General features: G+C 67.0%; 55 protein-coding genes (2 of these 55 running past the window's edge). 27 read left to right on the forward strand and 28 right to left on the reverse strand.

Translation table 11 applies throughout. From position 1 onward, the window contains the following. Window positions 1–597, forward strand: the 3' portion of a protein-coding gene (locus U5760_RS04570; protein ID WP_322009876.1) for a DUF4088 family protein. 165 nt of this gene lie to the left of the window's left edge; only the last 597 of its 762 coding nucleotides appear in the window; its start codon lies beyond the left edge, outside the window; its stop codon occupies window positions 595–597. A 70-nt stretch (window positions 598–667) separates the two neighbouring features. Here the strand turns inward: U5760_RS04570 and U5760_RS04575 are convergent, their stop codons facing one another. Both U5760_RS04575 and U5760_RS04580 read right to left on the reverse strand, forming a co-directional pair. Further along, window positions 668–2893: an ATP-dependent helicase gene (locus tag U5760_RS04575; RefSeq protein ID WP_322009878.1), complete on the reverse strand. Its 2226-nt coding sequence runs from the start codon at window positions 2891–2893 to the stop codon at window positions 668–670. 30 nt (window positions 2894–2923) lie between these two features. Continuing rightward, window positions 2924–3325, reverse strand: a complete 402-nt coding sequence (locus U5760_RS04580; RefSeq protein WP_322009879.1) for a hypothetical protein — start codon at window positions 3323–3325, stop codon at window positions 2924–2926. A gap of 308 nt (window positions 3326–3633) precedes the next feature. On the opposite strand from U5760_RS04580, the gene U5760_RS04585 reads away from it, so the two are divergent. The 5 genes from U5760_RS04585 to fumC all read left to right on the forward strand — a co-directional run bounded on the left by U5760_RS04585 (window position 3634) and on the right by fumC (window position 10156). Further along, a complete protein-coding gene (locus tag U5760_RS04585; RefSeq protein ID WP_322009880.1) occupies window positions 3634–3855 on the forward strand; it encodes an RNA-binding S4 domain-containing protein in 222 nt (73 codons plus the stop codon). A gap of 160 nt (window positions 3856–4015) precedes the next feature. Then, on the forward strand, window positions 4016–5422 hold the full coding sequence (locus U5760_RS04590; RefSeq protein ID WP_322009881.1) for an MATE family efflux transporter: 1407 nt from the start codon (window positions 4016–4018) through the stop codon (window positions 5420–5422). A 323-nt stretch (window positions 5423–5745) separates the two neighbouring features. Next, window positions 5746–6714: a ketopantoate/pantoate/pantothenate transporter PanS gene (gene panS / locus U5760_RS04595; protein ID WP_322009883.1), complete on the forward strand. Its 969-nt coding sequence runs from the start codon at window positions 5746–5748 to the stop codon at window positions 6712–6714. Window positions 6715–6876: 162 nt separating this feature from the next. Beyond that, window positions 6877–8532, forward strand: coding sequence for a phospholipase D family protein (locus U5760_RS04600; protein WP_415914031.1), 1656 nt, complete (start codon window positions 6877–6879; stop codon window positions 8530–8532). 223 nt (window positions 8533–8755) lie between these two features. After that, window positions 8756–10156, forward strand: a complete 1401-nt coding sequence (gene fumC / locus U5760_RS04605) for a class II fumarate hydratase (protein WP_322009885.1) — start codon at window positions 8756–8758, stop codon at window positions 10154–10156. Between the two features lie 107 nt (window positions 10157–10263). On the opposite strand, the gene U5760_RS04610 is transcribed toward fumC, so the two are convergent. The 3 genes from U5760_RS04610 to U5760_RS04620 form a co-directional block, all read right to left on the reverse strand. Further along, the gene (locus U5760_RS04610; protein WP_415914032.1) at window positions 10264–10767 is read right to left on the reverse strand and encodes an acyl-CoA thioesterase; all 504 of its coding nucleotides are present in this window, start codon (window positions 10765–10767) and stop codon (window positions 10264–10266) included. 155 nt (window positions 10768–10922) lie between these two features. Beyond that, window positions 10923–11942: a GlxA family transcriptional regulator gene (locus U5760_RS04615; protein ID WP_322010043.1), complete on the reverse strand. Its 1020-nt coding sequence runs from the start codon at window positions 11940–11942 to the stop codon at window positions 10923–10925. A gap of 130 nt (window positions 11943–12072) precedes the next feature. Next, complete coding sequence (locus tag U5760_RS04620; RefSeq protein WP_322009886.1) at window positions 12073–12219, reverse strand: hypothetical protein; 147 nt, start codon at window positions 12217–12219, stop codon at window positions 12073–12075. A 209-nt stretch (window positions 12220–12428) separates the two neighbouring features. Here U5760_RS04620 and U5760_RS04625 point away from each other — a divergent pair, with 209 nt between their 5' ends. After that, the gene (locus U5760_RS04625) at window positions 12429–13142 is read left to right on the forward strand and encodes a helix-turn-helix transcriptional regulator (RefSeq protein ID WP_322009887.1); all 714 of its coding nucleotides are present in this window, start codon (window positions 12429–12431) and stop codon (window positions 13140–13142) included. A gap of 242 nt (window positions 13143–13384) precedes the next feature. Further along, the gene (locus U5760_RS04630; protein ID WP_322009888.1) at window positions 13385–15727 is read left to right on the forward strand and encodes a DUF6600 domain-containing protein; all 2343 of its coding nucleotides are present in this window, start codon (window positions 13385–13387) and stop codon (window positions 15725–15727) included. Between the two features lie 121 nt (window positions 15728–15848). Here the strand turns inward: U5760_RS04630 and U5760_RS04635 are convergent, their stop codons facing one another. Next, window positions 15849–16820 (reverse strand): thymidylate synthase, encoded by a 972-nt coding sequence (locus U5760_RS04635; protein WP_322009891.1) that lies wholly within the window; start codon window positions 16818–16820, stop codon window positions 15849–15851. A 207-nt stretch (window positions 16821–17027) separates the two neighbouring features. Further along, a complete protein-coding gene (locus U5760_RS04640; RefSeq protein ID WP_322009893.1) occupies window positions 17028–18419 on the reverse strand; it encodes a sigma-54 dependent transcriptional regulator in 1392 nt (463 codons plus the stop codon). Between the two features lie 565 nt (window positions 18420–18984). Here U5760_RS04640 and U5760_RS04645 point away from each other — a divergent pair. From U5760_RS04645 to U5760_RS04685, 9 genes are all read left to right on the forward strand, one after another. Then, the gene (locus tag U5760_RS04645; RefSeq protein WP_322009894.1) at window positions 18985–19503 is read left to right on the forward strand and encodes a hypothetical protein; all 519 of its coding nucleotides are present in this window, start codon (window positions 18985–18987) and stop codon (window positions 19501–19503) included. An 88-nt stretch (window positions 19504–19591) separates the two neighbouring features. Next, window positions 19592–20080, forward strand: coding sequence for a hypothetical protein (locus U5760_RS04650; RefSeq protein ID WP_322009896.1), 489 nt, complete (start codon window positions 19592–19594; stop codon window positions 20078–20080). Continuing rightward, complete coding sequence (locus U5760_RS04655; protein WP_322009897.1) at window positions 20077–20709, forward strand: hypothetical protein; 633 nt, start codon at window positions 20077–20079, stop codon at window positions 20707–20709. The genes U5760_RS04650 and U5760_RS04655 overlap by 4 nt, the downstream gene beginning before the upstream one ends. A gap of 27 nt (window positions 20710–20736) precedes the next feature. Further along, the gene (locus U5760_RS04660) at window positions 20737–22155 is read left to right on the forward strand and encodes a hypothetical protein (RefSeq protein ID WP_322009898.1); all 1419 of its coding nucleotides are present in this window, start codon (window positions 20737–20739) and stop codon (window positions 22153–22155) included. A gap of 74 nt (window positions 22156–22229) precedes the next feature. Next, complete coding sequence (locus U5760_RS04665; protein ID WP_322009900.1) at window positions 22230–22946, forward strand: C39 family peptidase; 717 nt, start codon at window positions 22230–22232, stop codon at window positions 22944–22946. 15 nt (window positions 22947–22961) lie between these two features. Beyond that, window positions 22962–23792, forward strand: coding sequence for a peptidase C39 (locus tag U5760_RS04670; RefSeq protein ID WP_322009902.1), 831 nt, complete (start codon window positions 22962–22964; stop codon window positions 23790–23792). Window positions 23793–23933: 141 nt separating this feature from the next. Beyond that, entirely contained in the window at window positions 23934–25409 is a 1476-nt protein-coding gene (locus U5760_RS04675) for a hypothetical protein (RefSeq protein ID WP_415914044.1), read from the forward strand. A gap of 15 nt (window positions 25410–25424) precedes the next feature. Next, window positions 25425–26975 (forward strand): sigma-54 dependent transcriptional regulator, encoded by a 1551-nt coding sequence (locus U5760_RS04680; protein WP_322009905.1) that lies wholly within the window; start codon window positions 25425–25427, stop codon window positions 26973–26975. A gap of 82 nt (window positions 26976–27057) precedes the next feature. Further along, the gene (locus tag U5760_RS04685) at window positions 27058–27555 is read left to right on the forward strand and encodes a dihydrofolate reductase (RefSeq protein WP_322010044.1); all 498 of its coding nucleotides are present in this window, start codon (window positions 27058–27060) and stop codon (window positions 27553–27555) included. A 94-nt stretch (window positions 27556–27649) separates the two neighbouring features. Here the strand turns inward: U5760_RS04685 and pmbA are convergent, their stop codons facing one another. Then, entirely contained in the window at window positions 27650–29020 is a 1371-nt protein-coding gene (gene pmbA / locus U5760_RS04690) for a metalloprotease PmbA (RefSeq protein ID WP_322009906.1), read from the reverse strand. A 264-nt stretch (window positions 29021–29284) separates the two neighbouring features. Here pmbA and yjgA point away from each other — a divergent pair, with 264 nt between their 5' ends. Both yjgA and mog read left to right on the forward strand, forming a co-directional pair. Continuing rightward, window positions 29285–29893 carry a ribosome biogenesis factor YjgA gene (yjgA, locus tag U5760_RS04695; protein ID WP_322009908.1) on the forward strand — a complete coding sequence of 203 codons (609 nt, stop codon included), beginning with the start codon at window positions 29285–29287 and terminating at the stop codon, window positions 29891–29893. Next, on the forward strand, window positions 29880–30503 hold the full coding sequence (gene mog / locus U5760_RS04700) for a molybdopterin adenylyltransferase (protein WP_322009909.1): 624 nt from the start codon (window positions 29880–29882) through the stop codon (window positions 30501–30503). The genes yjgA and mog overlap by 14 nt, the downstream gene beginning before the upstream one ends. A gap of 57 nt (window positions 30504–30560) precedes the next feature. Here mog and orn read toward each other — a convergent pair whose 3' ends face one another. Continuing rightward, the gene (gene orn / locus U5760_RS04705) at window positions 30561–31187 is read right to left on the reverse strand and encodes an oligoribonuclease (RefSeq protein WP_322009911.1); all 627 of its coding nucleotides are present in this window, start codon (window positions 31185–31187) and stop codon (window positions 30561–30563) included. 121 nt (window positions 31188–31308) lie between these two features. Here orn and U5760_RS04710 point away from each other — a divergent pair, with 121 nt between their 5' ends. Genes U5760_RS04710 through U5760_RS04720 form a run of 3 tightly spaced genes read left to right on the forward strand, consistent with a single transcriptional unit; the run spans window position 31309 to window position 33912 of the window. Continuing rightward, window positions 31309–32580: a M48 family metallopeptidase gene (locus tag U5760_RS04710; protein WP_322009912.1), complete on the forward strand. Its 1272-nt coding sequence runs from the start codon at window positions 31309–31311 to the stop codon at window positions 32578–32580. Beyond that, window positions 32577–33575 (forward strand): ribosome small subunit-dependent GTPase A, encoded by a 999-nt coding sequence (gene rsgA / locus U5760_RS04715; RefSeq protein ID WP_322009913.1) that lies wholly within the window; start codon window positions 32577–32579, stop codon window positions 33573–33575. The genes U5760_RS04710 and rsgA overlap by 4 nt, the downstream gene beginning before the upstream one ends. 13 nt (window positions 33576–33588) lie before the next feature. After that, on the forward strand, window positions 33589–33912 hold the full coding sequence (locus tag U5760_RS04720; protein WP_322009914.1) for a DUF2007 domain-containing protein: 324 nt from the start codon (window positions 33589–33591) through the stop codon (window positions 33910–33912). A 96-nt stretch (window positions 33913–34008) separates the two neighbouring features. Here the strand turns inward: U5760_RS04720 and U5760_RS04725 are convergent, their stop codons facing one another. The 6 genes from U5760_RS04725 to rpsP form a co-directional block, all read right to left on the reverse strand. Continuing rightward, complete coding sequence (locus tag U5760_RS04725) at window positions 34009–34947, reverse strand: CobD/CbiB family protein (protein ID WP_322009915.1); 939 nt, start codon at window positions 34945–34947, stop codon at window positions 34009–34011. Between the two features lie 137 nt (window positions 34948–35084). Further along, window positions 35085–35792, reverse strand: coding sequence for a CoA pyrophosphatase (locus tag U5760_RS04730; RefSeq protein ID WP_322009916.1), 708 nt, complete (start codon window positions 35790–35792; stop codon window positions 35085–35087). A 188-nt stretch (window positions 35793–35980) separates the two neighbouring features. Continuing rightward, window positions 35981–36376 carry a 50S ribosomal protein L19 gene (gene rplS, locus U5760_RS04735; protein ID WP_322009918.1) on the reverse strand — a complete coding sequence of 132 codons (396 nt, stop codon included), beginning with the start codon at window positions 36374–36376 and terminating at the stop codon, window positions 35981–35983. Between the two features lie 165 nt (window positions 36377–36541). Next, a complete protein-coding gene (gene trmD, locus U5760_RS04740; protein ID WP_322009919.1) occupies window positions 36542–37309 on the reverse strand; it encodes a tRNA (guanosine(37)-N1)-methyltransferase TrmD in 768 nt (255 codons plus the stop codon). A 52-nt stretch (window positions 37310–37361) separates the two neighbouring features. Beyond that, window positions 37362–38129 carry a ribosome maturation factor RimM gene (gene rimM, locus U5760_RS04745; RefSeq protein WP_322009921.1) on the reverse strand — a complete coding sequence of 256 codons (768 nt, stop codon included), beginning with the start codon at window positions 38127–38129 and terminating at the stop codon, window positions 37362–37364. A gap of 130 nt (window positions 38130–38259) precedes the next feature. After that, window positions 38260–38514, reverse strand: coding sequence for a 30S ribosomal protein S16 (gene rpsP / locus U5760_RS04750; protein ID WP_027795319.1), 255 nt, complete (start codon window positions 38512–38514; stop codon window positions 38260–38262). Between the two features lie 107 nt (window positions 38515–38621). On the opposite strand from rpsP, the gene U5760_RS04755 reads away from it, so the two are divergent. Together U5760_RS04755 and U5760_RS04760 are read left to right on the forward strand one after the other, a co-directional pair. Further along, complete coding sequence (locus U5760_RS04755) at window positions 38622–39878, forward strand: PQQ-dependent sugar dehydrogenase (RefSeq protein ID WP_322009923.1); 1257 nt, start codon at window positions 38622–38624, stop codon at window positions 39876–39878. Window positions 39879–40019: 141 nt separating this feature from the next. Next, window positions 40020–40484 (forward strand): TM2 domain-containing protein, encoded by a 465-nt coding sequence (locus tag U5760_RS04760; RefSeq protein WP_322009924.1) that lies wholly within the window; start codon window positions 40020–40022, stop codon window positions 40482–40484. Window positions 40485–40509: 25 nt separating this feature from the next. Here the strand turns inward: U5760_RS04760 and U5760_RS04765 are convergent, their stop codons facing one another. Together U5760_RS04765 and U5760_RS04770 are read right to left on the reverse strand one after the other, a co-directional pair. Beyond that, entirely contained in the window at window positions 40510–41652 is a 1143-nt protein-coding gene (locus U5760_RS04765; protein WP_415914033.1) for a PA0069 family radical SAM protein, read from the reverse strand. 134 nt (window positions 41653–41786) lie between these two features. Beyond that, window positions 41787–42275, reverse strand: a complete 489-nt coding sequence (locus U5760_RS04770) for an Lrp/AsnC ligand binding domain-containing protein (RefSeq protein ID WP_322009925.1) — start codon at window positions 42273–42275, stop codon at window positions 41787–41789. Window positions 42276–42477: 202 nt separating this feature from the next. Here U5760_RS04770 and U5760_RS04775 point away from each other — a divergent pair, with 202 nt between their 5' ends. Then, entirely contained in the window at window positions 42478–43764 is a 1287-nt protein-coding gene (locus tag U5760_RS04775; protein WP_322009926.1) for a D-amino acid dehydrogenase, read from the forward strand. 199 nt (window positions 43765–43963) lie between these two features. On the opposite strand, the gene U5760_RS04780 is transcribed toward U5760_RS04775, so the two are convergent. From U5760_RS04780 to U5760_RS04800, 5 genes are all read right to left on the reverse strand, one after another. Next, a complete protein-coding gene (locus U5760_RS04780) occupies window positions 43964–44911 on the reverse strand; it encodes an electron transfer flavoprotein subunit alpha/FixB family protein (RefSeq protein WP_322009929.1) in 948 nt (315 codons plus the stop codon). A gap of 18 nt (window positions 44912–44929) precedes the next feature. After that, the gene (locus tag U5760_RS04785; protein ID WP_322009930.1) at window positions 44930–45679 is read right to left on the reverse strand and encodes an electron transfer flavoprotein subunit beta/FixA family protein; all 750 of its coding nucleotides are present in this window, start codon (window positions 45677–45679) and stop codon (window positions 44930–44932) included. A gap of 214 nt (window positions 45680–45893) precedes the next feature. Continuing rightward, window positions 45894–46691, reverse strand: coding sequence for a MetQ/NlpA family ABC transporter substrate-binding protein (locus tag U5760_RS04790; protein ID WP_322009932.1), 798 nt, complete (start codon window positions 46689–46691; stop codon window positions 45894–45896). A gap of 53 nt (window positions 46692–46744) precedes the next feature. Continuing rightward, the gene (locus tag U5760_RS04795) at window positions 46745–47398 is read right to left on the reverse strand and encodes a methionine ABC transporter permease (RefSeq protein WP_322009934.1); all 654 of its coding nucleotides are present in this window, start codon (window positions 47396–47398) and stop codon (window positions 46745–46747) included. Further along, a complete protein-coding gene (locus U5760_RS04800; protein ID WP_322009936.1) occupies window positions 47388–48422 on the reverse strand; it encodes a methionine ABC transporter ATP-binding protein in 1035 nt (344 codons plus the stop codon). The genes U5760_RS04795 and U5760_RS04800 overlap by 11 nt, the downstream gene beginning before the upstream one ends. Window positions 48423–48708: 286 nt before the next feature. Between U5760_RS04800 and U5760_RS04805 the strand changes: the two genes are divergently transcribed. Beyond that, window positions 48709–49644: an alpha/beta hydrolase gene (locus tag U5760_RS04805; RefSeq protein ID WP_322009938.1), complete on the forward strand. Its 936-nt coding sequence runs from the start codon at window positions 48709–48711 to the stop codon at window positions 49642–49644. A 20-nt stretch (window positions 49645–49664) separates the two neighbouring features. On the opposite strand, the gene U5760_RS04810 is transcribed toward U5760_RS04805, so the two are convergent. Then, entirely contained in the window at window positions 49665–50474 is an 810-nt protein-coding gene (locus U5760_RS04810; protein WP_322009940.1) for an enoyl-CoA hydratase, read from the reverse strand. Window positions 50475–50547: 73 nt separating this feature from the next. After that, on the reverse strand, window positions 50548–51474 hold the full coding sequence (locus U5760_RS04815; RefSeq protein WP_322009942.1) for a histone deacetylase family protein: 927 nt from the start codon (window positions 51472–51474) through the stop codon (window positions 50548–50550). Window positions 51475–51699: 225 nt separating this feature from the next. Here U5760_RS04815 and mltB point away from each other — a divergent pair, with 225 nt between their 5' ends. Then, a complete protein-coding gene (gene mltB, locus U5760_RS04820) occupies window positions 51700–52965 on the forward strand; it encodes a lytic murein transglycosylase B (RefSeq protein ID WP_322009943.1) in 1266 nt (421 codons plus the stop codon). Window positions 52966–53026: 61 nt separating this feature from the next. Here mltB and cysM read toward each other — a convergent pair whose 3' ends face one another. The 4 genes from cysM to rfaE1 form a co-directional block, all read right to left on the reverse strand. Beyond that, complete coding sequence (gene cysM / locus U5760_RS04825; protein WP_322009944.1) at window positions 53027–53929, reverse strand: cysteine synthase CysM; 903 nt, start codon at window positions 53927–53929, stop codon at window positions 53027–53029. A gap of 242 nt (window positions 53930–54171) precedes the next feature. After that, window positions 54172–54552: a ComEA family DNA-binding protein gene (locus U5760_RS04830; protein ID WP_322009945.1), complete on the reverse strand. Its 381-nt coding sequence runs from the start codon at window positions 54550–54552 to the stop codon at window positions 54172–54174. A 78-nt stretch (window positions 54553–54630) separates the two neighbouring features. Further along, on the reverse strand, window positions 54631–55623 hold the full coding sequence (gene rfaD, locus U5760_RS04835; protein WP_322009947.1) for an ADP-glyceromanno-heptose 6-epimerase: 993 nt from the start codon (window positions 55621–55623) through the stop codon (window positions 54631–54633). Window positions 55624–55702: 79 nt separating this feature from the next. Then, a protein-coding gene (rfaE1, locus tag U5760_RS04840) for a D-glycero-beta-D-manno-heptose-7-phosphate kinase (RefSeq protein ID WP_322009950.1) crosses the window boundary here: on the reverse strand, window positions 55703–56085 show its final stretch. 646 nt of this gene lie beyond the right edge of the window; the window shows 383 of its 1029 coding nt (coding positions 647–1029); the start codon falls outside the window, past its right edge; the stop codon is at window positions 55703–55705.

A 56085-nucleotide genomic window follows, 5' to 3' on the forward strand; every position in this document is an offset into this window, starting at 1 on the left:
GAACACGCGGTGCAGCGCATGTTGACGGGCGGCCAGTATGCCTGGGCCAAGCGCACGCTCGACAAGGAATTCCCGGAGGTCGTCTCGATCCTGCTGCGTCAGGCCGGCGAGTTCGGCTTCGGCTTTGCCTCGCGCCCCGAGTGGACGCCCGAGGAGCTCGCCAAGCAGTGCCGCGAATGGGCGGCGGCGATCGTGAACGAAGCGCAGGGCGATCAGGTACTGATCGATCCGCTCGCGGCGCAGATCAAGTCGTCGGTCGAGGACATGCAGACGCTCGAGGAGAAGATGCAGACGCCCGCGTGGCGCCTCTCCGAATCGCTGCGCCAGCGCATCTACGAAGCGAAGATCGGCTGCGAGACGAGCACCGGCAGCACGGCGCGCGAGCGTCTGGGCGAACTGCGCGGCCTGCTGCGGCTCGCGATCACGCACGGCGTGTTCCAGAAGCAGGAGGCGCAGCAGATCATGGAATACCTGCGCCTGCTCAAGCCCGAAATCTTCGTCGAGGAACCCGACGACGTTTTCACGCGCCTCGCCGCGTGGCTGCGCAACTTCTTCGTGCCGCCGCAGCGCAGCCAGCCGCGCCGCCAGTCGAACTGAGACGGGCGGGTTCAGGCTCTTCAGCCCCGTCCGGCCCTTCCGGCGCTGCAAGCCCGCGCAGCCCGGGCTGCTAGTCCCACATCTTCCTGAGCTTCGCGCCAATCTCGATCTTCGCCTGCGCGGCGGCCGCAAGGCCCGCCGCGCTCGGTGCGCTGACGACGGGCGCCGGCGGCCAGGCGCGCGACTCGTAGAGCGGCAGCGCGGCCGCCGCGATGAAACGCGTGCGCGACGCCCACACGTGGCGATCTCCCTGCGCCGTCTGGTTGTGCACGTAGAAGCGCTGCGGCACGACGATATGCAGGTCCTCCTTCGCACGCGTCATCGCCACGTAAAGCAGGCGCCGCTCCTCTTCGAGCTCTTCGTCGCTGCCCGCGCCCAGATCGGAGGGAATGCAGCCGTCCACGCCGTTGAGCACGAACACGTTGCGCCACTCCTGCCCCTTCGCCGAATGGATCGTCGAGAGAATCAGGTAGTCCTCGTCAAGCAGCGGATCGGCCGATTCGGAGCTCGTCGCGTCGGGCGGATCGAGCGTGAGTTCGGTGAGAAAGCGTTCGCGCGAGGCATAGGTGCTCGCGATGCTCTCCATCTGCAACAGGTCCGCAAGACGCACGGACGCATCCTCGTGGTTGCGCTCCAGATGCGGCTCGTACCAGCGGCGCACGCACTCGAACTCGGCGGGCCACGGTGTCGAGCGCGCACCGATGTTCTCGATGAGCGCGGCGAACGCGGCCCAGTCGACGGCGGCACGCGGCGGCGGCGCGAAGGCGGCGAGCGCCTCGGCCGCGCGCCAGGCACCCGTGCACGCGGCGACCTGATCGAGCAGCCGCGCGGCCGTTGCAGGTCCCACGCCCGGCAGCAACTGCGCGACGCGAAAGCCCGCCACCCGGTCGAGCGGGTTCTCCGCCCAGCGCAGCACGGCGAGCACGTCCTTGACGTGCGCGGCGTCCAGAAACCGCAGGCCGCCGAACTTCACGAACGGGATGTTGCGCCGCGCGAGCTCGATTTCGAGCGCCGCGCTGTGGTGCGCCGCGCGAAACAGCACGGCCTGCTGCCTGAGCTTCATGCCCTCCTCGCGCGCGGCGAGGATCTGCTCGACGACGTAACGCGCCTGGGTGGCTTCGTCGGCCACGCTCACAAGGCGCGGGCGCTGCGCCGAGGGCCGCTCGCTCCAGAGGTTCTTGGTGAAACGCTCCCGGGCAGCGTCGATCACCGCATTCGAGGCCGCGAGAATAGGCTGTGTCGACCGGTAGTTGCGCTCGAGCGTGACCTGGCGCGCGGGCGGGTCGAACTGCGCGGGAAAGTCGAGAATGTTGCGCACCGTCGCGCCGCGAAACGAGTAGATGGCCTGCGCGTCGTCGCCGACGACCGTGAGGCCGCGCCCATCGGGCTTGAGCGCGAGCAGGATGGCCGCCTGCAGGCGGTTGGTGTCCTGGTACTCGTCCACCAGCACGTGATCGAAGCGGCTCGCGAGATCGGCCGCGAGCGCGGGCTCGGCGGCCATGTGCGCCCAGTAGAGCAGCAGGTCGTCGTAGTCGAGCACGTTCTGCTTCTGCTTTGCGTCGACATAGCCGGCAAAGAGCGTCTTGAGCTGCGGTTCCCATTCGAGGCACCACGAGAACGAACGGGCCAGCACGTTCGCGAGCGGATCCGAGGTGTTGACCACGCGCGAATAGATCGCGAGGCAGGTGTTCTTCGAAGGAAAGCGCTTCTCCTTCGCCGAAAGCCCCAGTTCATGGCGCACGAGGTTCATCAGGTCGGCGGAATCCTCGCGGTCGTTGATCGTGAACGCGGGCGCCAGGCCGATCTGCCCGGCGTATTCGCGCAGAAGGCGCGCGCCGATGCCGTGAAACGTGCCGGCCCACGTGAGTCCCTGCGCCAGCACGGCGGCCGCGCCCGGCACGCTCGCGGCGATGCGGCCGACACGGCGCGTCATCTCCTGCGCGGCGCGGCGCGAGAACGTGAGCAGCAGGATGCGGTGAGGATCGGCGCCGTTGACCACGAGATGCGCGACGCGGTGCGCGAGCGTATTGGTCTTGCCCGAGCCAGCGCCGGCGATCACCAGAAGCGGCGCCGGCAATGCCGCGCCCGGCGCGAAGGCCGCCGTGCCGCCATGCTCGACGGCGGCGCGCTGCGCCTCGTTGAGCTTCGAGAGGTAGGCGGCTGCATCGGGATCGACGGCGGCGGGATCGACTACTGTAGACACGGCAGTGAGCGTCAGGGATCGGGGGGCGACGCATACTGTATATCCATACACCTCGCCCCGGCAAGCGCCGATCCCGACGCGATCTGGCGGCATTTATGCCGAAAACAACAGAACCGCCCCGGCTCAGTGCTCGGTGCTGCCGCCCGGCTGCTGCGCGGACTGCCCCTGCATCTCGCTCTTCATTTCATGGTCGGCCGCCTGGCGGTCGGCCCTGCGGTTGATCTTCGCGTCCTGCACCTGCGCCTTGTACTGCGACTTCGCGTCCTTCTTCGCCTCGCGATACTGGGCGTTCGCCTCGGCATTGGCGTTGCGCTTCTGGACGAGCGGATCGGTGGGCCCCGGCGCGGTCAGATTCTGCGGGGCAGGCGCCGGCTGCGCCACTCCGGCGGCAGCGGGCGCCTGAGACGGTGCTTGCGGCGGCATCTGGGCATTCGGGTCGGCGCCCTGCGCGAGCGCGCCGTGGGTGAAAGCCGCGGCGCAGGCCGTCAGGGCGACTCCGGTCAGCAGTTTGCGAATCTGGGTCATGGCGTATCCTCTCTGAAGTTATGTTCCGGGTGCTGCGGCCGGCGTAGCGGACTGCCGGGCGCGCCCCGCTCGATGGAGCCTGCCGTGAAACACTGCAGGCACAACCGCACCGGACGACAGGCTCTTTTTAGGGACACGCCGTTTTTGGGTGAAGTTCACCGAAGAGCGCCACCGTTACCGAACGTTTCACTTTCTGACAGTTCGACTACGACGCCGGCAGCGCGTTACGCGCACCGCATGCCGTATGATGCGAACCCTTCGATTCCACCCATCGCGGCACTTTGTCCCGCCCCCGGATTGCACACGCCATGCCCAACCTCGATTTCACGCTGACCGGCGATTTCGTCGAACTGCACAACCTCCTGAAGATCACGGGACTCGCGGACAGCGGCGGATCGGCCAAGCAGATCGTCGCCTCCGGGGCCGTGAAGGTGGATGGCGAGGTCGAGTTGCGCAAGACCTGCAAGATCCGCGCGGGCCAGGTCGTGCTGCTCGGCGATACGCGCATTGCGATACGCGAGCCGGACTAAAAAGCGGACTGAAAGAAACTGCACCAGAAATGGGCTTATTGATCGACAATAGGGTGATCCCGCAATAAGCTGTCTGCTTTGGCAGAAAGCCCATCATAAAAACGCCCTGTTTTAAACGCCCTGTTCCGCGCGGCGCGAGATTTCGCGCCGCTTGTCTTTCATGACCCGACCGACCCTCGCCACGCGCGCCATCGCGCCGCCCACGCTCTCCCGCCACGCCGCCGACACCGCGCGCCTTGCCGCGCCGCTCGCCATCGCCCAGCTCTCGCAGATGGCCATGAGCGTGACCGACACCGTGCTGCTCGGCTCGCTCGGCGCCGACGCGCTCGCGGCGGGCGGCCTCGGCGCGAACCTGTTCTTCGTCGTGGTGACGGTGCTGCAGGGCGTGCTGAGCTCGGTGAGCGTGAGCGTGGCGCACGCGCGCGGCGCGCAGAACGAAGACGATGTGCCGCACATCTACTGGACTGGCCTCGCGCTCGCGCTGTTGCTCTCGCTGCCCGCGTTCGCGATGCTCTCGTTCGCGGGCCCGATCCTGCTCGCGCTCGGCGAGCCGGCGCCGCTCGCGCAGCGCGTGGACGACTACGCGGCCGTGCTGCGCTGGGCCGCGCCCGCGAGCCTGATCGGCGTGGGATTGCTGCGCTCGTTCCTGCCTGCCATCGGCGCGGCGAAACGCCTGCTGTGGGTGTCGCTCGCGGGCGTGTTCGTCAACGGCTTCCTCAACTACGGGCTGATCCACGGCGTGTGGGGGCTGCCGCGCCTCGGCTTTCTCGGCTCGCCCACGGCCACCCTGATCACGATCTGGCTCACCGCCATCGTGCTGATGGCGCTCCTGCACCTGCGGCCTTCGCACCAGCATTTCGTCGCCGCGCGGCGCCCCACGGCGCCCAGGATGGGTGAGCTCGTCTCGATCGGCTGGCCCGTGGCGATCACCTACGCGGTCGAGGCCATGCTGTTCCTCGCCACCGGTCTGCTGATGGGCCTGCTCGGCGAAACGCCGCTCGCCGCGCACCAGATCGCGCTCAACGTGGCCTCCGTTTCGTTCATGGTGCCGCTCGCGATCGGCCAGGCAGCCAACGTGCGCGTGGGCTACTGGACCGGGGCCGGTCAACCCGGCGCGGCGCGCCACGCGGGTTTCGTCGCCCTTGCGCTCGGCGGGGGCTTCATGTCGCTCTCGGCGCTCGTGATGGTGTTCGCGCCGCACTGGATCGTCGGGCTCTACCTGCATCTCGACGACCCCGCCAACGCGGCCACCGTCTCGCTCGCGGCCTCGCTGCTGGGCGTCGCGGCGCTGTTCCAGATCGCCGACGGCGTGCAGACCGTCGGCTCGGGCTGCCTGCGCGGCCTCAAGGACACGCGCATCCCGATGATGGCGGCGACGCTCGGCTACTGGGGCATCGGCTTTCCCATCGGCTATGCGCTCGCGTTCCACTTCGGGCTGGGCGCCCGCGGACTCTGGTGGGGGCTCGCAGCCGGCCTCTCGACGGTCGCGCTGCTGATGACGCTGCGCTTTCACCGGATGAGCCGGCTGCGCGTCGCCGCGGCGGCGTCGCAAACCACACCGGCCTGAAACCGCAAAACGGCCTGGCAGGACGATCCCGGGACAAACCCTCGGCCGGGCTTGAACGATTAAGCGTGCGGTTAAAATAGCCCGGCTGCGCGCGCCGCCCAGAAGGCGTGCGGTCGCAGCGGACACGAGGAGACTCCCGAAAAGCGAGCGCCTGGCCACCACCGCGGCGGCGCCTGCACCGTCCCGCCGCGCGCGCCTTCACCCCCTTCAACCCTCAACCCGGGGCCGTGCGCCGCTCAGGCAACACACCGATGCGCCAGGGCACGCGCAGCCCCTGCACCGCGCCCGCAGCACTCACGACCATAAAACCGGACCACCCTTCCATGCTTGCCCCGATTACCCGCCTGTTCCCGCTCTGGGCCGTGCTCGTTTCGCTCCTCGCCTACTTCGCGCCGGGCTCGGTCGCGCCGATTGCGCCGCACGTCACCACGCTGCTCATGATCATCATGCTCGCGATGGGCGTGACGCTCTCCTTCGCCGACTTCCAGCGCGTCTTCACCCGCCCCGCGCCCGTGCTGGCCGGCATCTTCCTGCACTACCTCGTGATGCCGCTCGCGGCCTGGGCCATCGCGAAGGCACTGCACATGCCGCCCGACCTCACCGCGGGCATGGTGCTCGTCGGCAGCGTGGCGAGCGGCACCGCCTCGAACGTGATGATCTATCTCGCACGCGGCGACGTCGCGCTTTCGGTGACGATCAGCGCTCTCTCCACCCTGGTCGGCGTGTTCGCGACGCCGCTCCTCACGCGCCTCTATGTCGATGCGTCGATCGTGGTCGACGTGCGCGGCATGCTCCTGAGCATCCTGCAGATCGTGGGCCTGCCGATCGTGATCGGCCTCGTCGTCAACCGCTTCGCCGGGCATCTCGTGCGCCGCGTCGAGCCGGTGCTGCCGCTCGTCTCGATGGTCGCCATCCTCGCGATCATCGCCGCGGTGGTGGGCGGCACGCACGCGAGCATCGCGACGGTCGGGCCCGTGGTCGCGCTCGGCGTGGTGCTGCACAACGGCATCGGCCTGCTTGGCGGCTACTGGGGCGGGCGCCTGCTCGGCTTCGACGAATCCGTGTGCCGCACGCTCGCCATCGAGGTCGGCATGCAGAACTCGGGCCTCGCCGCCACGCTCGGCAAGCTCTACTTCTCGCCGCTCGCCGCGCTGCCCGGCGCGCTGTTCTCGGTGTGGCACAACCTTTCGGGATCGCTGCTTGCGGGCTACTGGGCGGGCAAGCCGGCGCGCGGCAGCACGCGCGACGCCGGGGAAGCGCCGCGGGCGGATACGCCGGCCGCGCGACGCTGAAAGCGCACCGGCGCGCCCCTGCCCCGTACGGGTCGAAAGCATGGGGCGCGCCGCTCTCGTAGAATCGGGACACACGCCGGAAGGCACCGCGACATCCCCGAAGACCGCAAGACATCGCCCGCGCGCCGTCGCCGCGCGCCTGGACCGCACGGGAGACCCCGCTTGATCGCGCCACCCGCCTCGACCGCATCCTCGTTGCGCCGCTACGCGGCCCGCGCGCTCATCTCCACCGTTTTCCTGGCGCTTCTCGCGGCATGCGCCACGCGCCCCCCGGCCACGGCTTACCCGCGCGACATCACGCACGCACTGCCGCCCACCGCGGCCACGCCGCTTGGCGCCGCGCTCGCCGTGCCCGAAGCCGCGCATCCGGGCCAGTCCGGCTTCCGCCTGCTCGCGACGGGCACCGACGCGCTGCAGATGCGCATCGCCCTCGCCCGCGCCGCGACGAAAACGCTCGACATGCAGTACTACATCGCGAACGAGGACACGACCGGCAAGCTGCTGCTGGGCGCGGCGCTCTACGCAGCCGATCGCGGCGTGCGCGTGCGCATGCTCGTGGACGACCTCAATTTCCGCGACATCGACCGCCTGATGGCGGCGCTCAACACGCATCCGAAAATCGAGATCCGCGTGTTCAATCCGTACGGCAGCGCGAACGCGGGGATGGTCGAGCGCACCACGAACCTCTTCACGAACCTCGACCAGTTCACGCGCCGCATGCACAACAAGGCGATGATCGTCGATAACCAGTTGGCGATCGTGGGCGGGCGCAACCTCGGCGACGAGTACTTCAGCGCGAGCCCCACGCTGCAGTTCAGCGATCTCGACGTGCTCGCCGCCGGCCCGGTGACGGCGCAGATTTCGGCGAGCTTCGACGCCTACTGGAACAGCAGCATCGCGTATCCCCTGGGCGTGCTGAACCGCCAGCATTTCGACCCGCACGACCTCGACACCGCACGCGACGAGCTGCGCAAGCACTGGCACGAAAACGCCGATCCGTACAACGCGAAGCCGCTGAACGCCACGCCGCTCGACGCGCAGATCACCCAGCACCAGTTGGGCCTCGTGTGGGCGAATTGCGCGTTCGTGGCCGATTCGCCGGAAAAGATCGCCGACGCGCAAAGCAGCCCGAACGACGAGATGGGCGCGGCCATGCGCTCGCTGCTCGACCGGATCCATGCCGCGCACCGCAGCGTGCTGGCCTTCACACCGTATTTCGTGCCGCACGACGCGGGCGTGGCGGAAGTGCGCAAGCTGACCGCGCAGGGCGTGCGCGTGGCGTTCCTGACCAACTCGCTCGCCGCCACCGACGCCGTCGCCGTGCAGGCCGGCTACAGCCCTTACCGCGTGCCGCTCCTGCGCGCGGGGGCCGAGCTCTACGAGTTCAAGCCGCGCCAGCCCGCGCGCAACGAACGTCAGCCGCTCGGCCTCGTCGGTTCGCGCTCGCGGGCGAGCCTGCACGCCAAGGCCTATGTGATCGACGACGAAACGCTCGTGATCGGCTCGCTCAATCTCGACCCGCGTTCGGCCAACCTCAACACCGAACTCGCGCTCACCATCGACAGCCCCGCGCTCGCGCACGAGGTGGCCGGCTATTTCGCGCTCGCGACCTCGCCCAAGGTCAGCTACCGCGTGACGCTCGCCACGCCCGCCCAGCGCGCCGCGCTCGCCGGCACCGCCGCGACTTCGCCGCTCGTCTGGACCGACGTGGACGAGAACGGCATGATCCGCACCTACAACCTCGACCCCAACGCGGGTTTCTACCGAAATCTCCTGACCGGGCTATTCTTGCTGTTGCCGCTCAACGACCAGCTGTAAAGACGTCCTCTGCCGACGGCCGGCGAGCCGCGGAACGAAGCCCGGCTTCGTGACATCCGTCCTGCCCGATTCGGCGATGTCCGCGCTCGTTTTCGTCCACAATCGGAGCCGAAGCGGACCCGAAGACGGACCCGAAGGCGGCCCTGAAAGCGGCCACAACGCGGACCTGACGCGAAGCCAACGCGGCCCCGAAACGGCGCCGCCCCATCCACCGGAGTGCACCATGACCGAAGACGTACGACTCGAACGCGACACGTTCGGCGAAATCGCCGTGCCTGCCGCGCGCCTCTGGGGCGCGCAGACGCAGCGTTCCCTGCAGAACTTCCGCATCTCGACCGAGAAGCAGTCGCCCGAGCTGATCACGGCGCTCGCCACGATCAAGCGCGCGGCGGCCGAGGTGAACCAGGGTCTCGGCGTGCTCGACGAGAAGAAGGCCCGCGCGATCATCGCCGCCGCCGACGAGATCATCGAAGGCAAGCATCCGGGCGAATTTCCGCTCGCCGTGTGGCAAACGGGCTCCGGCACGCAGACCAACATGAACCTCAACGAGGTGATCGCCAACCGCGCGAGCGAGATCCTCGGGGGCGAGCGCGGCGAGTCGCGCCTCGTGCATCCGAACGACGACGTGAACCGCGGCCAGTCGTCCAACGACGTGTTCCCCACCGCCATGCACGTGGCCGCGGCGTACGCGATCGTCAAGCATCTGCTGCCCGCGCTGAAGACGCTGCGCGACACGCTCGACGGCAAGGCCCGCGCGTTCGCCGATATCGTCAAGATCGGCCGCACGCACCTGCAGGACGCCACGCCGCTCACGCTCGGCCAGGAGTTCTCCGGCTACGTCGCGCAACTGGACCACGGCATCAGGCACGTCGAATCGTCGCTGCCGCATCTGTACGAACTCGCGCAGGGCGGCACGGCCGTGGGCACGGGCCTGAACGCGCATCCGCAGTTCGCGCAGAAGGTGGCCGAAACCATCGGCAAGCTCACCGGCCTGCCCTTCGTGAGCGCACCGAACAAGTTCGAAGTGATGGCCGCCGCCGATGCGCTCGTGTTCGCGCATGGGGCACTGAAGACCGTGGCGGCGAGCCTCATGAAAATCGCCAACGACATTCGCTGGCTCGCAAGCGGCCCGCGCTGCGGTCTCGGCGAACTCTCGATTCCCGAGAACGAACCGGGCAGCTCGATCATGCCGGGCAAGGTGAACCCTACGCAGTCCGAAGCAGTCACCATGCTCTGCTGCCAGGTGTTCGGCAACGACGTGGCGGTGAACTTCGGCGGCGCGAGCGGCAACTTCGAACTGAACGTGTTCCGCCCGATGATCGCGCATAACGTGCTGCAGTCGGTGCGCCTGCTCGCCGACGGCGCACTCTCCTTCAACGATCACTGCGCCGTGGGCATCGAGCCGAACCGCGCGCGTATCGACACGCTGCTCAACGAGTCGCTCATGCTCGTGACGGCGCTCAATCCGCACATCGGCTACGACAAGGCCGCGCAGATCGCCAAGAAGGCGCACAAGGAAGGCACCACGCTCAAGGCCGCCGCGCTCGCGCTCGGCCACGTGACCGAAGCGCAGTTCGACGAGTGGGTGAAGCCTGCCGAGATGGTCGGCAATCTCAAGAAGTAGCGGTAACGACGGTCGCGGTTTCGCACAAAAAACGGGCGGTGGGGACACGATCCCCACCGCCCGTTTTTTGTTCATGGCCGTGCTCGCGGGAGCATGGCGCTCCTCGCTTACACCACGCCCTTCGCCACCTCTTCGGGCTTCAGTTCGACGATCGCATCGAGTGCGTCCTTCACGTCGAGCGCGTATTTGGCCAGACGTTTCTGCTCATCCGTCTGCGGCTCGAACGGCGGCACCGGAATCGGATTGCCGTTCTCGTCCACGGCCACGAACACGATCAGGCAATCGGTCGTGAGGCGCAACTGGCCGCTCTTCGGGTCGCCCGCGTGCACCGTGATGTGGATGTGCATGGACGTGCGGCCCGTCGCCACCACGCGCGCGCGCAGCTCGACCATGTTGCCCACGAGGATCGGCCGGCGAAAACGGATGTTGCCCACGCTCACCGTCACGCAGTAGCGGCCCGACCAGACCGCCGCGCACGCGTAGGCCGTTTCGTCGATCCATTTCATCAGCGCACCGCCGTGCACTTTGCCGCCGAAGTTCACCGAGGTCGGCTCGGCGAGGAAGCGGAACGTCGTTTCCGAACGCTCCAGCGGCTGGGAAGGCGTACTCATGATGGGCTCCGCTCGTGGGCTCTGCCGCTGGCGCGGCATTTTTGTGGGAAGGCGTCGATTATACGGTCGCAATAAGGGCGGCGCAGTGTCGGGCCGGGCTGGCTCGCGCTCCGGCGGCGAGCCAGCCCCTGCTGCATATGAGCGGCATGAGTGGCCTAAGCGGCCGCGAAGCGCATGCGGTACTCCAGCGGCAGCACGCCGTAGCGGCGCTCGAAAGCGCGCCGCAGATTCTGCTCGCTGCCGAAGCCGCAGTCGGCCGCAATCCGCTTGAGCGGCTGGCGCGACTGCACGAGCGCATGCGCCGCGGCCTCCACGCGCATGGCCGACACCGTGCGCGCCGGCGTGCGGCCCACCTCGTCGGCATAGCGGCGCGCGAACGTGCGCGGGCTCATGTTGGCCGCTTCGGCAAGCCGCTCCACGCTCAGCTCCGTGTGCAGGTTCGCGGCCATCCAGCCGTGCAGGACGTCGAAGGTGCCGGCCGCCGAAGTCTGCGCCGCCAGCGCCTCGCTGAACTGCGCCTGGCCACCGGGCCGCTTCATGAACACCACGAGCCGCCGCGCGGCGTGCATGGCCACGTCGTGGCCGCAATCCTCCTCGATCAGCGCGAGCGAAAGGTCGATGCCCGCCGTCACGCCCGCCGAAGTCCAGACTACGCCGCCCGCGCGCTCGTCGCGAATGAAGATCGGATCGGGATCGACATCGACCTTCGGAAAGCGCCGTGCGAGCGCCGCGGCATTGCGCCAGTGGGTCGTGGCGCGACGCCCGTCCAGCAGCCCGGCGGCGGCGAGATAGAACGCGCCGGTGCACACCGAGGCGACGCGCCGCGCGCGCGGCGCACTGGCCGCGATCCAGGCCACCAGTTCGGCTTGCAACGGTGTGGTGTCGTCGATCGGGGTGCCGGGGACGATCAAGGTATCGATGGCGGCGGCATCGAGCGTATCGAGCCGCTCGGTGACGATGGGCAGGCCCACGAAAGTCGGCAGCACGCCGCCTTCCACCGAAGCCACCGTGATGCGGTAGGCGCAGGGCTCGCCCGTGGCCGTGCGCTCGGCCTGTGTTGCCCGAGCGGCAAGCTCGGCGCGCCAGAAAGCCTCGATCGGCCCGCAGGCGTCGAGCAGAACGAGATCGGGCGCAACGGCGAAAACGATATGGCGCGAAACGGACTGGGCAGGCATGGCGCAGCAGGCAAGCAAGGACACAATGCCCGCCATCATCGCACCGCGCCATGTGGCAGTCATGTCATTACAGCATCAATTTCTGCCAGAGCCAGGTGCGAACCAGGCGCAAGCGAGGCACGCGCCGCGCTCAATGGCGAATGGCGATGCCTTCGTCGATGGTGCCGTACATCTCGATGCCGCTCGCGTCGCTCGACGGCAGGTGGCCGCTCTGGGCGCAGGCTGCGCACAGGAGCGCGAGGGAGCAGGCGGCCGCGAGGGCCAGAAGACGTTTCATCTCTGCATGCCAGGGGAATGAGGCTCCGATTCTAGCGCAGCGCACTCTGCGCCCGCAGGAAAAGGCCCCGGCAGAGACCGCCAGCACGCACCCACCGGCACCCGACATTTCAGTCCATCGTGAAACGTCGAATGCCTCGCGCGATTAAAGTAGAGACTTGGCACCCGCGTGCCGCCCCAAGGAACGCCCAGAGGACATCAGGAGCCGCCATGCCCGCCCCGTTCACCGACGAAGCCGGCCATTTCCCCGGCCTTTCGCGCATCGGCGCGCTGCTCGCCGACCCCGGCCGCGCCGCGATGCTGTTCGCGCTGATGGACGGCAGCGCCCGCCCTGCCGGCGAGCTCACGCTGATCGCCGGGCTGTCGCCGTCCGCTGCGAGCGCCCACCTCGCCCGCCTGACCGACGGCGGCCTGCTCGCGCTCACCGTGCAGGGCCGCCACCGCTACTACCGGATCGCGACGCCCGACATCGCGGCGGCCATCGAGGCGCTCATGAACATCGCCGAGGCGGCCGCGCCGCAGCGCCCGGTGACGAAGCCGGCCCGCACGGTGCCGCTGGAGATGCGGCACGCCCGCACCTGCTACGACCACATGGCGGGCGAAGTAGCGGTGCGCGTGTTCGAGCGCTTCGTGGACGACGGCCTGCTCGTGATCGAAGGCGACAGCCTCGACGCCTCGCCCGATGGCGCCGCCCGCCTGCGCGACTGGGGCGTCGATATCGGCGCGCTGCGCGCGCGCCGGCGGCGCTTTGCCTGCACCTGCCTCGACTGGAGCGAGCGCCGGCCGCACCTCGGGGGCGCGCTCGGCGCCGCGCTGCTGGATTCGTGGATCGCGGGCGGCTGGGTCGAGCGCGCGAGCCGGCCGCGCGTGCTGCGCATCACACCCACCGGGCAGCGCGAATTCGACGCACTCACGGCGGTTTAGCGGCACCTCACACATCGTCTCGTCCCCTCTATCCATCCACACCGGGCGCGCCGCGGCAACTGCGCGCCCCATTCTCCGGCGCAAGACCGACGCATCCGCCAACCTTGCAATCCTTACACGATCAACACGTTCTGTTACATCTGGGCCATAAGGTTTTACAATTCCGCGCGCATGGAAACAGGCACGCCCGCTACAGTGCCTCACAGGACGCCCCGAAAAAACGGCGCCCCACGGAGAAAAACATGACAGAGCGCACACCGAACCTCACCGCTTTTCGCCGGCTCGCCGGCCACACGCTGATAGCCTGCGCCGCGATGGCGGCGCTAAACCTCGCCGCTGCCCCGGCCTATGCCCAGTCGGCGCCGCCCGGGGCGCAGGAAGGAACGAACGTCGATCCGCCGGGCCGTATTGCACGGCTCGACTACACGGCCGGCGCCGTCACGACCGAACCGGCCGGCGCCACCGACTGGTCCTACGCCCAGATCAACCGCCCGCTCACGACCGGCGACCAGCTCTGGAACGACGCCAACGCGCGCTCGGAACTGCACATCGGCTCGACGGCCGTGCGCATGAGCGCGCAGACGAGCCTCGACATCCTCAACCTCGACGATACGAACGCCCAGCTGAAGGTCACGCAAGGCACGCTGTCCACCCGCGTGCGCGAACTGGCGCCCGGCAGCACGTACGAAATCGATACACCGAACCTCGCGCTCGGCCTGAACGGCCCCGGCGACTATCGCGTGGACGTCGCACCGGACGGCAGCTCGACCACGGTAACCGTGCGCAGCGGCAGCGCCACGGTGTACGGCGAGAACGGCCAGATTCCGGTTTCGGCGGGCCAGCAGATCGTGTTCTCCGGCACCAACCTGCAGGAGACGGCCAGCAACGGCTTGCCGCAGCCCGACGCCTTCGACGAATGGGCGCTCTCGCGCGACGAAGCCGAAGACCGCTCGGTGTCGGCGCGCTATGTCTCGCGCGACATGCCCGGCTACGAAGACCTCGACGCCAACGGCACGTGGCGCGAGAACCCGCAGTACGGCGAAGTCTGGGTGCCGACCGCCCAGCCCGCCGGCTGGGCGCCGTACCATGACGGCCACTGGGTCTGGCAAGCCCCGTGGGGCTGGACGTGGGTGGACGACGCGCCGTGGGGCTTCGCGCCTTACCACTACGGCCGCTGGGCTTACGTGGGCAGCAGCTGGGCGTGGGTGCCCGGCCCGCTCGTCGTGAGCGCGCCGCCCGTCTATGCACCTGCACTCGTCGCCTTCGTGGGCGGCGGTGGCGGCGGCGGTGTGGACTGGAGCGTGGGCCTGACCGTGGGCGGCGTGGCCGCGGCGGGCGTGGCCTGGTTCGCGCTCGGGCCGGGAGAAGCCTGGCATCCGGGCTGGGGCGGCTGGAGCCCGCATTACTACCAGCGCGTGAACCAGACCGTCGTGGTCAACAACGTGCACGTGACCAACGTCACGAACATCAACGTGCACAACACCTACATCAACTATCGCGCGCCCGGCGCCGTGACGGCGGTGCCCGCGACGGCGTTCGTCCACGGCCAGCCGGTTGCGCGCTTCGCGCAGCACGTCGATCCGCAGCAGTGGCGCAATGCCCGCATCCAGCCGGGCACGCCGGGCATCGCGCCGGTTCAGGGCAGCTTCGGCGGCAGCCTGCAGCGCGCCAACTACCGCCCGCCCGCGGCGCTCGCACAGCGCCAGGTGGTGGCGACGCGTGCGGCCGTCACGCCGCCCGCCTTCCACGACACGCTGGCCCAGCGCTTTGCCCACGAGGGCGGCGCCGTGCCGGGTGTCGGCGCGCCCGTGGTGCGCGTGTCCGCGCCGGAACATGCGCCGCTCGAAGCCGCGCATGGCGGTTGGGCGCCGCAGAACGTGCGCGTGGTGCCGCCGCATTCGCCCGTGATCCGCGAAGCCGCACGGCCTGCCGGCGCGGCGCCGCAGCCGGCTCGTCCGGGCGGCACGCCGGCGCCCGAGCACGGCCAGCCGGGCACGCCGCCCGTAATGGCGAACGGTCACGAGCCGGCGCAGCAGGAGCACGGCGTGCCGCATCCGCCGCAAGCTGACGCAGCGCGGCCTGAAGCGGCTCGTCCCGAAAGCGGTGCGCCGAATGCCCCGCGCGAGGCCGAAGCGCATCAGCCGGCGTGGACACAGCCGCATGCGCCGATGGAGTCGCACGGCGAACCCGGCAACGCAGCCCGTCCTGGCGAGTTCGCGGCGCAACATGAGCCGCAGGCCCAGTCGCAACGCAACATCGAGCCGCAAGCCGAGGCCCGCCCGCAGGCACAGCAGGCCCCGCAGCGCCCGCCTGAGCAGGCACGCGAGGAATTCCACCCTCAGCCGCAGGCCCAGCCGCGCCCCGAAGAAGCCCAGCCGCGTGCGGAATTCCATCCGCAGCCGCAGCCCGAGCAACGCCCGGAACCGCGTCCGCAGCCTCAGGCGCATGCCGAACCCCAGCCCCGCCCGCAACCCCAGGCGCACGCAGAACCGCGCCCGCAACCTCAGCCGCACGCCGAGCCGCACCCGGTACCGCATCCGGATGAGCACGCGAGCGGCGGTCACGACGACCACAAGCGCGGTTGATGTCGAACGCCTTCGGGGCCGTCCCCCGAGGGCGTGAAACGCAAAAGCCCGCGAACTTCGCAGTTCGCGGGCTTTTTTGTCTCTTTTGCCGGTCTGGTCGACCTTAAGTAAGACCCGGGCCTCAGACCGCCATCGGCGCGGTGAGCGGCTCGTGATGCCTATAACCCACCAGCGAAAAATCGGCCGGCTCCACCTTTTCAAGCCACTCCGGCTCGTACACGCCCGTCTTCGCATACTCGGGCACCCGCTCCGAAATCGCCAGTTGCGGGCTTTCGAACGGCTCGCGGCGCAACTGCTCGTTGAGCATATCGAGCTGGTTTTCGTAGATATGCGCGTCGCCGATGAAGTAGGTGAACCAGCGCGGCGTATAGCCCGTCAGCCGTCCGACCAGATGCAGCAGCACCGCGCCTTCGGTGAGGTTGAACGGCGTGCCGAGGCCCACGTCGTTGCTGCGGATGTAGAGGCACAGCGAAATCTCGCGCTTCGCGGGATTCGGCAGGAACTGGTACAGCAGATGGCACGCAGGCAGCGCGATCTCTTCCAGCACCGCCGGATTCCACGCATGAAACAGAATCCGCCGGTCGGTGGGGTGGCTCATGATCGTGTCGAGACACTGGCGCAGCTGGTCGATCGCCTTGTAAAGCAGCACCTTCGGGCGGCCGTCCTCGACGAACTGCGTCACGCGGGCGTAACCGCGCGACTCGGCGTCGGCAATCCGCGCCGTGGCGTCGGCATCGAGCACCTTGTAGGCGGGCCACTGGCGCCATTGCACGCCATAGACGTCACCGAGGTCGTCCGGGCCTTCGCGGTAGGGGTTGGCGAGCCACTGCGCATTGTCGTTGGCGTTCGCGTCCCAGACCTTGCAGCCGAGCGCGCGGAAGTCGGCCGCGCTGCGCGAGGCGCGCATGAAGCCGATCAGCTCGCCCACGGCGGACTTGAACGCCAGTCTCTTGGTGGTGACGGCGGGAAAGCCCTGCTGGAGATCGAAGCGCAGCATCGCGCCAGGCTGGCTGATCGTGCGGATGCCCGTGCGGTTTTCCTGCCACGTGCCGGTGTCGAGAATCGAGCGGACGAGCTCGAGATACTGTTTCATGCGGGGTTCCCTCGGCGGCCGGATCCAGTGCCCTGTGGGCCCGGACTGACCTGGTTCGGCCTGGTCTGGCTTGGCTGGCCCGGTTCGGATGGCCAAACCCCGATTCTAGCAAGTCGCGCGATAACGCAAAGAGAGAGACAGGCGGCGCACACGAGGCGCGGCGCCTGCCCGGATCGACAACCCGTTCACAGCCCGTTCACCACGCGCTCAAACCCCGCCGCTCGAAGCCAGCCCGCCCGGATGCGGCGCGAGCGGTTCGCTTTCCATGTGGCGCATGCCGTGCGCACAAAGGAGCCGGTAGAGGGTCACGCGCGAGATGCCGAGTTCCTGGGCGGCGTCGCCGAGGCGCCCGCGATGGCGCAGCAGCGCAAGCTCGATCGCCTGGCGCTCGGCGGCCTCGCGCGCCTGCGCGAGCGACACCGGCACCACCTCGACATAGTCGCCGAGTTCGAGGTCGCGCGCCGTGATGGCCCGCCCCTCCGACATCACGATCGCCCGCCGCACGCGGTTGATGAGCTCGCGCACATTGCCCGGCCAACTGTAGTTGTGAAGCGCGGCGATCGCGTCGGGCGAAAAGCCGCGCAGGCGCCGGCTGCCGTCCTTGCGAAAACGCTCGAGCATGTGACGCGCGAGCAACTCGATATCCTTGCCGCGCGCGCGCAGCGGCGGCTCGTCGATCTGCAGCACGCACAGCCGGTGATACAGATCCTGGCGGAAGCGCCCTTCGTGCATGGCCGCGCGCATATCGACGTGGGTGGCGGAAATGATGCGCACGTCCACCGGCATCGACTGATGGCCGCCCAGCCGCTCGATCTTGCCTTCCTGCAGGAAGCGCAGCAGGCTCGCCTGGCTTTCCATCGGCAGGTCGCCGATTTCGTCGAGGAAAAGCGTGCCGCCGTTGGCCGCTTCCACGCGCCCGACCTTGCGCTGGCTCGCGCCCGTGAAGGCGCCGCGCTCGTAGCCGAACAGTTCCGACTGCAGCAGGTGCGGCGGAATCGCGCCGCAGTTGATCGGCACGAACGGCGCATTGCGCCGCGCCGAACGCTCGTGAATGGCGACGGCGGTCAGCTCCTTGCCCGTGCCCGATTCGCCCGAGATGAACACCGGGGCGTCGGTCATGGCCACCTTGCGGATCGAGCGGAAGAGCGCGAGCATCGCCTCGCACGAACCGACCATTTCGCCTTCGGCGCCGCCCGTGGTGTCGTTCGAGGCCGCCTCGCCGAGCGAGACCATGCCATACGCATGGCCGACCGAATCGACGATGCGCTCGCCGTTCCAGGGCACCGTTACGTAATCGAAACAGTAGTCGCGCACGAGACGGCGCAGCGCGGCGTCCTTCAACTGGCCCGTGGTAGTAGCCGCCACCCAGCCGACGTTGGGCAACGTAAGACACGGCTCGAACGAACCGATTTCATGTAGATGGAAATGACTGGACAGATCGAGCAAACCACCCGCGGGCGTGCCGGCGCGCAGCGCCCGGCGTGCATCCCGCGCATTGCCGACGATTTCCACATGCCAGCCCCGCTCGTGGAAACGCTCGTGCAGCGCTGCATTGGGATCTCGCGTCACGTATATCAATTGCCGCGTTGCGGGTTCCATTATTCAGATCCTCTCGCCAAACACAGTGTTGGAGAATGACGGCACGCACCTGAATGGCAGACACGCAGCAATCCAGCGCCTTTTCACCTCCCCTCGAATGGTGGTGAACGGACATGCTTTTTGCTGTGGGCATAACCCCGATCCGCGGCGTGAGTCAGTGGCCTCTGTGGGCTTTTTGTTTTCCGCTTTACAGCGTTTTCTGAAGCTTACTATACGCTCAGGCAGGATGGATAGGAAATATGCCCGGCGAATCAAAACGGGCCGGATGGAAAGGCTTCCACTGTCTGAATCCCGCGAAAACCCTCATATAGTCGGAACAAATTAATCCATATGTTTTCTTTCGACTATTGCTCCCCCGATTAAAAGCCGCCTTAGCGGATGTTACTTTCGCGCAATGCGTAACTGCGCCCAACCGCGATTTAACGTTTCGGCGTTTCAGCACTGAAACGTTTTGGTGAAAATCGGCAGTTCAAATCCCGCAGAAAATACCGCACACCGAAGCGCATCAACGGATTGCGGCGCATGGCACACGTTTCGCTAAATCTCCCGCACCAGGAGATACGCCATGCGACTCGATCATCAAACTGTCAAACGCCAGCTCGCCAGCAGCGCCGCCGCCCTCGCGGCCGCCGCGCTTCTCGTGCTCGCGGCGCCTGCACAGGCGCAGTCGTTCGATACCGGTGCGCAGATCGCCACGGCGGCGGCAAACGTGATGGCCGATGTCATTCCTGCAACGCGCGACAGCACGTTCGCCGATGCGAAACCCATTTCCGCGACGTTCGAACTGAGCGCGGCGCCCGCCGACAGCAGCCCGGCTGCCGACAGCGGCCCCCTTGCCGCCGATCCGTCGCCGGCCGCCGACGACAGCGTGGTGGCAGGCATCGGCGCGCTGGACGACCAGACGCTCTCGCACCAGCGCGGCGGCGCCGTCGGCATGTTGATGGTGGCGGCCACGCCGCAGCTCATGCACGGCGGCAACAGCGTCACCCTGTGGGATGAAATCGCACCGCCCGCGCCGCTGCCGATCCCGGTCGACAGCTCGCAGGCCGCGCAAGGAAACGTTGCCAGCTACACGAGAAGGTAGGCCAGCGCAATCAGGCCGGGCCGCTCGCGCGGCACGGCGTCCGGCACGGCGCGCAATACAGGACGCGCCGAACCGGCAGGAGACCGACATGACAGGACGTACGACGACGCCAGCCTGCGGCCGGCGTTCAGCAGGGGTCGCCGCGGTGATCTGCGGGTTCCTTGCGGCGGGGGTAGCAGCAGGAGCGATGGCGCAAGCCGTGAATCCCGGCGACATCATCGTCGAGCGCGATATCACGCCGCGCAGCGCCTTCGGCAGCGTGCCGAAGAGCCAGGACCCGGTGCTCGTGCGCGCCACCACGTTCCCGGCGAACAGCTTCGACCCGACCATGGCCGCCGTCGTCTCCGACGCCGAACTCACCAGCGCGCACGGCAACACGGGCGTCTCGCCGGGCACGACCGCCGGCGCCACGGCCGCCAGCATGCAGATGCTCACGGGCCTGCTCACCGGCCGCGAGAACGGCAACAGCATGGGCATGGGCGCGGGCGTCCAGGCAGGCAGCATGGGCGGCTCGATCGCCGGCGCCGTGACGGGTGCGCTCTCGCCGATCTCGGCCGCGCTCGGAGCCGTGAAATGAGCGCGCGCCCCCTTCTCTCGCGCTGGCCGCGCGCCGCCGCGCTCGCACTCGCCGCCGCCCTCGGGCTCGCCGCGGGCACGGCCGGGGCGCAGGCCCAGGCCGTGGTGGGCGCCGTGGCAGACATCGGCGCGGGTGCGGCCAACAACACGGTCGGGGCGGTCACCGTCAACGAGGCGGCCGGCCTGAACAACGCCCAGTCCAATCAGTTGACGATCACGAGCGGTGCGCCGCTGATGGTCAACGGCACCAGCAGCGCGCAGAGCGCCAGCGCCAACGCCCGCCTCCCCTATGCGAGCGCGAGCATCGGTGCAGGCGCCTTCGCCAACGCGTCCGGCGCAGTCATGGTCAACCAGACTGCCGGCGTGGGAAATACCCAGAGCAACAGCGCCAGGATCGGCGCTGGTGTGATCGGTGTTGAAACTGTCTCGGACGGGGATCTGTCTGCGGCGGCGGCAACGAACGGGGGTCCGGGTCAATCGGCCCAGGCCAGTGGCATTCGTGAGGCGAGTATCGGCAGTACCGCTTTCAGGAATGCGACTGGTCTCGTGCAGGTGAACCAGACCGTCGGAGCCGGTAATGCTACGGCGAACAGTTTTGTGCTCCGTCCCCCGGCGGGCACTCTTTTCTAACTGACCAATCAGTATCGGAGCGACATCATGAAGCGCACTCTCATTGCTGCGGCAGTTCTCGCGGTCTCGTCGGGCAGCGTCTTCGCCCACGGCTGGAAGGATCCGTTCATCTTCAACTCGACGATCGTCAACGAAGGCGTCGATGTGTGGGGCGGCGTCCTGCTGTATGGCTGCGTCGGCGTATCGAGCACCACCGGCGCCGTCGTCAACAACACGCAAAGCGCCAACCTGGACGGCGTGACGCTCACGCCGAACCTGCCGAGCGGCACCTACACCACCGGCGCCGTGAAGACGACCTTCGACAACACGAAGCAGTCGATCAACGCAGGCGGCAGCGCCTCCGGCTCGATCACGACGAAGGTGTACAGCGCTTCGGCCGGCGCCCAGGGCGCCCAGGAATCGTCGGGTTATGCCTATGGCAACCAGTCGGCGTTCGCCGCCGGCGGCGGCTACCAATATAGCCAGCAAAGCGCGGGCGTCGGCGGCTACTTCTACAACACGAATCAGAGCCAGGGCGGTCACATCTCCGCAGGCGGCCAGGCCGGCGTCACGTATGGCTCGTCCCACTACTACAACCCGTGGACCGGCCAGAGCGGCGGCAGCGGCTACATCGCCGGAGGCCTCTCCGCCGGCTACAACGCGTCCAGCTATGCCAAGGGCTCGGGTGTCGGCGGCTACTTCGAAGGCACGGAAGGCTCGGGCCAGGGCTCGGTGTGGGGCTATCAGGCGAACGAAGGCTCGGGCTATCAGGCCTCCGGCGAACAGTCGAGCGGCTACAGCGTGTATGGCGCCGTCAACTCGGCTTCGGTCAACGCCCGCTGGAACCTCAACGCGCATGACGACACCGTGAACGAAACGACGACCGGTTCGGTCACGACGCACTACAACGGCATCCCGACCGGTACGCTCGACGCGAACATCGGCGACGCCGGATCGGGTGCGATGGGCGTGTCCGGCAACGTCGGCATCAACATCACGCAAGGTGTCGACAACGTGCAGAGCAACGACGCTTCGCTTGCCATGATCGATGCGGGCAGTGTGTTCGGTAACGCACAGATCTTCAACAGCCAGCAGTCGTCGGGCAATGCGTCGATCAAGAACTTCAACGTCACGGCTTCGATCGGCAACAACGTGCTCGCCGGCGCCAGCGGCAACATCGGCGTGAACGTCGCAGCGGGCGTGGGCAACGTGCAGAACAACAGCCTCGCCGCCGCCAGCAGCACCGACAAGACGGCTCCGTCCGGCGCTGCGATGGTCGCCACCGACCAGAACAGCCAGGAAGCCAGCCTGAACTTCAACGGCTCGTTCGGCGGTACCGCTTCGATGGCCGGCAGCGCGCTCGCCGGTGCCAGCGGCAACATCGGCGTGAACATCGCCGGCGGCGCTGGCAACGTGCAGCACAATGGCCTCGCCATCGCGGCTCTGACCGTCGGAACCGGGAAGTAACTGACGCTTCACAAGGCACCACCCGCGCCGGCCGCCACTGCAGCGGCCGGCGCGACCTCAAGCAGGAGACCACCATGCCCGGGCTCGACCGCTTCCCGGCGTCGAAAGCGTGTGTCATTGCGTTCGCAACAGCTTGCGCGTTGTGTGCGCCAGCCCACGCACAATCCGTGCTCGATGCGACTAACCTCATTGGCGTGCCGGTGAAGCTGCCGATACGCTCGATGAAGGAGATCCGCTACTCCGGCATAGTCACCCAGCAATTCGACTATAGCTGCGGTGCAGCAGCACTCGCGACGCTCCTCAAGGACGGCTACGGCATCGACATCCCCGAGGTGGAACTGATCCGCCGCATGATGGTGTACTCGACGCCGGAGGTTGTGGTGAAGAACGGCTTCTCGATGCTCGACATGAAGAAGTTCGTCGAAACGATCGGCCTGCGCGGGCGCGGCTTCCGCGTCAACGCCGACGCGCTTTACCACCTGCAGATTCCCGTGCTCGTGCTGATGAACATCGACGGCTACGAGCATTTCGTGATCGTGAAGCATGCCGAGAACGGCCGCGTGTTCCTCGCCGACCCCGCTCTGGGCAATCGCATCGTGTCCGAGGACGACTTCGCAAAGACCTGGAACGGTCTCGTCTTCGCCGTGCTCGGCAAGCCCTTCAGGGAGGATTCGCCTTTACTGCAGAACAACGAGTCGCTCGCGCTCAAGCTGCGCGCCAGTGCATTGACGAACGGCACCGCGGCGACCCCCTTTGTCGATTACGGCCTTGAAAAAGCCGTATGGTTCTGATGTCACAGTCCAGCCATGAAACGCAACCTCTCAAAGTATGGCGTCACGGCAGCGCTCGTTGCGCTCGCCTGCAGCCATGCGAGCGGTGCGCCTGTCGCCGGAAGCATCGAAGCCCAGACGTTGCCGCCCTTCCTCTCGGCCGGCGCCGCCGCGCAACAGAGCATTCAGTGCCAGCCCGTCGATGACGACGTGCTCTCTCACCAGACCGGCAAGTATGCCGGCAGCGACATGATTTCCGGGTTCGTTCTGAACCTGCTTTCTGAATGGCAATTGCCCAATGGCGCGACGGCCGTCGCGCAAGGCGCCCTCAGCGTCGCGCAAAACACTTCCAACCAGCTGAGCGCCCAGGTCCAGACCTATGCCAACGTGGTGGGCGGCAACAACCCCCATAACAGCGGCGCCAATCCCAACGCGAGCGCGACGGGCGGCCAGAACGTGGCCGTCAACGGTATCTCGCAGGTCACGCAGGTCGCCGGCAACGGCAACGTCGGCGTCAACGGCGCGACCATCGACTACAGCAACAACGCCCAGCAACTCGCCAACATTGCGGGCGCCAGCAACCAGTCGAGTGCATTTGCAACGAATGCGAACGGCAACATAACCGCGGGCATCACGTTCGCCAATAACAGCATCAACGTGTCGGTGCAGACACCTGCCGGCATCGCGACGCAGAGCATCGTGCCGGGCAGTGCGCAACAGGCCGGCGCGATCGCCCAGTTGCTCCAGATCGCAGGCAATAACCAGCAGGTCTCCAATCAACTGGCGTTGAGTCTGCAGACGCAGCAGATGAACGCCGCCATGATCCGGCAGACCGGCGTACTACAGGCGCTGCGCAACATCCACTAAGGAGGAGACACCGGCGCGGGCGAGAGACCCGCAGGCAGTGAGTACGGCAGCATCAACGAAGCATGGTTGTAAGCGGGCGCCAAGCCGGAGAGACCGGCACGCGCCCGTCTGAAAACCCGGGGGGATACAAGAATGAACACGATGAAGAGGTCGGGCAAGCCGCGCCTGAAGCTCGCGGCTATACCCGCAGCCGCCATGCTGTTCGCGCTCGCGCAGTCGGTGGGCGCGCAGGAGCTTCAGAACCAGTCGATCGAGGACCGCCTGAATACGCTCATGCGGGTGGTCGACGAGCAGCAAAAGCAGATCCAGTCGCTCGAGCGCCAGGTCACGAATCTGGAGATGTCGCAACGCGGACGCGGCCTGCCGGGCGCGGGCGCGCCCGACGCCGCCTCCGACGCGGCCGTGGCCGAGCAGCCCGGCGCGGACGGCCTGCCCGTCCCGCTGCCGCCGCTCGCCCAGGCGCTGCCGGGCGCCACCGCGCCGGGCTCGCTCACGGGCACGGCCACGGGCGTGCCCGTCAACCCGCCTTCGCCCGACGCCGGGCAGACCAATGGCGCCACCGGCGGCTCGGCCTCGAGCGGCCCGCAGCAGGGCGCGCCCGTGGGCGTGAACCCCGCGAACCCCACGGTCGGCGAAACGCAGAAAGCGGCCCAGCCGGCCCGCACCGACGCCGAGCAGGCCGTCGTGCAGCGCGAGGAAGCGCCGCTCTTCGACCACAAGCTCACGCTCGACTGGGGGATCAGCGATACCTACTACGACCGGCGCCAGCTGCAGCTCTCGGGCTTCCTCGCGCTCGATGCGATCTTCCTCGGCAACATCAACCTCGGCGAGACCAAGTCTCACCAGCTGATGGCCGACCTCGACGTGCGCTACGGCCTCACCGACCGGATCAGCGTCGACGTGGACGTGCCCTACATCTACCGGCACAGCACCTTCATCGTGGGCGGCGCGGGCGGCGCCGCGAGCACGCTCTCCGACGCCTCGGCCAATTCGAGCGACATCGGCGACGTGAACTTCGGGGTCTACTACCAGTTCCTGAAGGAAACCAACAACCTGCCCGACGTGGTCGGCAGCCTGCGCGTGAAGAGCGACACCGGCAGCTCGCCATTCGGCATCAAGGTGCAGCAGGTGGACGGCGACAACACCAACCTCGTCGCGCCCGACAAGCTGCCCTCCGGCACCGGCTTCTGGAACGTGACGGCCGGGCTCTCGGTGCTGAAGACCTACGACCCGGTCGTGCTGTTCGGCAGCTTCTCGTACACGTACAACATTTCGCGCTCGTTCGCCGACATCTCGTCGGTGGTCGGGCAGACCGAACCCGCCGACGTGAAACTCGGCGACATCATCCAGTTCGGCGGCGGCGTCGCACTCGCGTTCTCGGACAAGGACTCGGCCAGCATCTCCTATACCATGGCGATCGAACCGGAGTCCAAGACCAAGTCGCCGGGCGGCGCCTGGACCGGCGTGCCCGGCAGCCAGACCACCGCTTCGACGCTGAACTTCGGTCTGAATCACGTGGTGAACAAACACCTGACGATCAACGGCGCGGTTGCGGTGGGCCTCACGCCCGACGCGCCGAACTTCGTCGTCGGTGTGCGTTTCCCCTATACCTTCTGATCCATGAGGTCGATCGTGCGCGAAACCTCTCACCTGAGCGCTACCGTGACGCCTTTCGCCGGGGCGGGCCAGCGGCTTTCCGTGGCGCCGCCGCCGGAGGCGGCCGCACCGCTCGCCGGACCCGACGCGTCCGGCGAATCCAGCGAATCCGGGGTGCGGCCCGCCGCGGAACCCGAACGCACCCTGCTCTATCTCGCCCGCACGCCGGACCCGGCGCTCGTCGCCTACCTGAAGAGCCGCGGCTGGGATCTCGCGATGGCGCGCACGGCGCACGAAGCCTCGCGCATCGTGAAGCCCGATACCGCGTGTGCCGGCATCGTCGATCTCACCGGCTTCGCGCCGCGCGACTTCGGCGGCATCGAGGCGGTGCTGCGGCTGCAGCAGGTGGGCTGGATCGCGCTCACCGACACGGCGCGCCTCACCGACCCCGAAGTGCGGCGGCTGATCCGCCACTTCTGCTTCGACTATGTCCATCTGCCCGTCACGAACGCCACGCTCGACTACCTCGTGGGCCACGCGTTCGGCATGGTGGTGCTGTGCGATCTCGACGCGCCCGCGGCCCCCACGGCCGCGAACCACGACGAAGACGAGATGGTGGGCACCTGCGAAGCGATGCAGCAGCTCTTTCGCACGATCCGCAAGGTGGCGAACACCGACGCCACCGTGTTCATCTCCGGCGAGTCGGGCACCGGCAAGGAGCTGACCGCGCTCGCGATCCACGAGCGCTCGCAGCGGCGCAAGTCGTCGTTCGTGCCGATCAACTGCGGCGCGATCCCGCATCATCTTCTGCAATCCGAACTGTTCGGCTACGAGCGCGGCGCGTTCACGGGCGCGAACCAGCGCAAGATCGGGCGCGTGGAAGCCGCCAACGGCGGCACGCTCTTTCTCGACGAAATCGGCGACCTGCCGATGGAAAGCCAGGCGAGCCTCTTGCGCTTTCTCCAGGAAGGCAAGATCGAGCGCCTCGGCGGCCACGAGCAGATTCCCGTGGACGTGCGCATCATTTCGGCCACCCACGTCGATCTCGAAGCAGCGATGCGCGAAGGACGCTTCCGCGCCGACCTGTTCCACCGCCTGTGCGTGCTGCGCGTGGACGAGCCGCCGCTGCGCGCGCGCGGCAAGGACATCGAAATCCTCGCGCATCACGTGCTGCACAAGTTCAAGATGGACAGCTCGCGCAAGATCCGCGGCTTCACGCCCGACGCGATCGAGGCCATGTACAACTACAACTGGCCCGGCAACGTGCGCGAGCTCATCAACCGCGTGCGGCGCGCCATCGTGATGGCCGAAAGCAAGCTGATCGCAGCCGAGGATCTCGACCTCGCGCAGTTCACCGAACAGCAGACCGTGACGCTCGCGCAGGCCCGCGAGGCGGCCGAAAAGCGTGCCATCGAGGCGGCGCTGCTGCGCCACCGCCACCGTCTCACCGAGGCGGCCGCGGACCTCGGCATCTCGCGCGTGACGCTGTATCGGCTGATGGGCACCCACGGGCTGCGCGACGAGAAGACGATCTTCGTGGGCGAGGCGGAGAACCAGCCGGAGCCGCCGGTCGAGAATCAGGAGTAGCGCCGGGTGGGCGGGGTGCCGCGAAGCCGGATGAGCGGCGTCGGGTAGAATCGGGCGGATGACCTCCACTTCGACTCACTCGATGACGACGCTCACCCTGATCGTCGCGCGCGCCCGCAACGGCGTGATCGGCCGCGACAACGCCCTGCCCTGGCGCCTGCCCGAGGACCTCGCGTTCTTCAAGCGCACGACCATGGGCGCGCCCATCGTGATGGGCCGCAAGACCCATCAGTCGATCGGCCGCGCGCTGCCCGGGCGCCGCAACATCGTCGTGACGCGCGACGCCACAAAACGCTTTCCCGGCTGCGACACGGCCACGAGCCTCGACGAAGCGCTCGCGCTCGCGGCGCAGGATCAGGCACCCGAGGCCTTTCTGATCGGCGGCGCCCAGCTCTACGAAGAAGGGCTCGCGCTCGCGCACAAGCTCATCGTGACGGAAATTTCCGCCGACTTCGAAGGCGACGCCCACTTCCCCGCCCCCGATCCCGCGCACTGGCGCGAGAGCTCGCGCGAAACGCTGCACGCGCATGCGCCGAACGATTTCGACTTCGCCTTCGTGACCTACGAACGGCGCGACTAGCTTTTCCTCCCGCAGATGCGACAACGGCACGCAAAAGCGTGCCGTTGTCGTTCATGGCGATGTTGCAGCCCGCAAGCTGCAACAGAATCGTGCGTTACTGCCCTGCCACCGTCATGCGCTCGATGAGCACCGAGCCGGTTTGCCGCGTGCCGCGCGCGAGCGTATCGGCACCCACCGCGACGATGTGGCGGAACATCTCCTGCAGGGTGGAGGCCACCGTGATCTCCTCCACCGGGTACTGGATCTTGCCGTTCTCCACCCAGAAGCCCGAGGCGCCGCGCGAATAGTCGCCCGTCACGAAGTTCACGCCCTGCCCCATCAGCTCGGTCAGCAAGAGACCCGTGCCGAGCTTCTTGAGCATCGCTTCGAAGTCGTCGCCGGGCTGCGTGAGCGAGCTCTTCAGTTGCAGGTTGTGCGAGCCGCCGGCGTTGCCGGTGGTCTGCATGCCGAGCTTGCGCGCCGAATACGACGAGAGGAAATAGCCCTGCACGACGCCGTCCTTCACGACTTCGCGGCGATGCGTGCGCACGCCCTCTTCGTCGAACGGCGCGCTGCCCGCGGCGCGCGGCACGTGCGGGTCCTCGACGATCTGGATATGCGGTGCGAACACCGGCTTGCCGAGGCTATCGACGAGGAACGAGGTCTTGCGATAGAGCGCGCCGCCGCTCGTGGCCTGCACGAACGCGCCGAGAATCCCCGCCGCGAGCGGCGCCTCGAACAGCACCGGCACCTTGCGCGTGTCGAGTCCGCGGGCGTTCAGGCGCGAGAGCGCGCGCTCGGCGGCGTAGCGGCCCACAGCCTCGGGCGAGGCCAGCTCGCTCGCGCTGCGCCGCGAGGTGTACCAGTCGTCGCGCTGCATGTTGCGGCCCACGCCTGCGATCGGCGCGCACGAGATGTAGTGGCGCGAGTACGGATAACCGTGCAGGAAGCCGCCCGACGTTGCGAGCACGAACTGCGAATGCTGGGCGGAAACGCTCGCGCCTTCCGAATTCTTCACGCGCGGGTCGGTCGCGAACGCGGCGTCTTCGGCGCGGCGCGCGATCTCCACGGCCTCCTCGGCCGAGAGATTCCACGGGTGATAGAGGTCGAGGTCGCGCGGCGTCGTCTCGAGCAGGTCGCGCTCGGCGAGGCCGGCGCAGTCGTCGTCGGCGGTGAAGCGCGCGATGTTGTAGGCGGCCGCCACCGTGTCCTTGAGCGCCTCGCGCGAAAAGTCCGAGGTGCTCGCATTGCCGCGCTTGTTGCCGATATAGACGGTCACGCCGACCATCTTGTCGCGGTTGTGTTCGATGGTCTCGACTTCGCCGCGCCGCACGGACACAGAAAGGCCGTCGCCTTCGGAGATTTCCGTTGCCGCGTCGCTCGCACCGAGCGCCTTCGCGTGACGGAGGATGTCCGACGCGATCTCCTTCAGTTCGTCCTGGGTGTGCGGGAAAAAGCGCTGCCGGGCTTCGATGTCTGCTGCCATTGTCGTTACGGTCCGGTTCCGGGCCTCGCGGGCCCTCTGGTGACGTGTCGTGTATCGGATGAGTCGCCTCGTGGGCGCATCCCGCGATCATAGCAAGGTATGAGCCCGCGCACCGGACTGGGGTTTGTCCGGCCCGCGGGGTGCCCGGCCCGTCCCCATCGGCCACCCCACCGGCCGTCCTCACCGGCCATCCCCATCGCCCGCCGGATCGCGCCCGGACGCCTGCGCCCGGCGCCGGCGTGTGCGCACGCTACAATATCGCCCATGAAACGCAAAACCCGCATTCAACCGATGAACGAGGCCGCTGCCGACCAGGACGACAACGGCTACGATCGCCCGAGCAAATCGCAGCTCAAACGCGAAATGACCGCGCTCCAGGAACTGGGCACGGCGCTCGTCGAGCTGCCCAAGGACGCGCTCAAGCGCATGCCGATGACCGAGGACCTCTCGGACGCCGTCCACGAGGCGCGCCGCATCACCGACCACGAAGGCAAGCGCCGCCAGCTCCAGTACGTGGGCCGCATGATGCGCGGCCTGACCGAAGACGAAGTCGCCGCGCTGCGCACCGCGTTCGAGGAGTACCGGGGCGTGAACAAGGCCGCCACGGCGCGCCTGCACTGGATCGAGCGCACGCGCGAAAAGCTGCTCGCCGACGACGCCGCGCTCACCGAGTTCCTGCGCCAATATCCCGCCGCCGACGTCCAGGAAGGCCGCACGCTGATCCGCAACGTGCGCCGCGAGCAGCAGCAGGGGCGCCCGCCGAAGTATTTCCGCGAACTGTTCCAGTGGATCAAGACCGTGAGCGGCAGCCCGGACGACGAGGCCGAGCCCGCCCACGACGCGAGCGAGGACGAGGATCATGACGAAGCCTGAGCGCGCCCACCCGGATGAACTGGTCATCGGCCTCGTATCGGTCAGCGACCGCGCCACGGCCGGCGTGTACGAGGACAAGGGCATTCCGGCACTCGAGGCGTGGCTGGGTCTCGCGCTCAAATCGCCGTGGCGCGCGGAAACGCGCCTGATCCACGACGACGCGGCCACGATCTCGGCCACGCTCACCGCCCTCGTGGACGGCCTCGGCTGCGACCTCGTGCTGACCACGGGCGGCACCGGCCCCGCACGCCGCGACGTGACGCCCGAGGCCACGCTCGCGGTGGCGACAAAGGAAATGCCGGGATTCGGCGAGCAGATGCGCCAGATCAGCCTGAATTTCGTGCCGACCGCGATCCTCTCGCGCCAGGTCGCGGTGATCCGCGAAACCGCGGATCACGCCGCGCTGATCGTCAATCTGCCGGGACAGCCGAAATCGATCAAGGAAACGCTGGAAGGCCTGCGCGACGAAACCGGCGCCGTGAAGGTGCCGGGCATCTTCGCGGCGGTGCCGTACTGCATCGACCTGATCGGCGGCCCGTATATCGAAACCGATCCGGATGTCGTGACGGCGTTCCGGCCGAAGAGCGCGCAGCGGCCGCCGCGTGCGTGAGACGCGACGCAGGCAGGGCGCCCGGCGCCCTGCCCGATCGAGATCGGGAAGCGCAGCTTATTGCGCCGCTTCCCCTGTCGGCGCCTGGCTCGCGGCCGGCACGAGGAAATGCTCGCGGTAGTACTTGAGTTCGTCGATCGACTCGTGGATATCGGCCAGCGCCGTGTGCATGGCGCGCTTCTGGAAGCCCTTGTAGATGGCCGGCTGCCAGCGGCGGCACAGCTCCTTGAGGGTGCTCACGTCGAGATTGCGATAGTGGAAGAAGCGCTCGAGCGTGGGCATCCAGCGCGCCATGAAGCGGCGGTCCTGGCAGATCGAGTTGCCGCACATCGGCGATTTGCCCGGCGGCACGTATTGCGAAAGGAACGCCAGCAATTGCTCGGTAGCGCTCTCCTCGGTCACCGTCGACGCGCGCACGCGCTCGATCAGCCCCGAGCGGCCGTGCGTGTTGCGGTTCCATTCGTCCATGCGATCGAGTTCCGCCTCCGGCTGATGGATCGCCAGCACCGGGCCTTCCACCAGCTTGTCGAGATTCGAATTCGTCACCACCACGGCGATTTCGATGATCCGGTCGCTGTCGGGGTCGAGCCCCGTCATTTCCATGTCGAGCCAGATCAGGTTCATGTCGGTGCGTTCGAGCGCCGGCGCCTGGCCGGCCGTCGTAGCGGAAGTAATGTCAGTCATGGAAGCAACCCGGATACGGTGAGGACGCGGTTCTGGCACGGCAACGCCCGATTCTGGCGAGTTGCGGCCGACCCGCCGACAAGAACATATAATTGTCGCATAGATACCACGGACCCCACGGATGGCTAATTTGTCCCCCGCGCTTACCTTCAGCGCCCTCTTCGTGATCGCAGTGATCGCCATGGTCGCGACCAAACTGTGGCTCGCCTCGCGCCAGACCCGCTTCGTCGCCGCCCACCGCGGCGCCGTGCCCGCGCAGTTCGCGGCCACGATCCCGCTGGCCGCCCACCAGCGCGCCGCCGACTACACCGTCGCGCGCACCCGCCTTGGCATGATCGAGATCGTGCTCTCCGCGGTCGTGCTGATCGCGCTCACGCTGCTAGGCGGCGTGCAGGCGCTCGATCTCGGGCTCTCCGACTGGCTCGGGCGCGACTATGTCGGCCAGATCGCGCTGATCGGCGCCGTGCTCGCCATCAGCGGCATCGTGGAGCTGCCGCTCGACTACTACCGCCAGTTCGTGATCGAAGAGCGCTTCGGTTTTAACCGCATGACGAAGCGCATTTTCTTCGCGGATCGCATCAAGGGCCTGCTGATCGGCGCGGCCTTCGGCATTCCGCTCCTGTTCGTCGTGCTCTGGCTCATGAAGCAGGCCGGCAGCCTCTGGTGGCTGTGGACCTGGGGCGTGTGGGTGGGCTTCCAGATGCTCGTGCTGGTGCTCTACCCCACCTTCATCGCGCCGCTCTTCAACAAGTTCGAGCCGCTCAAGGACGAAGCCCTGCGCTCGCGCATCGAGGCGCTCATGCAGCGCTGCGGTTTCGCGGCCAAGGGCCTTTTCGTGATGGACGGCAGCCGCCGCTCCGCGCACGGCAATGCCTATTTCACGGGCTTTGGCGCCGCCAAGCGCATCGTGTTCTTCGACACCCTGCTCGCGCGCCTCTCCAGCAGCGAGATCGAAGCCGTGCTCGCGCACGAGCTCGGCCACTTCAAGCGCCGCCATGTGATCAAGCGCATGCTCGTGACCTTCGCGATCAGCCTCGCGTTGCTCGCACTGCTCGGCTGGCTCTCGCAATGCGTGTGGTTCTACGAAGGGCTCGGCGTGCGACCCTCGCTGCTCGGCGGCAACGAAGGGCTCGCGCTCGTGCTGTTCTTCATCGCCGTGCCGGTGTTCCTCTTCTTCGTCACACCGCTCGGCAGTCTAAGCTCGCGCAAGCACGAATTCGAGGCCGACGCCTTCGCGGCCACGCAGACCGACGCGCAGCAGCTCGTCAACGCACTCGTGAAGCTTTACGAGGACAACGCCTCGACGCTCACGCCCGATCCGCTCTATACGGCGTTCTACTATTCGCATCCGCCGGCTTCGCAGCGGATCGACCGCCTGCTCGCGCACGCATGAACCGGCGCGCAACGAAGGGGACCGCGAAAGGCACCTCCCCGGCGGGCTCGTCGCGCTCGGCGGGCGAGACGCTGCAGGGGATCGTGATCGCCGCGCACGGCCGCCACTACCTCGTCGCCCCCGAAGGCGGCGGTGCGCCGCTGCAGTGTTTTCCGCGCGGCAAGAAGAGCGAGGTGGCCGTGGGCGACCGCGTCGAGTATCAATCGACCTCGGCCGACCAGGGCGTGATCGTCGCGATCGGCGAGCGGCGCAACCTGCTCTACCGCTCCGACCAGTTCAAGTCGAAGCTCTTCGCGGCGAACCTCGATCAGCTCCTGATCGTGCTCGCCACCGAGCCGCACTTCAGCGAAGACCTGCTCGGCCGCGCGCTCGTGGCCGCCGAAGCGAACGGCCTGAAGCCCCTCATCGTGCTCAACAAGATCGACGTGGAAGCCGCGTTGCCGCTCGCGCGCGAGCGGCTCGAACGCTACCGCGCGCTCGGCTACACGGTGCTCGAGCTTTCCGTGAAGGGGCAGCCGGAGGCCGCGCGCGAAGCGCTCGCCGGGCATCTGCACGGCCATTCGACGATCCTGCTGGGCCAGTCGGGCATGGGGAAATCGACGCTCGTGAACCTGCTGATTCCCGACGCCGAAGCGGCCACGCGCGAGATCTCGACGGCGCTCAACAGCGGCCGCCACACCACCACGTTCACGCGGCTCTACAGGCTGCCGGGGGATAGCCCCGAGGACGACGTCAAAGAAGGGACCGAAGCGGGCGCGCTGATCGATTCGCCGGGCTTCCAGGAATTCGGCCTCTATCACCTCACGGAAGGCAAGCTCGAACGCGCGTTCCCCGAGTTCCGGCCGCTCCTCGCCCACTGCCGCTTCTACAACTGCCATCACCTGCACGAGCCGGGCTGCGCGATTCTCGCAGCCGTGGAAGACGGGCGCATTGCGCCGGAGCGCCACGCGCTCTATGCCCAGTTGATGCACGAGATCAGCCAGATCGTGCGCTAGAGGCGCTCACACCATGCTCAGGCTCGTGCGCGCTCCGAATCTGCTGGTCGCCCAGCACTGGATGAACATCCTCGCCACGGCCGGCGTGCCGTGCGAGTTGCACAACCGCTATCTGAGCGGCGCGATGGGCGAGATTCCGGCCGAGCAGTGCGCGCCGGAACTGTGGCTCGTGGACGAACGCGACGAGAAACTGGCGCTGCGCCTGATCGACGAGGCGCGCAGCGGGCCGCCGGCCGGCGCACCCGCCTGGCACTGCCCGGCGTGCGGCGAGACGCTGGAGGCACAGTTCACGGTGTGCTGGCAGTGCGGGCGGGAACGCGACATCCGCGACGAGTGAAAACGCGACGGCGAACGCACCCAAGCAGAAGGCCCGCTCTTTCGAGCGGGCCTTCTGCTTTGGTGTCGGAAACGCGTGGAATGCCCTGCCGGCCGATCAGAACCACACGGCGATGGTGAGCATGAGCAGCAGGATCATCCACAGGATCACGGCACGCCAGACGAGGCCCACAGCCGATTGCAGCGTCCGCGGCGTGCAGTCGTCGCCGACCGTGTACGGGCCGCCCTCGCCGGGCGTGGCGAGCGCGTCGAGGCTGGACGGCTCGGCGAGCGGGCCCGAGAGCCGCGCGCCCAGTGCACCGCTGCCGGCCGCGAGCAGCACGCCTTCGTTGGTGTCGGGCCACTGGTTCGCGTGGTTGCGCCAGGCGTAGATCGCGTCCTCGAAATTGCCGACGATGGCAAAGCCCAGCGACGTGAGCCGCGCCGGCACCCAGTCGATCACGAAAAACACGTGCTGCGCGAAATTCGAGAACAGTTCGCTGCGCTCGTCGGCGGGCCGCGACCATTCGCGCGCCAGATATTCGGAGAGGCGGTACAGCACGGCGCCGGCTGGGCCGATCGGCACGAGGAACCAGAAGAACACGCCGAACACGTGACGGTGCGACGCCACCACGGCATGAATCAGCGTGTGGCGCACGATTTCGCTCACGGGCATGTCGGTCGTGTCGAGACCGGTCCATTCGCGCAGGATTTCGCGGGCGCGCGGCACGTCGTCGTTGTTCAGCGCGAGGTGGATATCGGTGAAGTAATGGCTGAACTGCCGGAAACCGAGCGTGAAGTAGACCACCACCACGTTCCACAGGAACGCCAGCACGAAACTGATGTGATAGAGCACGTAATAGACGAGCGCCGTGGCGAGCGTCCAGGGCAGCACGACCACGAGCCAGGCGATGAGGCCGTGTTTCTTCTTGCCCGCGTCGAAGCCGTGCGCGGCCCATTCCGCATTGAGGCGCACGAGCCCCATCACGGGGTTGTTCGGCGAAAGCGCCCGCACCTGTTCGATGACGAGAGCCAGCAATACGGAAAAGAAGGTCATGCGACGCGCCGTGCGATGCTTGGATTGGAAAATTGCTGCAAAGATATCACAGGGCCAGATGTGCCAGCGCACCGGGCGGCAAACGCACAACACTGCCGCGCATAGACGTATCGGCGCGCTTGCCTTTGCGGCTGCCGTCAGGCCAGCAAAAAGCGGTAGAAATTGCGCAGCATGGCCGCCGTCGCACCCCAGATGAAATGCGTGCCGCCAGTGCCACCGGCGCCACCCGTGCCCCGGTCCGGGGCGGCCGGATAGGGCATGGCGAAAAAGCGTCGCTCTCCGCCCTCCCAGCGGAACACGCGCACCTGATGATGCGCCGGGTTCATGAGGAAGCTGAGCGGGACTTCGAAGATCTCGGCCACTTCGAGCGTATCGGCGTGCAAGTTGAACGGCTCGTGCACGAGACCCACCACCGGGGTCACGCGAAAACCCGTGCCGGTCAGATACTCGGGCAGCGCACCCAGCACCTCCACGCGCGCGGGGTCGAGATGTACCTCTTCGTGCGCCTCGCGCAGCGCTGCGGCGACGGGCGTCGCGTCCGAAGGCTCGCGGCTGCCGCCGGGGAAGCTCACCTGCCCCGCGTGGTTGCTGAGGTTGTCGGCGCGCTGCGTGAGCAGCACGGTCAGGCCCGCTTCGCGCATGGCGAGCGGCACCAGCACCGCGGCTTCGCGCGGATCGCGCAAGTCGGCAAGACGGGGGTCCTGGGGCTCGGGGTCCCACGGCAGACGCGTTTCGAAGCGCGCGCGCAGGCCATCCGGGGTGAGCCGCTCGGCGGCAACCAGCGGCAGACTGGCACCTGTCGATTCGATCGGCAGGCTTTCGGGTTCAAAAACTGGACGGATCAACGGATCTCTCGAATCACACGCACACGCTCGGGTGCGAATCTTGCCGGCTGCGTCCTCGCTGTCGTCGCCTCCGCTGGGGACTGCCGGCAAACGACCGGTGCCGGACGCACGGACACGGCCTGGTTAGAGCGACATTTTGCGTCCAAAACAAAAAAAGCACCCCGAAGGGTGCTTTTTTCTTACAGCTTTTACGCCTGCTCGACCGGAGCGGCTGCGCGGTCTTTCGACACCAGCTTTTCCTTGATACGAGCCTTCTTGCCCGACAGGTTGCGCAGGTAGTACAGCTTCGCGCGACGGACGTCACCGCGACGCTTCACGACGATGCTGGCGAGCAGCGGCGAGTACGTCTGGAACGTACGCTCGACGCCTTCACCCGACGAGATCTTGCGCACGATGAACGACGAGTTCAGACCGCGGTTACGCTTTGCGATCACGACGCCTTCGTATGCCTGAACGCGCTTGCGGTTACCTTCAACCACGTTCACGTTGACGATCACCGTGTCGCCCGGGGCGAATTCGGGGATGGTCTTCTCGCCCAGCACGCGCTGGATTTCTTCCTGCTCGAGTTTTTCGATCAGATTCATTGACTGACTCCGTAAGCCATCATGTCGGCGTTCGTACCTGCGCCGGGATTCGCTGCAAGCAATCCTGGCAACTACGGCCCCGATAGAGGATGGATTCACAACTGGCGCCGTTCACGCATGAAGCGGCACCGCCTTGGGCGCCTCGCGGCGCACCCGCCCGAAGCCTTACGCTTCGTCCGGACCCTTCGCGAGACTAGCGAGCCATGCCTCGTCGGCACGGCTCAACATCTTGTTCTTCCTGGCCCGCTCGATCAGATCGGGCCGTTTGTTCCACGTATTGCGCAGCGCCTCGCGGCGACGCCACTGCTCGATTTCCGCGTGATGACCGCCCAGCAGCACATCGGGTACGCGCACGCCGTCGTATTCCTCGGGCCGCGTGTAGTGCGGGCAGTCGAGCAAGCCGTCGACAAAGCTGTCCTGCACGGCCGACAGCGCGTCGTTCAACACGCCCGGCAACAGTCGCACCACGGCGTCCATCAAGGCCATGGCAGGCAACTCGCCCCCCGAGAGCACGAAGTCGCCGAGGCTGACTTCTTCGTCCACGTAGCGGTCAACCAGACGCTGGTCGATCGCTTCGTAGCGCCCGCACAGAATCACGAAACCAGGCTCCTGCGCGAACTGCACGGCGCGCTCGTGCGTGAGCGGCTTGCCTTGCGGCGACATCAGCAGCACGCGCGGCGCGGCCACGCCGGCTTGCGCCTGGGCGGCCTTCGCCGCCCCGACCGCCGCTTCGAGCGGCCTCGCCAGCATCACCATGCCGGGGCCGCCGCCGTAGGGGCGATCGTCGATCGTGCGGTAGTTGTCAGTCGTGAAATCGCGTGGATTCCACGTGCGCAGCGCGTAGCGCTCCTGCTTCGCCGCCCGGCTGGTGATGCCCCAGTCGGTCAGCGCGCGGAACATCTCGGGAAAGAGCGTCACGACATCGAACTGCATCGCTCTCTCCGTTCAGCGAATCAGGTATGAGCGCGGCAACACCAGCACGCGCTCAGTAATCGGCTTCCCAATCGACGACGATACGCTTCGCCGCCAGGTCCACCGTTTTGACGTACACGCCGACGAACGGGATCAACCGTTCACCGGTGGCGGGCTGGCCGTCCTTGCCTGTCGAGGGATACTCGACGCGCAAGACCGACTGCGCGCTGTTGTCGATCAGGTCGGCGACCTTGCCGAGTTCGACGCCCGCCTCGTTGACGACATCCAGACCCATCAGATCGACCCAGTAATACTCGTCGGCCTTCAGGGCAGGAAAATCGGCACGGCTCACGTAAATGCGCGAACCACGCAGCCGCTCAGCGGCGTCGCGGTCGTCCACGCCCGCCAGCTGCGCGACGACGCTGTCGCCGTGCACCTTTGCGGCAATGCACTGCGTGGACTGACGCTGCTGGATTTCGCGACCGCCGCGGCCCTTGAGGAGCCACCAGCGCTTCGCCGCCAGCAAGGCGCTGCCGCCTTGCGCGTGCGGGGCAACCTTCACCCAGCCCTTGAGGCCATAGGCTTCGATCACGGCGCCGACTTCGACGGCGTCGACAGGAAAACTCGCCTCGGTTTCGGGGCGCAGGCCTTCGACGCTCTGCGCCACGGCTTTCGGCGCACCTACGGCGCTCTCGCGCGCAGGCTTGCGCACGAACGCGCCGAACGACGGTGCGGCACGACGGCCGGCTGCGCCCTCGGCCTCGACGGCCGCGCTCTGGCGCGGCTTGTCGGCCGCCGGAGCTTGTGCCGGCGGCAAACCGGCTTTCGGGTCGTCATGCATCGGCGAACCTCACAGCCCGTTCGTGCAGCCACGCCCCATGCACACGGATCACACTCGCGCACATACGGCTAAAAACAGACAATCGACCCAAAATCGACAAAAGACGCGCACCACGACTCAAGCCAGAGGCTTAAGCAGCGGGCGTTGCCTTTTGCGATTCCTTCACGAGACGCTCGACGGCCGGCGACAGCTGTGCGCCCACGCCTTGCCAGTACGTCACGCGATCTTGCGCGATACGCAGCGTTTCGCCCTTCGTAGCGACCGGGTTGTAGAAACCCACGCGCTCGATGAAACGGCCGTCGCGACGGTTGCGCGAGTCGGTTGCGACGATGTTGTAGAACGGGCGCTTCTTCGAGCCGCCGCGTGCCAGACGGATGATGACCATACTAGAATCCTTGAAAACCGGGGTTCAGAAACACTGAAACATGCGATTATAGCCCGAAACCAAAGCCATAACAAACACTTAACTGGAAATCTGGAAGGGGCGGTGCGATGAATGGCGATCGACCGGTAGCGCAAAAGACGGCACAGGGCCGCGTGGCGCGGGCTTGCACCTTGTTGCCGCGGCTTTTGGGACAGGTGCGGCGGCGCGCCGGGAAGGGTTGTTGCCGGACACGGGCCCGGCCCCCTTATTGGTACAGGATCGTTGTCGCTGTCCTCCTCGCGTTCGCCACACTCGCCGCCCCGCTCGCCCGTGCGGCGCTCCCCATCGAGCGTATCCAGCTGCCCCCGGGCTTTCACATCGAAGTGCTCTCGGACGACGTCCCCGCCGCCCGCGAAATGGCGCTCTCGCCAAAAGGCGTCCTGTACCTCGGCAGCATGGACGGCCACGTCTACGCGCTGGAGCTGCGCGACGGCAAGCTCGTGCGCAAACACGTGATCGCCTCGGGGCTGGAGATGCCGGTCGGGGTGGCCTGGCGCGACGGTTCGCTCTACGTCTCCGCGGTTTCGTCGATCCTGCGCTACGACGCCATCGACACCCATCTCGACAACCCGCCTAAAGCCGTCGTGGTGACGAACACGCTGCCCGCCGACCGCCATCACGGCTGGAAATTCATCGCCTTCGGCCCGGACGGCAAGCTCTACGTGCCACAGGGTGCGCCCTGCAACGTCTGTCTGCCGGCCAACGACCCGCAGCGCACGCGCTACGCCATGATCGGCCGCATGGATCCGGACGGCAGCCACTACGAAACCATCGCGCGCGGCGTGCGCAACACGGTGGGTTTCGCCTGGCATCCGCAAACGCACGAACTGTGGTTCACCGACAACGGCCGCGACCTCATGGGCGACGACGTCCCCGACGACAAGCTCAACCGCCTCGCCCACGTGGGTCTCGACTTCGGCTTCCCGTATTGCCACGGCGGCGACGTGGCCGATCCCGAGTTCGGCGCGGGGCACCCGTGCGGCGACTTCACGCCACCCGTCGCGAAGCTGGGCGCGCACGTCGCCTCGCTCGGCATGCGCTTCTATACCGGCACGATGTTTCCGCCCGAATACCGCAACAGCATCTTCATCGCCGAGCACGGCTCCTGGAACCGCAGCAAGAAAGTGGGCTACCGCGTGGTGCGGATCACCGCGAATCCGGACGGCACGAACGTCCATCAGGAGGTATTCGCACAAGGCTGGCTCAACCCCGACGACACCGAATGGGGCCGCCCCGACGACGTCCAGCTGCTCCCCGACGGATCGCTCCTCATCAGCGACGACTACGCGGGTGCGATCTACCGCGTGACCTGGACGCAGCCCTAGACGGCGTGCGAACATTCACCGCGGCCGCTTTCCAGCATAGCCATACAGCGCTGCCCGGGGCGCGCCGCGCGACGTACAATGCCCGACGGCCGCCGCCGTGACGGCCTTCATGAATCCGCGCACCGCGACTTTCGCCCGCCCATGTCTACCGCCACCGCTCCCACGCGCTTTCGCTCCAAGACACTCACCGCCGCGCTCGCGTTCTTCTTCGGCAGCCTCGGCGCCCATCGCTTCTATCTGTACGGCCCGCGTGACTTCTGGGGCTGGGCGCACGTTTTCGGCACGCTGCTCGGCATTCCCGGCGTGCTGCTGCTCGTCGCCACCGAGCGCGCCTCGGTGCCCGGCTGGGGGCTTGCGGTGATCGGCGCGGTGTCGCTGTTCTCCGCGTTTCTCGCGGCGATCGTCTACGGCTTGCGCCCCGACGCGAAGTGGGACGCGCAGTTCAACGCGCAAACCGGCCGCGCGAGCCGCTCGGGCTGGACGGTCATCTTCGTCGTGATCTTCTCGCTGCTGATCGGCGCCTTCCTGCTGATGACGGGTCTCGCGCTCTCGTTCCAGACCTACTTCGAGTCGCAGGTCGAAGCCGCCAAGGCCCTCTCCCAGTGATAGCGCCGAAGGCCGCGAAACCGGCCTAGAAGAGATCGAGCTGCGGCTTCTCGCGCACGACTTTCGCGCTCACGAACGCCGACATGTCGAGAATGCCGTGCCGCCGCTCGTTCAAGCCGAGCCGTCGCACGGCCTTGTGAAAGCGCTGCTTGAGCAGGTCGGCCCACAGACCCGTGCCTTTCATGCGCTGCGAAAACGACGCGTCGTAATCCTTGCCGCCACGCATGTCGCGCACGCGGCTCATCACGCGCTCCGCGCGCTGCGGAAAATGCGCCGCCAGCCATTCATGGAACAACGGCGCGACCTCCCACGGCAGGCGCAGCACGATATAACTCGCGCTCGACGCCCCCGCCTCGGCGCAGGCTTCCAGCACGCGCTCCATGTCCGGCTCGGTCACGAAGGGAATCACCGGGGCGATGCTCACGCCCACGGGAATACCGGCCTCGGCGAGCGTGCGGATCGTGCGCAGCCGCCGCAACGGGCTCGCCGCGCGCGGTTCGAGCGTGCGGGCGATATCGGCGTCGAGCGTCGTGATCGTGATCGCCGCCATGAACTGGTTGCGCTGCGCCATCGGCACGAGCAGATCGAGGTCGCGCTCGATCAGCGACGACTTGGTGATGGCCGCGAACGGATGCCCGCGCCCGGCCAGCACCTCGATCACGCCACGCGTGATGCGCAGCTCGCGCTCCACGGGCTGCCACGCGTCGGTGTTCACGCCGAGCGCGATGGGCTCGGGCTCGTAGGACGGCTTCGCCAGTTCGCGCGCGAGCAGTTCGGGCGCGTTGACCTTCGCATAAAGGCGGCTCTCGAAATCGAGCCCCGGCGAGAGGCCCAGATAACTGTGCGTGGGGCGCGCGAAGCAGTAGATGCAGCCGTGCTCGCAACCGCGATAGGGATTGAGCGAAACGCTGAACGGAATATCCGGCGACTGGTTGCGCGTGAGAATGCTTTTCGCGCGCTCTTCGAACACCTGCGTGCGCAGCGCGGGGGCAACGCTCTCCTCTTCGTCGTCGGGATGCTGCCAGCCGTCGTCGAATGCCTCGCGCTGATCCACTTCGTAGCGCCCTTGCAGGTTCGTGACCGCGCCGCGCCCCTTGCGGAGTGCGGGCGGCGCGATGGGCTGCCACGCCTCGGCATCGTCGATCGGCTCGCGGTCTGGGTCGTTCACTGTGGGATGAAAAAATGCGCCTCGATACTGTATAAATATACAGTATCGAGGCGCATTGTCGAGTCCGAAAAACGGGGCCGTCTCGCCCTCACGCGCTCGCTCGGCCCTCGGTCCGCGCGGGCGCTGCCGGGCCCTCACTCGCCCACGGCAATCGTCAGCGTTTCCTTGATCTCTTCCATGACCACATAGCTCTTCGACTGCACCGCGCCGGGCAGTTGCAGCAGGATGTCGCCGAGCAGCTTGCGGTAGTCGGCCATCTCGCCGATGCGCGCCTTGATCAGATAGTCGAAGTCGCCCGACACGAGATGGCATTCGAGCACCTCGGGAATCTTCTGCACCTCGCGGCGGAACTGCTCGAACATATTGCCGCTCTTGTGGTCGAGCGTGATCTCGACGAATACCAGCAGCGCCGCACCGAGCACGGACGGGTTCACGCGGGCGTAGTACCCCATGATGACGCCGTCGCGCTCCATGCGTTTCACCCGCTCGATGCACGGCGTGACCGACAGCCCCACCTGCTCGGCGAGGTCTTTCATCGCCATGCGCCCGTCCTCCTGAAGCAGCTTGAGGATGCGGTGATCGAGGCGGTCGAGCGCACGGACCGGCTGGCGCTGCGTTCTCATGATTTTTTCCTGAATATTGGAGAAATACAATAACAAAATCTAGACGTACAACAATAGCATAGCTAATAACACTAGCTACACTGCACAAACCGTGTTTTTTCCTGTTTCACCCGCCCTGCAAGCCGCAGGTGGGCGCACAGGCGGTCCCCGGTCCCTCGATCCAGGCGGCGTAGCGTCAACAATACCTATTGGAGCAGCAGCTATGCGAGTCGTCATCTTGGGCAGTGGTGTGGTCGGGGTGGCCAGCGCCTGGTATCTGGCGCGTGCGGGCCACGAGGTTACGGTCATCGACCGTGAAGCCGGCCCCGCGCTCGAAACCAGCTTCGCCAATGCCGGCCAGATCTCGCCGGGCTATGCCGCGCCGTGGGCGGCGCCGGGCGTGCCGCTCAAGGCGGTCAAGTGGATGTTCGAAAAGCATGCGCCGCTCGCCATCCGCCTAGACGGCACGAAGTTCCAGCTGCAGTGGATGTGGCAGATGCTGCAGAACTGCACGGCCGAACGCTATGCGCTCAACAAGGGCCGCATGGTGCGCCTCGCCGAATACAGCCGCGACTGCCTGCAGGCCCTGCGCGCCGACACCGGCATTCAGTACGAAGGCCGCACGGGCGGCACGCTCCAGGTGTTCCGCACGCAGCAGCAGTTCGACGGCGCCCAGAAGGACATCGCCGTGCTCAAGGACGCGAACGTCCCCTACGAGCTGCTCACCGCCGCCGAGCTCGAGCGCGCCGAACCGGCGCTCGCCGCGGTCTCGCACAAGCTCACGGGCGGCCTGCGCCTGCCGGGCGACGAAACCGGCGACTGCCAGCTCTTCACCACGCGCCTCGCCGCCATGGCCGAGGAACTGGGCGTGAAGTTCCGCTACAACACGCCCATCGACGGCCTCGCCGTCACGGGCGAGCGCATTGCCGGCGTGCAGTGCGGCAGCGAACTCGTGCGCGCCGACGCTTTCGTGGTCGCGCTCGGCTCGTTCTCGACGAAGATGCTCGCGGGCCTCGTGAAGATTCCGGTTTATCCGCTCAAGGGCTACTCGATCACCGCGCCGATCGTGAACGCCGACGCCGCGCCGGTTTCGACCGTGCTCGACGAAACGTACAAGATCGCGATCACGCGCTTCGACAACCGCATCCGCGTAGGCGGCATGGCGGAGATCGTCGGCTTCGACAAGACGCTGCGCGAGGCGCGCCGCGAAACGCTCGAAATGTGCGTAAACGACCTGTTCCCGGGCGGCGGCGATACCACCAAGGCCACCTTCTGGACCGGCCTGCGCCCGATGACGCCGGACGGCACGCCCGTGGTGGGCCGCACGCCGATCTCGAACCTGTTCCTCAACACGGGGCACGGCACGCTCGGCTGGACGATGTCGTGCGGTTCGGGCCAACTGCTCGCCGACCTCATCTCGGGCAAGAAGCCCGCCATCAAGGCCGACGATCTTTCCGTGTTCCGCTATCTCGGCGAAACGCAGGGCGAACACCGGCCCGCTTACGCGTAAGCGGCGTCCGCCGCTGCCACCGTATAGATACGCAAGGCAGTATTAACCAGCCAAAATCGGCGCCCCTCGGGGCGCCGATTTTCATTTGGGCCCGCGCGACGTATTCGGCCATCATTCGACCAGAATCCGGCCATAAAAAAAGGGGCGCCGCAGCGCCCCTTCTCTCGCCTGCCGCAACCTGCGCGGCGGGTTTCGTCGATCAGCCGAGTTCCTTGACCAGCTCCGGCACGAGCGTGAACAGATCGCCCACGAGACCGTAATCGGCCACGCCGAAGATCGGCGCTTCCTCGTCCTTGTTGATCGCCACGATCACCTTCGAGTCCTTCATGCCGGCCAGATGCTGGATCGCACCCGAGATGCCCACCGCCACGTACAGCTGCGGTGCAACGATCTTGCCGGTCTGCCCGACCTGGAAGTCGTTCGGCACATAACCCGCGTCCACAGCGGCGCGCGAAGCGCCCAGTGCCGCGTTCAGCTTGTCGGCCAGCGGCTCCAGCACCTTCGTGTAGTTCTCGCCGCTGCCGAGGCCACGGCCGCCCGAAACGATGATCGAAGCCGACGTCAGCTCCGGACGGTCCAGCTTCGTCACTTCGCGGCTCACGAACTGCGAGAGGCCGCTGTCGGCTGCCGCTTCGATCTTCTCGACCGCTGCGCTGCCACCCTCGGCCGCCACGGCGTCGAAGCCCGTCGTACGGACCGTGATCACCTTGATCGGGTCAGCCGACTGCACCGTAGCGATGGCGTTGCCCGCATAGATCGGACGCTCGAACGTATCGGGCGAATCCACGGCCGTGATGTCCGAGATCTGCGCCACATCCAGCTTCGCGGCAATACGCGGGGCAACGTTCTTGCCTGCTGCCGTAGCCGGGGCGAGGATGTGCGAGTAGTTCTTTGCAATCGCGACAACCGTCGCTTCGACGTTTTCAGCCAGACCCGCTTCGAGCTGCGGCGCATCGGCCAGCAGCACCTTCGCCACACCTGCGATCTTCGCAGCGGCGTCGGCTGCACCCTGCGCGTTGTGGCCCGCGACCAGCACGTGCACATCGCCGCCGACGAGTTTGCCAACTGCGTGCGCGGCGGCCACGGTGTTCAACGTTGCGGCCTTCACGGACGCGTTGTCGTGTTCGGCAATCACCAGAATCGTCATGTCTCTTTCCCTCAACCCTTAGATGACCTTCGCTTCGGTCTTCAGCTTTTCCACCAGCGTCTTCACGTCCGGCACCTTCACGCCAGCCGAACGCTTCGGCGGCTCGGCCACCTTCAGCGTCTTCAGACGCGGCGTGACGTCCACACCGAGGTCCTCGGGCTTGATCGTCTCCAGCGGCTTCTTCTTCGCCTTCATGATGTTGGGCAGCGTCACGTAGCGCGGCTCGTTCAGACGCAGGTCGGTCGTGACCACGGCCGGGAGCGTGAGCGACAGGGTTTCCGCGCCGCCATCGACTTCACGCGACACGGTAGCCTTGCCGTCGGCCACCACGACCTTCGAAGCGAACGTCGCCTGCGGCAGATTCGCGAGCGCGGCGAGCATCTGGCCGGTCTGGTTCGAATCGTCGTCGATGGCCTGCTTGCCGAGGATGACCAGTTGCGGCTGTTCCTTGTCGACGAGCGCCTTGAGCAGCTTCGCGACAGCCAGCGGCTGCAGGTCTTCGTTCGACTCGATCAGGATCGCGCGGTCCGCGCCGATGGCGAGCGCCGTGCGCAGCGTTTCCTGCGCCTGCGCGAAACCGGCGGACACGGCGATCACTTCCGTCGCCACGCCGGCTTCCTTCAGGCGCACCGCTTCTTCCACGGCGATTTCATCGAACGGATTCATCGACATCTTGACGTTGGCGATATCGACACCCGTACCGTCCGACTTCACGCGGACTTTCACGTTGTAATCGACTACGCGCTTGACTGGCACAAGGACTTTCATTCACATGCTCCGAAGTTACGAATACGTCAACCTGGCGGACATTATAGCGAGGGCATCACGGCGCGCCTCTGCCGCCGGCACTTTTCACGAACTGCGCTGTGGGCGCGGTAGCCACAATAGCGAACGATCGTGCGATTTTACGGCCTAAAAAACCCGGGCTTCAAGCCCGGGCGCCGACTGACTTCTCTAATCCTGCATTCTATAGCGTGTCGCCTCACCAGGAAGCGATGACCGCGCCGCCGAACTGGCTGTCGATGTACTGCTTGACCTCCGGCGAGTGGTAAGCCGCCACGAGCTTCGCCACCCAAGGCTTGTTGCGGTCGGCTTCGCGGATCGCGAGGATATTCACGTACGGGCTCTTCGGGTCTTCGATTGCGATCGCGTCCTGCTTCGGCTTGAGGCCGGCCTGCATGGCGAAATTCGTGTTGATCGCGGCCGCATCGACGTCGTCGAGCGAGCGCGGGATCTGCGCCGCATCCAGCTCGACGATCTTCAGCTTCCTGGGGTTTTCCACGATGTCGAGCGGCGTCGCCTTCAAACCGGCATCGGCACGCAGCTTGATGAGGCCCTGCTTCTGCAGCAACAGCAGAGCACGGCCGCCATTCGTCGGATCATTGGGCACCGCGATCTTCGCGCCCGGCTGCAGTTGCGCGAGCGACTTCACCTTCTTCGAGTAGATGCCCATCGGAAACGTCACCGTATCCGCGATCTTGATGAGCTTGTAGCCGCGGTCCTTCACCTGCGCGTCCAGATACGGCTGATGCTGGTAGCTGTTGGCGTCGAGATCGCCGCTTGCGAGCGCCGCGTTCGGCTGCACGTAGTCCGAGAACTCGACGATCTGGATCGCGAGGCCGTGCTTCGCCGCCACCTGCTTCACCACTTCCATCACCTGCTCGTGCGGGCCGCCCGTCACGCCCACCTTGATGGTCTCGTCCGCCTGCGCGCCGAACGAAGTGAAGAGCGAAGCCGCGCCGAGTGCGACGGCCAGCCGGATCATGAAACGACGTTGCATGCCTACCCCTGGTCTTGAGTTCTGTTATTGGAAAAGCGCGGCTTGTTTGCGGCTTATTTGTGACTCAAGCGCCGCACGAGCCAGTCGCCGAACGATTGCACGAGCTGCACGAACACGATCAGGATCACGACCACGATCAGCATCACCTCGGGTTCGAAACGCTGATAGCCGTAGCGGATGCCGAGGTCGCCCAGTCCCCCGCCGCCGATCGCACCCGCCATCGCCGAATAACCGACGAGCGAGATGAACGTGATCGTAAGCCCCGCCACGACGCCCGGCAGCGACTCGGGCAGCAGCACCTTGAAGACGATCTGGCGCGTGCTCGCGCCCATCGCCTGCGCCGCTTCGATCAGGCCGCGATCGACTTCGCGCAGCGCCGTTTCGACGAGGCGCGCGATGAACGGCGCAGCCGCGATGGTGAGCGGCACGACGGCAGCAGCCGTGCCGATCGACGAACCCACGACGAGGCGCGTAAAGGGAATCACGGCGACGAGCAAGATGATGAACGGCGTGGAACGCACGGCGTTCACGACCACGCCCATCACGCGATTGAGCGCGAGGTTCTGCAGCACGCCGTCGCGATCGGTCAGATAGAGCAGCACGCCGAGCGGCAGGCCGATCGCCGCGCCCACGAGTCCCGAGATGCCCACCATGACGAGCGTTTCCCAGAACGACTGGACGAACATGTCGAACATTTCACTCCACATGGGACAGCTCCTCCACCACGACACCCTGCTCGCGCAGCCAGGTAATGGCCTGCGCCACCTTCACCGGATCGCCGCCCGCGAGCACCGCGAGCGAGCCGAACGCCTGCCCCTGAATCTCGTCGATCTGGCCATGCAGGATGTTGAAATCGAGCTCGAAGCGGCGGATCGTTTCCGAGAGCACCGGCTGATCGACGCCCGTTCCCGTGAACGCGAGACGCAGCAGATGGCCGCTGCCCTTCGCAAGCCTCTCGGCCACGCGCACCTTGAGCGCGGGCGGCAGCTCCTGGGCGATCACGTCGCCGAGCAGCGCGCGCGTCACGTCGTGACGCGGCTGCAGGAACACGTCGATCACGGGACCCGCTTCGACGACGCGGCCCGCATCGAGCACAGCCACGCGGTCGCAGACCTGTTTGATGACCTCCATCTGGTGCGTGATCATCACGATGGTCAGGTTCAGTTCGCGATTGATCTTGCGCAGCAGGTCGAGAATCGCGCGCGTGGTTTCGGGATCGAGCGCCGAGGTGGCCTCGTCCGAAAGCAGCACCTTCGGCTTGCTCGCCAGCGCGCGCGCAATGCCCACGCGCTGCTTCTGGCCGCCGCTGATCTGCGAGGGATAACGGTCCTTCTGCGCCGAGAGGCCTACGAGTTCGAGCAGCGGCAGCACCGTCTCCTCGATCTGCGCGCGCTTCATGCCGGCCAGCTCGAGCGGCAGCGCGACGTTGTCGAACACCGTGCGCGACGAGAGCAGGTTGAAGTGCTGGAAGATCATGCCGATCTCGCGGCGCGCCTCGCGCAGCGCGGCGGCCGACAGCGACGTGAGCGTGCGCCCGTTGACGACGATGTCGCCTTCGGTGGGCCGCGTGAGCAGGTTGATGGTGCGCACGAGCGTGCTCTTGCCCGCGCCGCTGCGCCCGATGATGCCGAACACTTCGCCCGGCGGGACGGTCAGGTTGACGTTGTGCAGCGCTTCGATCCAGCCTTGCGGGCCGGCAAAACGCTGTGACACGTTGCGTATTTCGATCATGGAAAAAAACGAAACGGCGGATGCGCCGCGCTCCGCGCGTCCGGGGTCGCATGGACCGGCCGGACATGCTGGGCGCAGGCTGACAGCCGCCGTTGCTGGACTGGATTCAGCCCAGGATTTTACCCTGGCGGGCGAAATTCCTTTTAATAATCAATTCCGATATTTTCATAACCCAGTTGCATTAGAGGGTCGCTGCGGCGCTGGTGGGCGTGCCGGGCGGCTATGATCGGCCAGCGCATGTCGGCGCTGCCGGGCATAGCGGAAACCACAAGAAAGGAGGAGAGCCATGGAGACGACCCAGCCGTTCGACGCCACCGCACGGCCTGCCGTGCCGACGGTGGATCCCGAAACCTCGACGCTCACCACGCCCGACGGCGCGACGCTGCCGCTGTACGTCTGGCGCGCAACTGACACGGGCACCGGCGCCGCTGCGCCGCGCGCCGCCATCGCCCTGCTGCACGGGCTTGCCGAACACGCGGGCCGCTATGCGGCCTTCGCGGCAGCCATGAACGCCGCCGGCATCGACGTCTATGCCATCGACCTGCGCGGCCACGGCCATGCGAGCGGCCGCCGCGCGTGGATCAACCGCTTCGACGAATACCTGGCCGATGCGCAGGCGCTCGTGGCCCACGTAGGCGCCGTGTGCGCCGCGCGTGGCACGCCGCTTTTCCTGATGGGCCACAGCATGGGCGGCGCGATCGCCGCGCTCTACGCGATCGAGCGCGCGCCGCAAAGCGGCGTGCCGCTCGCCGGCCTTCTGCTGTCGAGCCCGGCACTCGCCCCGGGGCGCGACGTGCCCGCCTGGATGATTGCCGCAAGCCGCGTGGTCAGCGCAGTCTGGCCAGGTTTTCCTGCGATGAAGATCGATGCCGCCCTGCTCGCCCGCGACACGCGCATCGTCGAAGCGAATCGTGCCGACCCGCTTGTCCACCACGGCGCGATTCCCGCGCGCACGGGCGCCGAGCTGCTCGACGCGATGCGTCGCATCGAAGAAGGCCGCGCGAATCTGCGTCTGCCGGTGCTCGTCTGGCACGGCACGGCGGACAAGCTCACCGAGCCCGACGGCAGCCGCGCATTCGGCGCTCACGTCGGCTCGCCCGACCGCACGCTCACGCTCTACGAAGGGAATTACCACGAGACGCTGAACGATCTCGAACGCGAACGGGTGATCGGCGCGTTGCTCGACTGGATCGGCGCGCGCTGTCCCGGCGCGACGCATTGAGAAAGGCCTGCTGACGAGTCCTACTTCGCCCCGCGGCGCTCGATGAACGCCTCCACACCGTCGAGCGCGGGGTCCGTCATCATGTTGCAGGCCATCGTCTGGCCCGCCAGTTGATACGCGGCCTCGATGCCCATTTCGAGCTGCCGGTAGAAGAGACCCTTGCCGGCCTCCACGGCCTCGCGCGGCTTGGCGCAGATGCTCGCGGCGAGCGCAGCGACTTGCGCATCGAGCTCGTCCGCGGCCACCACGCGATTCACGAGGCCCTCGCGCTGCGCGGCGGCGGCGTCGATGAACTCGCCCGTCATCAGCATCTCGAACGCTGCCTTGCGCGACACGTTGCGCGTGAGCGGCACCGCGGGCGTCGAACAGAAGAGACCGAGGTTGATGCCCGATACTGCGAAGCGCGCCGTATCGGCAGCAACGGCGAGGTCGCACATCGCCACCAGCTGGCAGCCCGCCGCCGTCGCCACGCCGTGCACGCGCGCGATCACGGGCTGCGGCATCTTCTGGATCGTCAGCATCATCTTCGAGCAACGCGCGAAAAGCTGCGTGTAGTACTCGCGCGACGGCGCCGCGCGCATCTCCTTGAGATCGTGGCCCGCGCAGAACGCACGCCCGGCGCCCGCGATCACGACAACGCGCGCCGGCGATTTCGCCAGCGCCGCGAGTTGTTCCAACAAGGCGTCGATGAGCGATTCGGAGAGCGCGTTAAAGGCGTCGGGCCGGTTCAGCGTGACGCGCACGACACCGGGCACGCCCCAGGCATCGTGCGTCACATCGAGAAGCGGAGTGCCGGCCTCGGTGGCCGACGTAGACGGTTGAGCGCTCATGCGCGATCTCCTTCAGGCGCGATTTCGGGCTGCGATTTCAGACTCACACCGCACGACCTCCCTACGCACGACGTCAAATATCGGCGAGCGCACGCAGATGCGCCACCACGCTGCGGCCCAACGCCGAGAGGTTGTAGCCGCCTTCGAGACAGCTCACGATGCGCCCCTTCGCATGACGCTGCGCCACTGCCCGCACCTGCTCCGTGATCCAGGCGAAATCGTCCTCGACGAGCCCCATGTTGCCGAGATCGTCTTCGCGATGCGCATCGAAGCCCGCCGAGACGAACAGCATCTGGGGCTTGAACGCTTCGAGCCGCGGCAGCCACAGCAGGTCGATGGCCTCGCGCACTTCCATGCCTTTCGTGCGCGCAGCAATGGGCACGTTCACCATGTTCGGCATGGGATGCTCCGTACCCGAGAACGGATAGAACGGATGCTGGAAAAAGCTGCACATCAGCACACGCGAGTCGCCCGCGAACGCGGCCTCCGTGCCGTTGCCGTGATGCACATCGAAGTCGACGATCGCGACGCGCTCGAGGCCATGCGCTTCCAGCGCATGCCGTGCCGCAATCGCGACATTGTTGAAGAAGCAAAAGCCCATCGCGCGCGCAGGTTCCGCATGATGGCCCGGCGGCCGGATGCTGCAGAACGCGTTTTCGTAGCGGCCCGCGATCACGGCGTCGGTGGCGGCGATCGCCGCGCCCGCGGCGCGCAGCGCGGCCTGCCACGTATGCGGATTCATCGAGGTATCGGGGTCGATCGCCGCGTAGCCCTCTTTCGGCGAGAGGTTGCGCAGGAAGTCGATGTGCGCCTGGGTGTGCACGCGCAGGAGCGCGGCTTCGTCGGCCAGCGGCGCGGATTCGTCACGCTCGATCAGCGTGTCGATCCGGCTTGCGATCAACTGGTCCTCGATCGCCTGCAGGCGCGCCGGGCATTCGGGATGCCACTCGCCCATCTCGTGCCGCAGACAGTCTGGGTGCGAAAAGAATCCGGTCGTCATGTGTCGTGCATCCCGCGGCGTGCGCGTCGCCGCGTGTCTCCATCCTTGGGGCGCACCGGAAAAGCGCGCGTACAGCGGCACGTTACCACAGCGGCCCCATCCCTCCGCGCCGTGCCGGCACGCAACGCCGCCCATGCCAGGGGGTCTGCCCGGGCGAAGTGCTCGGGTATACTGCCCCGGATTGCCTCCTCACCCCGCCTTAGACCCTAGACCACTCCGCTTCCCATGACGCTCAAGTCCGCTCTGTCTGCACCCGGCCGCCTGCGCATCACGACTCTCGCCTTCGCACTCGGCGCCGCACTGCCGTTGTGGGCCGGCACCGCGCACGCGCAGACGGCGCAGCCAGTGGCGCCCGCGCGCCAGGCGCCGCTCACCGTCGCGCAGGCTCAGCCGCAAACCCCTGCGCCGCAGGGTCAGACGTTCGAAGAGGAAATCGTCCCGCAGCGCTATGCGAACAACCCCAATGTCGATGCGTTCATCAACGACATGGTGGCACGCTACGACTTCGACCCGAACACGCTCCACACGCTGTTCTCGAACGTGAGTTATTCGGCGACGGCGGTGAAGCTCGTCACGCCCTCGCCGACGCCGGGCATCAAGAACTGGCGCGTCTACCAGGCGCGCTTTCTCGACACCGTGCGCATCAACGCGGGCGTGAAGTTCTGGCGCGAAAACCAGGCGACGCTGCAGCGCGCCGCCGACCAGTTCGGCGTGCCGCCCGAAGTGATCGTCGGCATCATCGGCGTCGAGACGATCTACGGGCGCTACATGGGCAACTTCCGCGTGCTCGACGCGATCACGACGCTCGCCTTCGACTACCCGAACACGCCGAACCGCGCCGAGCGCGAAGCCACGTTCCGCAAGAATCTCGAGGACTATCTGGTGTGGACGCGCGACGCGCAGATCGACCCCACGACGGTGCTCGGCTCCTACACGGGCGCAATCGGCATTCCGCAGTTCCTGCCGAGCAGCATCGTGCAGTACGCCGTGGACTTCGACGGCAACAACCGCATCGACCTGCGCACGAGCCCGGCCGATGCGATCGGCAGCGTCGCCAACTATCTGAAGGAAAACGGCTGGGAAACGGGACGACCGGTGGTGTGGAAGATAGCCGGCGATCCGGGCAGCCAGGGCATTGCGCAGGCCGCCGCCGACGGGCAGCCGGAGCCGCATTGGCCGCTCGCGCAGTTGCTGCGCTCTGGGCTCGTGCTGAACGAACCCGGCGTGGATATCGCGGCCGAAGCGGGCACGCCCGTCACGGTCATCGATCTGCCGACGCCCGGACGTCCCACCGAGTACATGCTGGGCCTGAAGAACTTCTATGTGCTGACGCGCTACAACCGCAGCTTCTTCTATGCACTCGCGGTGTATCAGCTGGGCATGCGGGTGAAGGCGCAGATGCTGGCAACGCAGCCCGGCGTGGGCTCGCCCGGCAACCCCGGCACCTCTGCCGCCCCGGGTATTCCTGCTGCGCCTGCCGGCCAGCAGTAGCCCTGCGCTTCACTCAGGGAGGCGGCGCACACTGTGCCCCGCCTGCCCCCGCTCAAACCCCTCAGGCCGGAAACACGCCCGTCGAGAGATAACGGTCGCCGCGATCGCAGACGATAAACACGATCGTCGCATTCTCGACCTGGCGTGCAAGGCGCATCGCCACTTCGCAGGCGCCGCCCGAGGAAATCCCCGCGAACATGCCCTCGACCGAGGCGAGACGCCGCGCCATCGCTTCGGCGGCGGCCTGGCTCACGTTCTCGACGCGATCCACGCGGCTGCGATCGAAGATCTTCGGCAGATACGCTTCGGGCCACTTGCGGATACCGGGAATGCGCGAGCCCTCTTCCGGCTGCGCACCGACGATCTCGATGGCCGGATTCTTTTCCTTCAGATACTGCGACGTGCCCATGATCGTGCCCGTCGTCCCCATCGACGAAACGAAGTGCGTGATGCGGCCCTCGGTGTCGCGCCAGATTTCCGGGCCGGTGGCCTCGTAGTGCGCGAGCGGATTGTCCGGGTTGGCGAACTGGTCGAGGATGATGCCCTTGCCGTCGCGCTGCATCTGCTCGGCGAGGTCGCGCGCGTACTCCATGCCGCCCTTGACCGGCGTGAGGAGGATCTGGGCGCCGTATGCGGCCATGCTCTGACGACGCTCGACCGACAGGTCCTCGGGCATGATGAGCAGCATCTTGTAGCCGCGGATCGCCGCGGCCATGGCCAGCGCAATGCCGGTATTGCCGCTCGTGGCCTCGATGAGCGTATCGCCAGGCTTGATACGGCCGCGCTCTTCCGCCTTGCGGATCATCGAGAGCGCCGGGCGGTCCTTCACCGAGCCGGCCGGATTGTTGCCTTCCAGCTTGGCCAGAATGACGTTGTTGCGCGCGCGGATTTCGTCGTCCGGCAGGCGGACGAGCTGCACAAGCGGCGTGTTGCCGATCGTGTCTTCAATGGTCTTGTAGGGCATGACGGGTTGCTTTCAGGCGCACTGCGCGAGGCAAGGCGCGATAGACGTGGTCTGTCGATTCTAAACCACGCGGCGCCCCGGCGCTGGGGAACCCTTGCTGCAAGCGGGGCGGCGCGACCACTACCACACCACGCAAAAAGCCCGCGACAAGGCTGAAGGCCCCGGCCGCGGGAGGCAAGCCGCCGCGTGAGACTGCAAGGGCGGCACCTGAAGGAGACGGTGATCGATTGAGGAGGCGGCCTCTACTTCTTGACCGTTACAGCCGCTGCCTGGCCGGTCGCTGCGCCCGGCGCAGTCTTCGAAGCCTGGGCGGTGGCTGGCTCGTTACCGTGGCCGCCTGTCGCCCCACCTGTCGCGCCATTCGCAGGCCCGACCGACAATCCTTCGGCCTGCAAACGTTCGACGGTATGGCCGCCCATGCCCTTCACGCGCTTGCCGAGGTCGGCGGCGTCCTTGAACGGCCCGTGCGCACCGCGCTCGTCGAGAATGGCCTTCGCGCGTGCGGACCCAATGCCCTTGATGCCGCGCAGTGCGTCTTCATTGGCCGTGTTGACATCGACCGCCGCGAACGCGTGGCCGCATGCGGCAAAGACGAGCCACGCCGCGAGTAGTTTCCGGATCATGCTGGATCTCCCTTGAAACGACCTGCCGACGACCATCGCCGGCAGTGAGAGTCCAGTTTAAGAAGTCGGCGATGCGAATTACACCTGGCCAGACAGCCAACGCACGTAGCGATCGACCCCTTCCTGCACCGTGAGGAACGGCGCGTCGTAGCCCGCCGCGCGCAGCTTCGTCTGATCGGCCTGGGTGAAGCACTGGTACTTGCCGCGCAGTGCGTCGGGGAACGGGATGTACTCGATCAGGCCGTGCTGGACCTGCTCGTCGAGCGTGAGCGGCGTCTTGCCTTCCAGCGCACGCAGCGTGTTGACCACGCTGCTCGCGATGTCGTTGAACGGCTGTGCGCGCCCGCTGCCCAGATTGAAGATGCCGGTCTTCTCGGGGTGATCGAAGAAGAACAGGTTGACCTTCACGACGTCCTCGACCGAAACGAAATCGCGCGTCTGTTCGCCCGGCGCATAACCGTTGTATTCGCCGAAGAGCTTCACGCGGCCTTCGGCGCGGAACTGGTTGAAGTTGTGGAACGCCACCGACGCCATGCGGCCCTTGTGCGTCTCGCGCGGACCATAGACGTTGAAATAGCGGAAGCCCGCGATCTGGCTCTGCGCCGTGGGCAGCACGCGGCGGATCACCTGGTCGAACAGGAACTTCGAATAGCCATAGACGTTCAGCGGCGCTTCCACCTCGCGGTCTTCGACGAAGCGGGTCGAGCCGCCGTAGATCGCCGCCGACGACGCGTACAGGAACTGCGTGCGCTGCGCGAGGCAGGCGTCGAGCACCGCACGGCTATAGCGGAAGTTGTTGTCCATCATGTAGCGGCCGTCGGTCTCCATCGTGTCCGAACAGGCGCCCTCGTGGAACACGGCGCGCACCTTGCCGAAGTCGCCGCGCGCGAAACGCTCGACGAACTCGGTCTTGTCGAGATAGTCGTCGATTTCGCAATCGACGAGATTCTTGAACTTGTCGGCGCGCGTGAGGTTGTCGACGGCGATGATGCGGTCTTCGCCGCGCTCGTTGAGCGCCTTGACGAGGTTGCTGCCGATAAAGCCGGCCGCGCCGGTCACGATGAGAGTCATGGTGTGCCTGCAATGAAGGAGAGGCGCGCCCCGCGCGGACCGCGCCGTCGCACCGGCGACGGCGGACCGGCGCGAAGCGTCATGGAAAGAGTTCGTCGTATTCGACGGTGGCCGTGCCGAGCTTGCCGACCACGATGCCGGCCGCGCGATTGGCGATCACCACACCCTGCACGAGCGGCAGGCCCGCGCCCAGCGCCACGGCGATCGAGGCGATCACGGTGTCGCCCGCGCCCGACACATCATACACTTCGCGTGCGACAGCCGGCGCGTGCAGCACGCCGTCCTCGGCGAAGAGCGTCATGCCCTCCTCCGAGCGCGTGAGCAGCAGCGCGTCGACCTGCAACTCGCGGCGCAGCTTCGTCACGCGCGCGAGCAGATCTTCTTCGGACTTCCAGGTACCCACCACTTCGCGCAGCTCGGCGCGATTCGGCGTGATGACGCTCGCGCCGCGATAGCGCTCCC

Origin of the sequence: Paraburkholderia sp. J12 (assembly GCF_905220215.1) — a bacterium.
Lineage (GTDB): Bacteria > Pseudomonadota > Gammaproteobacteria > Burkholderiales > Burkholderiaceae > Paraburkholderia.

Excerpts from the sequence above, each read along its gene's own strand:
- U5760_RS04575 (WP_322009878.1), bottom strand. The coding sequence starts at position 2,893 with ATGCCGCCAGATCGCGTCGGGATCGGCGCTTGCCGGGGCGAGGTGTAT.
- U5760_RS04580 (WP_322009879.1), bottom strand. The coding sequence starts at position 3,325 with ATGACCCAGATTCGCAAACTGCTGACCGGAGTCGCCCTGACGGCCTGC.
- U5760_RS04585 (WP_322009880.1), top strand. The coding sequence starts at position 3,634 with ATGCCCAACCTCGATTTCACGCTGACCGGCGATTTCGTCGAACTGCAC.
- U5760_RS04590 (WP_322009881.1), top strand. The coding sequence starts at position 4,016 with ATGACCCGACCGACCCTCGCCACGCGCGCCATCGCGCCGCCCACGCTC.
- panS (WP_322009883.1), top strand. The coding sequence starts at position 5,746 with ATGCTTGCCCCGATTACCCGCCTGTTCCCGCTCTGGGCCGTGCTCGTT.
- fumC (WP_322009885.1), top strand. The coding sequence starts at position 8,756 with ATGACCGAAGACGTACGACTCGAACGCGACACGTTCGGCGAAATCGCC.
- U5760_RS04610 (WP_415914032.1), bottom strand. The coding sequence starts at position 10,767 with ATGAGTACGCCTTCCCAGCCGCTGGAGCGTTCGGAAACGACGTTCCGC.
- U5760_RS04615 (WP_322010043.1), bottom strand. The coding sequence starts at position 11,942 with ATGCCTGCCCAGTCCGTTTCGCGCCATATCGTTTTCGCCGTTGCGCCC.
- U5760_RS04620 (WP_322009886.1), bottom strand. The coding sequence starts at position 12,219 with ATGAAACGTCTTCTGGCCCTCGCGGCCGCCTGCTCCCTCGCGCTCCTG.
- U5760_RS04625 (WP_322009887.1), top strand. The coding sequence starts at position 12,429 with ATGCCCGCCCCGTTCACCGACGAAGCCGGCCATTTCCCCGGCCTTTCG.
- U5760_RS04630 (WP_322009888.1), top strand. The coding sequence starts at position 13,385 with ATGACAGAGCGCACACCGAACCTCACCGCTTTTCGCCGGCTCGCCGGC.
- U5760_RS04635 (WP_322009891.1), bottom strand. The coding sequence starts at position 16,820 with ATGAAACAGTATCTCGAGCTCGTCCGCTCGATTCTCGACACCGGCACG.
- U5760_RS04640 (WP_322009893.1), bottom strand. The coding sequence starts at position 18,419 with ATGGAACCCGCAACGCGGCAATTGATATACGTGACGCGAGATCCCAAT.
- U5760_RS04645 (WP_322009894.1), top strand. The coding sequence starts at position 18,985 with ATGCGACTCGATCATCAAACTGTCAAACGCCAGCTCGCCAGCAGCGCC.
- U5760_RS04650 (WP_322009896.1), top strand. The coding sequence starts at position 19,592 with ATGACAGGACGTACGACGACGCCAGCCTGCGGCCGGCGTTCAGCAGGG.
- U5760_RS04655 (WP_322009897.1), top strand. The coding sequence starts at position 20,077 with ATGAGCGCGCGCCCCCTTCTCTCGCGCTGGCCGCGCGCCGCCGCGCTC.
- U5760_RS04660 (WP_322009898.1), top strand. The coding sequence starts at position 20,737 with ATGAAGCGCACTCTCATTGCTGCGGCAGTTCTCGCGGTCTCGTCGGGC.
- U5760_RS04665 (WP_322009900.1), top strand. The coding sequence starts at position 22,230 with ATGCCCGGGCTCGACCGCTTCCCGGCGTCGAAAGCGTGTGTCATTGCG.
- U5760_RS04670 (WP_322009902.1), top strand. The coding sequence starts at position 22,962 with ATGAAACGCAACCTCTCAAAGTATGGCGTCACGGCAGCGCTCGTTGCG.
- U5760_RS04675 (WP_415914044.1), top strand. The coding sequence starts at position 23,934 with ATGAAGAGGTCGGGCAAGCCGCGCCTGAAGCTCGCGGCTATACCCGCA.
- U5760_RS04685 (WP_322010044.1), top strand. The coding sequence starts at position 27,058 with ATGACGACGCTCACCCTGATCGTCGCGCGCGCCCGCAACGGCGTGATC.
- pmbA (WP_322009906.1), bottom strand. The coding sequence starts at position 29,020 with ATGGCAGCAGACATCGAAGCCCGGCAGCGCTTTTTCCCGCACACCCAG.
- yjgA (WP_322009908.1), top strand. The coding sequence starts at position 29,285 with ATGAAACGCAAAACCCGCATTCAACCGATGAACGAGGCCGCTGCCGAC.
- mog (WP_322009909.1), top strand. The coding sequence starts at position 29,880 with ATGACGAAGCCTGAGCGCGCCCACCCGGATGAACTGGTCATCGGCCTC.
- orn (WP_322009911.1), bottom strand. The coding sequence starts at position 31,187 with ATGACTGACATTACTTCCGCTACGACGGCCGGCCAGGCGCCGGCGCTC.
- U5760_RS04710 (WP_322009912.1), top strand. The coding sequence starts at position 31,309 with ATGGCTAATTTGTCCCCCGCGCTTACCTTCAGCGCCCTCTTCGTGATC.
- rsgA (WP_322009913.1), top strand. The coding sequence starts at position 32,577 with ATGAACCGGCGCGCAACGAAGGGGACCGCGAAAGGCACCTCCCCGGCG.
- U5760_RS04720 (WP_322009914.1), top strand. The coding sequence starts at position 33,589 with ATGCTCAGGCTCGTGCGCGCTCCGAATCTGCTGGTCGCCCAGCACTGG.
- U5760_RS04725 (WP_322009915.1), bottom strand. The coding sequence starts at position 34,947 with ATGACCTTCTTTTCCGTATTGCTGGCTCTCGTCATCGAACAGGTGCGG.
- rplS (WP_322009918.1), bottom strand. The coding sequence starts at position 36,376 with ATGAATCTGATCGAAAAACTCGAGCAGGAAGAAATCCAGCGCGTGCTG.
- trmD (WP_322009919.1), bottom strand. The coding sequence starts at position 37,309 with ATGCAGTTCGATGTCGTGACGCTCTTTCCCGAGATGTTCCGCGCGCTG.
- rimM (WP_322009921.1), bottom strand. The coding sequence starts at position 38,129 with ATGCATGACGACCCGAAAGCCGGTTTGCCGCCGGCACAAGCTCCGGCG.
- rpsP (WP_027795319.1), bottom strand. The coding sequence starts at position 38,514 with ATGGTCATCATCCGTCTGGCACGCGGCGGCTCGAAGAAGCGCCCGTTC.
- U5760_RS04755 (WP_322009923.1), top strand. The coding sequence starts at position 38,622 with ATGAATGGCGATCGACCGGTAGCGCAAAAGACGGCACAGGGCCGCGTG.
- U5760_RS04760 (WP_322009924.1), top strand. The coding sequence starts at position 40,020 with ATGTCTACCGCCACCGCTCCCACGCGCTTTCGCTCCAAGACACTCACC.
- U5760_RS04770 (WP_322009925.1), bottom strand. The coding sequence starts at position 42,275 with ATGAGAACGCAGCGCCAGCCGGTCCGTGCGCTCGACCGCCTCGATCAC.
- U5760_RS04775 (WP_322009926.1), top strand. The coding sequence starts at position 42,478 with ATGCGAGTCGTCATCTTGGGCAGTGGTGTGGTCGGGGTGGCCAGCGCC.
- U5760_RS04780 (WP_322009929.1), bottom strand. The coding sequence starts at position 44,911 with ATGACGATTCTGGTGATTGCCGAACACGACAACGCGTCCGTGAAGGCC.
- U5760_RS04785 (WP_322009930.1), bottom strand. The coding sequence starts at position 45,679 with ATGAAAGTCCTTGTGCCAGTCAAGCGCGTAGTCGATTACAACGTGAAA.
- U5760_RS04790 (WP_322009932.1), bottom strand. The coding sequence starts at position 46,691 with ATGCAACGTCGTTTCATGATCCGGCTGGCCGTCGCACTCGGCGCGGCT.
- U5760_RS04795 (WP_322009934.1), bottom strand. The coding sequence starts at position 47,398 with ATGTGGAGTGAAATGTTCGACATGTTCGTCCAGTCGTTCTGGGAAACG.
- U5760_RS04800 (WP_322009936.1), bottom strand. The coding sequence starts at position 48,422 with ATGATCGAAATACGCAACGTGTCACAGCGTTTTGCCGGCCCGCAAGGC.
- U5760_RS04805 (WP_322009938.1), top strand. The coding sequence starts at position 48,709 with ATGGAGACGACCCAGCCGTTCGACGCCACCGCACGGCCTGCCGTGCCG.
- U5760_RS04810 (WP_322009940.1), bottom strand. The coding sequence starts at position 50,474 with ATGAGCGCTCAACCGTCTACGTCGGCCACCGAGGCCGGCACTCCGCTT.
- U5760_RS04815 (WP_322009942.1), bottom strand. The coding sequence starts at position 51,474 with ATGACGACCGGATTCTTTTCGCACCCAGACTGTCTGCGGCACGAGATG.
- mltB (WP_322009943.1), top strand. The coding sequence starts at position 51,700 with ATGACGCTCAAGTCCGCTCTGTCTGCACCCGGCCGCCTGCGCATCACG.
- cysM (WP_322009944.1), bottom strand. The coding sequence starts at position 53,929 with ATGCCCTACAAGACCATTGAAGACACGATCGGCAACACGCCGCTTGTG.
- U5760_RS04830 (WP_322009945.1), bottom strand. The coding sequence starts at position 54,552 with ATGATCCGGAAACTACTCGCGGCGTGGCTCGTCTTTGCCGCATGCGGC.
- rfaD (WP_322009947.1), bottom strand. The coding sequence starts at position 55,623 with ATGACTCTCATCGTGACCGGCGCGGCCGGCTTTATCGGCAGCAACCTC.